The organism is Curtobacterium sp. 1310 (genome assembly GCF_017834105.1).
In the GTDB taxonomy this organism is placed as follows: Bacteria; Actinomycetota; Actinomycetes; order Actinomycetales; family Microbacteriaceae; genus Curtobacterium.
The window spans coordinates 1-57,671 of the sequence record NZ_JAFICY010000002.1 but is presented as its reverse complement, the minus strand read 5'-3'; the positions used below and the strand labels follow the sequence as shown (position 1 = coordinate 57,671).

The 57,671-nt window shown below is 72.6% G+C and carries 46 protein-coding genes and 1 tRNA gene (1 of these 47 running past the window's edge); 31 read left to right on the top strand and 16 right to left on the bottom strand.

All coding sequences use genetic code 11. The features are described 5' to 3' along the window. The 3 genes from tig to JOD95_RS04430 form a co-directional block, all read left to right on the top strand. Window positions 1–194, top strand: partial view of a trigger factor gene (tig, locus tag JOD95_RS04440; RefSeq protein WP_209683449.1) — the final stretch only. The gene continues 1,150 nt to the left of window position 1, outside the view; 194 of the gene's 1,344 nt are visible here — the last part of the coding sequence; its start codon lies beyond the left edge, outside the window; its stop codon occupies window positions 192–194. A gap of 158 nt (window positions 195–352) precedes the next feature. Next, window positions 353–979: an ATP-dependent Clp protease proteolytic subunit gene (locus tag JOD95_RS04435; protein ID WP_066653123.1), complete on the top strand. Its 627-nt coding sequence runs from the start codon at window positions 353–355 to the stop codon at window positions 977–979. Window positions 980–1,005: 26 nt separating this feature from the next. Next, complete coding sequence (locus tag JOD95_RS04430) at window positions 1,006–1,665, top strand: ATP-dependent Clp protease proteolytic subunit (RefSeq protein WP_066653125.1); 660 nt, start codon at window positions 1,006–1,008, stop codon at window positions 1,663–1,665. 114 nt (window positions 1,666–1,779) lie between these two features. Here the strand turns inward: JOD95_RS04430 and JOD95_RS04425 are convergent, their stop codons facing one another. Together JOD95_RS04425 and JOD95_RS04420 are read right to left on the bottom strand one after the other, a co-directional pair. Then, window positions 1,780–2,403, bottom strand: a complete 624-nt coding sequence (locus JOD95_RS04425) for a copper resistance CopC family protein (protein WP_066653127.1) — start codon at window positions 2,401–2,403, stop codon at window positions 1,780–1,782. 65 nt (window positions 2,404–2,468) lie between these two features. Beyond that, complete coding sequence (locus tag JOD95_RS04420) at window positions 2,469–3,191, bottom strand: YcnI family protein (protein ID WP_066653129.1); 723 nt, start codon at window positions 3,189–3,191, stop codon at window positions 2,469–2,471. A gap of 196 nt (window positions 3,192–3,387) precedes the next feature. On the opposite strand from JOD95_RS04420, the gene clpX reads away from it, so the two are divergent. Continuing rightward, window positions 3,388–4,668 carry an ATP-dependent Clp protease ATP-binding subunit ClpX gene (gene clpX / locus JOD95_RS04415; protein ID WP_066653131.1) on the top strand — a complete coding sequence of 427 codons (1,281 nt, stop codon included), beginning with the start codon at window positions 3,388–3,390 and terminating at the stop codon, window positions 4,666–4,668. Window positions 4,669–4,930: 262 nt separating this feature from the next. On the opposite strand, the gene JOD95_RS04410 is transcribed toward clpX, so the two are convergent. The 4 genes from JOD95_RS04410 to valS form a co-directional block, all read right to left on the bottom strand. Beyond that, the gene (locus tag JOD95_RS04410) at window positions 4,931–6,958 is read right to left on the bottom strand and encodes a M3 family metallopeptidase (protein WP_066653134.1); all 2,028 of its coding nucleotides are present in this window, start codon (window positions 6,956–6,958) and stop codon (window positions 4,931–4,933) included. Between the two features lie 139 nt (window positions 6,959–7,097). Then, window positions 7,098–7,706, bottom strand: a complete 609-nt coding sequence (locus JOD95_RS04405; RefSeq protein ID WP_271827119.1) for a TetR/AcrR family transcriptional regulator — start codon at window positions 7,704–7,706, stop codon at window positions 7,098–7,100. A gap of 115 nt (window positions 7,707–7,821) precedes the next feature. After that, a complete protein-coding gene (locus JOD95_RS04400) occupies window positions 7,822–8,073 on the bottom strand; it encodes a hypothetical protein (protein ID WP_066653141.1) in 252 nt (83 codons plus the stop codon). A 93-nt stretch (window positions 8,074–8,166) separates the two neighbouring features. Further along, window positions 8,167–10,758, bottom strand: a complete 2,592-nt coding sequence (gene valS, locus JOD95_RS04395; RefSeq protein ID WP_245171563.1) for a valine--tRNA ligase — start codon at window positions 10,756–10,758, stop codon at window positions 8,167–8,169. A 225-nt stretch (window positions 10,759–10,983) separates the two neighbouring features. Here valS and proP point away from each other — a divergent pair, with 225 nt between their 5' ends. After that, the gene (proP, locus tag JOD95_RS04390; RefSeq protein ID WP_235426521.1) at window positions 10,984–12,558 is read left to right on the top strand and encodes a glycine betaine/L-proline transporter ProP; all 1,575 of its coding nucleotides are present in this window, start codon (window positions 10,984–10,986) and stop codon (window positions 12,556–12,558) included. Between the two features lie 223 nt (window positions 12,559–12,781). Here the strand turns inward: proP and JOD95_RS04385 are convergent, their stop codons facing one another. From JOD95_RS04385 to JOD95_RS04370, 4 genes are all read right to left on the bottom strand, one after another. Further along, window positions 12,782–14,350, bottom strand: a complete 1,569-nt coding sequence (locus JOD95_RS04385; protein ID WP_209683442.1) for an ABC transporter ATP-binding protein — start codon at window positions 14,348–14,350, stop codon at window positions 12,782–12,784. A 68-nt stretch (window positions 14,351–14,418) separates the two neighbouring features. Next, window positions 14,419–15,297, bottom strand: coding sequence for an ABC transporter permease (locus tag JOD95_RS16850; protein ID WP_209683439.1), 879 nt, complete (start codon window positions 15,295–15,297; stop codon window positions 14,419–14,421). Next, the gene (locus tag JOD95_RS04375) at window positions 15,294–16,364 is read right to left on the bottom strand and encodes an ABC transporter permease (protein ID WP_307810369.1); all 1,071 of its coding nucleotides are present in this window, start codon (window positions 16,362–16,364) and stop codon (window positions 15,294–15,296) included. Before JOD95_RS04375 ends, JOD95_RS16850 begins: the two co-directional genes overlap by 4 nt. Next, window positions 16,349–17,992 carry an ABC transporter substrate-binding protein gene (locus tag JOD95_RS04370; protein ID WP_209683436.1) on the bottom strand — a complete coding sequence of 548 codons (1,644 nt, stop codon included), beginning with the start codon at window positions 17,990–17,992 and terminating at the stop codon, window positions 16,349–16,351. The genes JOD95_RS04375 and JOD95_RS04370 overlap by 16 nt, the downstream gene beginning before the upstream one ends. A 31-nt stretch (window positions 17,993–18,023) precedes the next feature. Here JOD95_RS04370 and JOD95_RS04365 point away from each other — a divergent pair, with 31 nt between their 5' ends. Further along, window positions 18,024–18,623, top strand: a complete 600-nt coding sequence (locus tag JOD95_RS04365) for a TetR/AcrR family transcriptional regulator (protein ID WP_066653145.1) — start codon at window positions 18,024–18,026, stop codon at window positions 18,621–18,623. Between the two features lie 11 nt (window positions 18,624–18,634). Here JOD95_RS04365 and JOD95_RS04360 read toward each other — a convergent pair whose 3' ends face one another. Continuing rightward, complete coding sequence (locus JOD95_RS04360; protein ID WP_066653147.1) at window positions 18,635–19,669, bottom strand: cation diffusion facilitator family transporter; 1,035 nt, start codon at window positions 19,667–19,669, stop codon at window positions 18,635–18,637. A 241-nt stretch (window positions 19,670–19,910) separates the two neighbouring features. Between JOD95_RS04360 and ileS the strand changes: the two genes are divergently transcribed. The 5 genes from ileS to JOD95_RS04335 are packed head-to-tail and all read left to right on the top strand — an operon-like array spanning window position 19,911 to window position 26,379. Next, the gene (ileS, locus tag JOD95_RS04355; protein ID WP_209683434.1) at window positions 19,911–23,165 is read left to right on the top strand and encodes an isoleucine--tRNA ligase; all 3,255 of its coding nucleotides are present in this window, start codon (window positions 19,911–19,913) and stop codon (window positions 23,163–23,165) included. Then, the gene (locus JOD95_RS04350) at window positions 23,162–24,646 is read left to right on the top strand and encodes a folylpolyglutamate synthase/dihydrofolate synthase family protein (protein ID WP_081984736.1); all 1,485 of its coding nucleotides are present in this window, start codon (window positions 23,162–23,164) and stop codon (window positions 24,644–24,646) included. The genes ileS and JOD95_RS04350 overlap by 4 nt, the downstream gene beginning before the upstream one ends. Before the next feature lie 41 nt (window positions 24,647–24,687). Then, window positions 24,688–25,059: a DUF4233 domain-containing protein gene (locus JOD95_RS04345; RefSeq protein WP_066653151.1), complete on the top strand. Its 372-nt coding sequence runs from the start codon at window positions 24,688–24,690 to the stop codon at window positions 25,057–25,059. 26 nt (window positions 25,060–25,085) lie between these two features. Beyond that, complete coding sequence (gene ndk, locus JOD95_RS04340; RefSeq protein ID WP_058728426.1) at window positions 25,086–25,505, top strand: nucleoside-diphosphate kinase; 420 nt, start codon at window positions 25,086–25,088, stop codon at window positions 25,503–25,505. A 25-nt stretch (window positions 25,506–25,530) separates the two neighbouring features. Then, complete coding sequence (locus JOD95_RS04335; RefSeq protein WP_209683433.1) at window positions 25,531–26,379, top strand: thioredoxin domain-containing protein; 849 nt, start codon at window positions 25,531–25,533, stop codon at window positions 26,377–26,379. 624 nt (window positions 26,380–27,003) lie between these two features. Here the strand turns inward: JOD95_RS04335 and JOD95_RS04330 are convergent. Next, window positions 27,004–27,612, bottom strand: coding sequence for a vitamin K epoxide reductase family protein (locus JOD95_RS04330; protein ID WP_307810368.1), 609 nt, complete (start codon window positions 27,610–27,612; stop codon window positions 27,004–27,006). Window positions 27,613–27,945: 333 nt separating this feature from the next. Here JOD95_RS04330 and JOD95_RS04325 point away from each other — a divergent pair, with 333 nt between their 5' ends. Next, window positions 27,946–31,083: an Rne/Rng family ribonuclease gene (locus tag JOD95_RS04325; protein WP_209683429.1), complete on the top strand. Its 3,138-nt coding sequence runs from the start codon at window positions 27,946–27,948 to the stop codon at window positions 31,081–31,083. Window position 31,084: 1 nt separating this feature from the next. Continuing rightward, entirely contained in the window at window positions 31,085–32,083 is a 999-nt protein-coding gene (locus JOD95_RS04320; protein WP_209683427.1) for a hypothetical protein, read from the top strand. Between the two features lie 583 nt (window positions 32,084–32,666). On the opposite strand, the gene JOD95_RS04315 is transcribed toward JOD95_RS04320, so the two are convergent. Further along, window positions 32,667–32,954 carry a DUF4031 domain-containing protein gene (locus JOD95_RS04315; protein WP_209683424.1) on the bottom strand — a complete coding sequence of 96 codons (288 nt, stop codon included), beginning with the start codon at window positions 32,952–32,954 and terminating at the stop codon, window positions 32,667–32,669. A gap of 178 nt (window positions 32,955–33,132) precedes the next feature. Here JOD95_RS04315 and rplU point away from each other — a divergent pair, with 178 nt between their 5' ends. The 15 genes from rplU to JOD95_RS04240 all read left to right on the top strand — a co-directional run bounded on the left by rplU (window position 33,133) and on the right by JOD95_RS04240 (window position 49,557). Next, window positions 33,133–33,441, top strand: a complete 309-nt coding sequence (rplU, locus tag JOD95_RS04310) for a 50S ribosomal protein L21 (protein WP_066653169.1) — start codon at window positions 33,133–33,135, stop codon at window positions 33,439–33,441. Between the two features lie 14 nt (window positions 33,442–33,455). Then, entirely contained in the window at window positions 33,456–33,707 is a 252-nt protein-coding gene (rpmA, locus tag JOD95_RS04305; protein WP_022905368.1) for a 50S ribosomal protein L27, read from the top strand. A 123-nt stretch (window positions 33,708–33,830) separates the two neighbouring features. Then, window positions 33,831–35,348, top strand: coding sequence for a GTPase ObgE (gene obgE, locus JOD95_RS04300; protein ID WP_066653172.1), 1,518 nt, complete (start codon window positions 33,831–33,833; stop codon window positions 35,346–35,348). 7 nt (window positions 35,349–35,355) lie between these two features. Further along, a complete protein-coding gene (proB, locus tag JOD95_RS04295; protein WP_066653176.1) occupies window positions 35,356–36,174 on the top strand; it encodes a glutamate 5-kinase in 819 nt (272 codons plus the stop codon). 315 nt (window positions 36,175–36,489) lie between these two features. Then, complete coding sequence (locus tag JOD95_RS04290) at window positions 36,490–37,755, top strand: glutamate-5-semialdehyde dehydrogenase (RefSeq protein WP_066653179.1); 1,266 nt, start codon at window positions 36,490–36,492, stop codon at window positions 37,753–37,755. Window positions 37,756–37,799: 44 nt separating this feature from the next. After that, window positions 37,800–38,000: a hypothetical protein gene (locus JOD95_RS04285; RefSeq protein ID WP_058728434.1), complete on the top strand. Its 201-nt coding sequence runs from the start codon at window positions 37,800–37,802 to the stop codon at window positions 37,998–38,000. Between the two features lie 11 nt (window positions 38,001–38,011). Beyond that, entirely contained in the window at window positions 38,012–38,611 is a 600-nt protein-coding gene (gene nadD / locus JOD95_RS04280) for a nicotinate-nucleotide adenylyltransferase (RefSeq protein WP_081984738.1), read from the top strand. After that, the gene (locus tag JOD95_RS04275) at window positions 38,608–40,206 is read left to right on the top strand and encodes a hypothetical protein (RefSeq protein ID WP_209683423.1); all 1,599 of its coding nucleotides are present in this window, start codon (window positions 38,608–38,610) and stop codon (window positions 40,204–40,206) included. The genes nadD and JOD95_RS04275 overlap by 4 nt, the downstream gene beginning before the upstream one ends. Window positions 40,207–40,345: 139 nt before the next feature. After that, window positions 40,346–40,720 carry a ribosome silencing factor gene (gene rsfS, locus JOD95_RS04270; protein ID WP_066653181.1) on the top strand — a complete coding sequence of 125 codons (375 nt, stop codon included), beginning with the start codon at window positions 40,346–40,348 and terminating at the stop codon, window positions 40,718–40,720. A gap of 103 nt (window positions 40,721–40,823) precedes the next feature. Then, window positions 40,824–40,896: transfer RNA gene (locus JOD95_RS04265), tRNA-Ala, on the top strand. An 82-nt stretch (window positions 40,897–40,978) separates the two neighbouring features. Then, complete coding sequence (locus JOD95_RS04260; protein WP_209683421.1) at window positions 40,979–41,947, top strand: aldose 1-epimerase family protein; 969 nt, start codon at window positions 40,979–40,981, stop codon at window positions 41,945–41,947. Further along, window positions 41,926–43,428, top strand: coding sequence for an anthranilate synthase component I family protein (locus JOD95_RS04255; protein ID WP_066653186.1), 1,503 nt, complete (start codon window positions 41,926–41,928; stop codon window positions 43,426–43,428). Before JOD95_RS04260 ends, JOD95_RS04255 begins: the two co-directional genes overlap by 22 nt. Window positions 43,429–43,542: 114 nt before the next feature. Further along, window positions 43,543–44,439 (top strand): hypothetical protein, encoded by an 897-nt coding sequence (locus JOD95_RS04250; RefSeq protein ID WP_144411256.1) that lies wholly within the window; start codon window positions 43,543–43,545, stop codon window positions 44,437–44,439. Window positions 44,440–44,522: 83 nt separating this feature from the next. Beyond that, the gene (locus tag JOD95_RS04245) at window positions 44,523–46,133 is read left to right on the top strand and encodes a DNA polymerase Y family protein (RefSeq protein ID WP_235426605.1); all 1,611 of its coding nucleotides are present in this window, start codon (window positions 44,523–44,525) and stop codon (window positions 46,131–46,133) included. 10 nt (window positions 46,134–46,143) lie between these two features. Beyond that, window positions 46,144–49,557 carry an error-prone DNA polymerase gene (locus JOD95_RS04240; protein ID WP_066653192.1) on the top strand — a complete coding sequence of 1,138 codons (3,414 nt, stop codon included), beginning with the start codon at window positions 46,144–46,146 and terminating at the stop codon, window positions 49,555–49,557. Between the two features lie 3 nt (window positions 49,558–49,560). Here the strand turns inward: JOD95_RS04240 and JOD95_RS04235 are convergent, their stop codons facing one another. After that, a complete protein-coding gene (locus tag JOD95_RS04235; RefSeq protein WP_066653193.1) occupies window positions 49,561–51,060 on the bottom strand; it encodes a cell wall metabolism sensor histidine kinase WalK in 1,500 nt (499 codons plus the stop codon). Beyond that, the gene (locus tag JOD95_RS04230) at window positions 51,057–51,734 is read right to left on the bottom strand and encodes a response regulator transcription factor (RefSeq protein ID WP_066653196.1); all 678 of its coding nucleotides are present in this window, start codon (window positions 51,732–51,734) and stop codon (window positions 51,057–51,059) included. The genes JOD95_RS04235 and JOD95_RS04230 overlap by 4 nt, the downstream gene beginning before the upstream one ends. Window positions 51,735–51,951: 217 nt before the next feature. On the opposite strand from JOD95_RS04230, the gene JOD95_RS04225 reads away from it, so the two are divergent. Beyond that, entirely contained in the window at window positions 51,952–52,437 is a 486-nt protein-coding gene (locus tag JOD95_RS04225) for a hypothetical protein (protein WP_066653198.1), read from the top strand. A 20-nt stretch (window positions 52,438–52,457) separates the two neighbouring features. On the opposite strand, the gene JOD95_RS04220 is transcribed toward JOD95_RS04225, so the two are convergent. Next, window positions 52,458–53,534 (bottom strand): aromatic acid exporter family protein, encoded by a 1,077-nt coding sequence (locus JOD95_RS04220; protein ID WP_081985243.1) that lies wholly within the window; start codon window positions 53,532–53,534, stop codon window positions 52,458–52,460. 80 nt (window positions 53,535–53,614) lie between these two features. Between JOD95_RS04220 and JOD95_RS04215 the strand changes: the two genes are divergently transcribed. Both JOD95_RS04215 and JOD95_RS04210 read left to right on the top strand, forming a co-directional pair. Then, complete coding sequence (locus JOD95_RS04215) at window positions 53,615–54,859, top strand: phosphotransferase enzyme family protein (RefSeq protein ID WP_209683419.1); 1,245 nt, start codon at window positions 53,615–53,617, stop codon at window positions 54,857–54,859. A 476-nt stretch (window positions 54,860–55,335) separates the two neighbouring features. Then, complete coding sequence (locus tag JOD95_RS04210) at window positions 55,336–57,462, top strand: DEAD/DEAH box helicase (RefSeq protein ID WP_066653205.1); 2,127 nt, start codon at window positions 55,336–55,338, stop codon at window positions 57,460–57,462. Window positions 57,463–57,671 lie beyond the last annotated feature (209 nt).

Here is a 57,671-nt window from a genome sequence, read left to right as displayed (position 1 = left end):
ACGGGCAGATCCCCGGCATGGTCGGCGAGGTCGCCCGCTCGAAGGCGGTCGCGACCGTCCTGTCGAAGGTCACCGTCAAGGACACGAACGGCGACGCCGTCGACCTGTCCGCCTTCACCGCCGGTGTGGCGCAGGAGTCGGCTGACGACGAGTCGGCCGACCCCGACGAGGTCACCGAGGCCGACGCGAAGTAACGCGACGCGCTGACGGACGGGAGGCACGGTGCCAGCTGGCACCGTGCCTCCCGTCCGTCGTGCCGGCACCATCCGACCGCCCAGAGCGAACAGACGCGAAGTGGTGCGTTGCACCCGATAAGTTCGACATCAAGCGACAACTGAACGGGAGCTTTTCCATGGCCGAAGCGACACTGAACCCCAGTGTTTTTGACCGCCTTCTGAGAGACCGGATCGTGTGGCTCGGCTCTGAGGTCCGCGACGACAACTCGAACGAGATCGCAGCGAAGCTGCTGATGCTCGCCGCCGAGGACCCCGAGAAGGACATCTACCTCTACATCAACTCGCCCGGTGGCTCGATCACCGCGGGCATGGCGATCTACGACACGATGCAGTTCGTGCCGAACGACATCGTCACCGTGGGCATCGGCCTCGCCGCCTCGATGGGGCAGTTCCTGCTCTCGTCGGGCACCCCGGGCAAGCGCTACATCACCCCGAACGCCCGCGTGCTCCTGCACCAGCCGTCCGGTGGCTTCGGCGGCACCGCTGCCGACATCCAGACGCAGGCGAAGGTCATCCTCGACATGAAGCAGCGGATGGCGGAGCTCACGGCGGAGCAGACCGGCAAGACGATCGAGCAGGTCCTCAAGGACAACGACCGTGACAACTGGTTCACGGCGCAGGAGGCCCTGGAGTACGGCTTCGTCGACCACCTCCGCGCCTCGTCGGTCGAGGTCGTCGGCGGCGGCGGCACCGTGAGCGACGGCGAGACGCCGACCGCGGCAGCCGAGCCCGAGTCCAACTGACCACCACCGAAGAGAAGGAAACGAGAATGCACCTCCCCATGCTCGGTGGCGCGCAGAACGTCCCGGCTCCGTCCGATCGCTACATCCTCCCCAGCTTCGAGGAGCGCACGGCCTACGGCTTCAAGCGGCAGGACCCGTACGCGAAGCTCTTCGAGGACCGCATCGTGTTCCTCGGCGTCCAGGTGGACGACGCGTCCGCCGACGACGTCATGGCCCAGCTGCTCGTGCTCGAGTCGATGGACCCGGACCGCGACATCGTGATGTACATCAACTCGCCCGGTGGCTCGTTCACCGCGATGACGGCGATCTACGACACGATGCAGTACATCCGTCCGCAGATCCAGACGGTCTGCCTCGGCCAGGCCGCTTCGGCCGCGTCGGTGCTCCTCGCCGCGGGGACCCCCGGCAAGCGTCTCGCCCTGCCGAACGCCCGCGTGCTCATCCACCAGCCCGCCGTCCAGCAGGGTGGCGGTCAGGCGTCCGACATCGAGATCCAGGCGGCGGAGATCCTCCGCATGCGCACCTGGCTCGAGGAGACGCTGTCGAAGCACTCGAACCGGACCCCGGAGCAGGTCAACAACGACATCGAGCGCGACAAGATCATGTCCGCGGAAGAGGCACTCGAGTACGGCCTGATCGACCAGGTCCTCACGAGCCGCAAGAACCTGCCGGCGCTCGTCAAGTAGCGCTGCACGCACGGAGGCCCCGCACCGATCGGTGCGGGGCCTTCGTCGTGTCCGGTGCGGCGTCGAGGGTGCGGATCCGGCCTGGAGGCGCGGTGCCGGTCCGGTGGGAGGGTGTCAGTCCTCGTCGTGGTCGTCGGCCGCCGGGGCGGCGGGACGGCGACGGAGCAGCAGCAGGACCGCGACGACGACGCCGGCGAGGACGATGCCACCGGCGCCGATGAACAGGGCGTCGGTCGCGCTCGAGTCGCCGGTGTCACCGGATGCGGCGTCGGGTGCGCTGGACGCTGCGGCCCCCGAGCCGCCCCCGCTGCCGTCGGCGCAGGTCGCCGGCGTCGCGGTGCCGCGGTCGGGGGAGAAGCCGGCCGGGGCCTTCCAGGTGAAGTCGTACCGGTCGGAGACCGTGTGGCCGTCGGCCGAGACGATCTGCCACTCGACCTCGTACTTCCCGGAGTCGCCGAGGGCGGCCTTCGTCGTCATCGAGGGGCCGTCCACGGAGACGCAGCCGTCCTCGTGGTACCGACCGTCCGGGCCGATGACCCGGAAGGCGAAGCCCGAGTCCGACCCGCCGATCGCCAGGAGCCGGTCGTTCGTCGTGATGTCGAAGCGGTCGGGGAGCTCGGTGAGCGTCCCGCCCACCTTCGGCGTCGACGACACCAGGTAGTTGTGCGCGCTGGCGGGGGCGGCGAGCCCGAGGACCGCACCGCCCGCGACGGCGAGGGTCGCGGCGGTCGCGGCCACGGGCCTCCAGACCGGACGCCGGTCACCCGGGGACCGACGGGCGCGCGCCGACCGTGCGGTCCGCGTCACTTCGAGGCGTCCCGGCGGCGCGTGGCGGCGACGGCGACGACCAGGCCGACGGCCCCGACCACCAGGCCGCCGAGGCCGAGGAAGCGACCGACCAGGTCGGGCTGCGCCGCGGTGGTCGTGGTGTCGCTCGCGGTGGCCGTCGTCGCGTCGTCGTCGTCACCGCTCGCCGCGCTGGCGGCGGTCAGGACGATCGACGGCGCGGGGTGCTCCGGCTCGGACTCGCCGCTCTTCTGCACCTGGTCCCAGTCGGTCGACCCCTGCTCGCAGGTCTGCACGACCGGGAAGGCCACGCGGTCGCCCGGCTTGCCGTCGGGCAGCGCGAAGGACAGTGAGAAGGTGTCGCGCTCGTCAGCGGGCAGCGGGGTCTTCGCGGTGTAGGTGACGCTCGTGACGCGCTCGGCGCCGGCCTCGGACTCCTCGTCGCTCGCAGCGCTGCTCGACGGGGCGGTGTAGGGCTCGGTCGCCTTCGTGATCGTCCAGTTCGGGTTGACGGTCGGCGTGACCTCGATGACGGACTCGGGCACCTGGAAGACGAGCTTCGTGGTGGGGGAGCCGTCGCAGCCGTGCGGCACCGAGAACGTCGCGGTCGTGTACGAGTTCGCCGCCGTCGAGGTCGCATCCGCCTCGACGTGTGCGCTCGCGGCGGCCGCGGTGCCGAGGACGATCGCGGCGGAGACGCCGAGGGTTCCGGTGCCGAGGAGAGCGAGGCGCTTCGTCATGGGGTCCTTCCGGTTTTCTACAACTTGTAGAGGAACGTGCCAACGGTACCAGGTGTGCACGCCCTGGGCGAACGCGTGGGGACAGGCCGGACGGCGTCGCCGTGGGTGTCACCGGATGCGGTTAGAGTCGATCACATCGGGCGGGTCACCAGCCTGCATCGCTGAACTGCACCGGTCATCCAAGGAGGGCACCGACATGGCACGCATCGGGGAGAGCGCTGACCTGCTCAAGTGCTCCTTCTGCGGCAAGAGCCAGAAGCAGGTCCAGCAGCTCATCGCCGGGCCGGGGGTGTACATCTGCGACGAGTGCGTCGAGCTGTGCAACGAGATCATCGAGGAGCGCCTCGCCGAAGCGGGTGAGGACACCACGAGCGGCGACTTCGAGCTGCCGAAGCCCCGCGAGATCTTCGACTTCCTGCAGGAGTACGTGATCGGCCAGGACCCGGCGAAGCGTGCGCTGGCCGTGGCCGTCTACAACCACTACAAGCGCATCCGTGCACAGGGGCAGATCACCGCTGCCGAGGACCGCGACGACGTCGAGATCGCGAAGTCGAACATCCTGCTCATCGGGCCGACCGGCTGCGGCAAGACCTACCTCGCGCAGACCCTGGCGAAGCGGCTCAACGTGCCGTTCGCCGTCGCCGACGCCACAGCCCTGACCGAGGCCGGCTACGTGGGCGAGGACGTCGAGAACATCCTGCTCAAGCTCATCCAGGCCGCGGACTACGACGTCAAGCGTGCCGAGACGGGCATCATCTACATCGACGAGGTCGACAAGATCGCGCGCAAGGCGGAGAACCCGTCGATCACGCGCGACGTCTCCGGCGAGGGCGTGCAGCAGGCGCTGCTCAAGATCCTCGAGGGCACGACCGCGTCGGTCCCGCCGCAGGGCGGTCGGAAGCACCCGCACCAGGAGTTCATCCAGATCGACACGACGAACGTGCTGTTCATCGTGGCGGGGGCGTTCGCGGGACTCGAGGACATCGTGTCGTCGCGCGTCGGCAAGCGCGGGATCGGGTTCGGCGCTCCGCTGCACAGCCCGCTCGACCAGCAGGACCTGTTCGCCGACGTCCTGCCCGAGGACCTGCACAAGTTCGGGCTCATCCCCGAGTTCATCGGTCGTCTGCCCGTCGTCACGACGGTGTCGCAGCTCGACCAGGCGGCGCTCATGCAGATCCTGACCGAGCCGAAGAACGCGCTGGTGAAGCAGTACCAGCGGATGTTCGCGATCGACGGTGTCGAGCTCGACTTCGACCGCGGGGCGCTCGAGGCCATCGCGGACCTCGCGGTGCTGCGCCAGACCGGTGCCCGCGGCCTCCGGGCCATCCTCGAAGAGGTCCTCGGTCCGGTCATGTTCGACGTGCCGTCGGACGACGACGTCGCGCGCGTCGTCATCACCCGCGAGTCCGTGCTCGAGAACGCCGCGCCGACGATCGTGCCGCGTCCCCGGGCGAAGCGCGTGGAGAAGTCCGCGTAGCGTCCGACGCCCGCAGGCCGACGGCCCGGTCCCCGCGTGGGGCCGGGCCGTCGCCGTGTGCGGGAGGGGGCGCGGGTGCGGGTGCGTTCGTGGGAGCGGTCGTGGGAGCGGTGCGCAGGCGGACCGGGGTGATCCGCGGTGTGACGTGCCGCTGCACAACGGGAAGCACGTCGCGCCGCGGACTTCCGCGGCGCGACGTGCTTCCGGTTGTGCCGACGCACTGGCCCGGCGCCGCGGCGGCGCGCCGCGGCGCGGCGCCGCGCTACTCGAGCCCGCGACGGCGCAGCAGCGGCCCGACCTCGGCGTCGCGGCCGCGGAACGCACGGTAGGCCTCGAGGGGGTCCTGCGCGCCGCCGACCCCGAGCACGAGCGACGCGAACCGCCGCCCGGCCTCGCGCGAGAGTCCGCCGTGCTCGCGGAACCACTCGACGGTGTCCGCGTCGAGCACCTCGGACCAGATGTACCCGTAGTACCCGGCGTCGTACCCGCCCGAGAACGTGTGCGCGAAGTACGTCGACGAGTACCGCGGCGGCACCGCGGTCACGTCGATGCCCGCGGAAGCGAGGGCCTGGCGCTCGAACGCCTCGACGTCGGTCACCTCGGCGGCCTCGGCGGCCGACAGGCGGTGCCACGCCTGGTCGAGCAGCGCCGCGGCGAGGTACTCGGTGGTCGAGAAGCCCTCGTTGAAGCCGGCGGAGTCGCTCAGTCCGAGCACGAGCTCGGGCGGCAGCGGCTCGCCGGTCTCGTGGTGCTTCGCGTAGTTCGCGAGGACCGAGGGCCAGGTCACCCACATCTCGTTGACCTGCGAGGGGAACTCCACGAAGTCCCGTTCGACGTTCGTGCCCGAGAACCGTGGGTAGGTCGTCCTGGCGATGAGCCCGTGCAGCGCGTGCCCGAACTCGTGGAAGAGCGTCTCGACCTCGTCCTGGATCAGCAGCGTGGGGGAGCCGGCGGCGGGCTTCGCCACGTTGAGGTTGTTCACGACGACGGGCAGCGTGCCGAGCAGGTGTGACTGCTCGACGACGGGGTTCATCCAGGCACCGCCACGCTTGCCGTCCCGTGTGTAGAGGTCGAGCAGGTAGAGCCCGACCTCCTCCCCGGAGTCGCCGTGCACCTCGAAGACCCGGACCTCGTCGTTGTAGCCGTGCAGGTCCGAGCGTTCGGTGAACGTCAGTCCGTACAGGGCGCCGGCGGCGTGGAACACCCCGTCGTGCAGGACGCGGTCGGCCTCGAAGTAGGGCCGCAGCGCCGAACTGTCCGCGGCGAACTGCTCGCCGCGCAGGACCTCCGTCGCGTGTGCCCAGTCCCAGGCCTCGACGTCGAAGCCGACCGTGCGGGAGCGGACGGCGCGCTCGTCCTCGGCGTTCGCGGCCGCGGCCGGGACGAGCGAGGAGAGCAGGCCGTCGACCGCCTCGGGCGTCCCCGCGGTCTCGTCGGCCGTCACCACGGCAGCGTGGTTCGGGAAGCCGAGGAGTTCGGCCCGCTCGGCCCGGAGCCGGACGATGCGCAGCAGGACCTCGCGGTTGTCGTGCGCGTTCCCACGACGCCCCCGCGACAGCGAGGCGCGCATGATCCGTTCGCGCAGGCCGCGGTCGGTCAGCGAGGCGAGCCACGGGTGACCCGTGTACAGCGGCAGCGTCACGAGCCAGCCGTCGAGGCCGCGGTCCGCCGCGGCTGCGGCGGCGGCCGACTTCGCGCCGTCGTCGAGTCCGGCGAGCTCCTGTTCGTCGGTGACGTGCAAGGCGAGGTCGTTCGTGTCCTCGAGCAGGTTGCGCTCGAAGGTCGTGGTGAGCGTCGAGAGTTCCTGGTTGATCGCGGTGAGACGCTCCTTCCCACCGTCGTCGAGGCCGGCTCCCGCGAGCGTCATCTCGGTGTGCACCCGCTCGACGAGTCGACGGTCCTCGTCGGACAGGTCCGCACGCTCGTCGAGCGAGGACCGCACCGCATCGACCCGTGCGTACAGGCGCGCGTCGAGGGTGATCGCGTCGCGGTGGGCGGCGAGGAGCGGCGACACCTCGGCCTCGAGGTCGTGCAGCTCGGGCGTCGAGTCGGCGGAGGACAGCGTGAAGAAGACGTGCGAGACCCGGGTCAGCAGCTGCCCGGAGCGTTCGAGCGCCACCAGCGTGTTCTCGAACGTCGCTGCACCGGGATCGGCGGCGATGGCCTCGACCTCGGCACGCTGCTCGGCGATGCCGGCGTCGAACGCGGGACGGAAGTGCTCGAGCCGGACGTCGTCGAACGGCGGCAGGGCGTAGGGGAGGGTGCTCGGCTGGTCGAACGGGGTGTCCATGGCCCCACCCTACGGACCGGACCGGACGCCGGTCTGGAGGCACGTGGCGGGCCCGCCCCGCGCCTCCCGGCCGACGTCGGGTCGTGTCGGGCGTCGTGTCGTCGAGCGTCCGGTCGGAGCGTCAGGTCAGCGCGTCGGGTCAGCGCGTCCGGTCGGTCCCCGCACGCATGGCCACGTCGATCAGCGTGGCTGCCGCGCGCCGCGCGTGCCGTGCCGGCGTCGTGTCGCCCGCGATCGCGGCCGTCGTCTGCGCACCCTCGGCGAGGAGTGCGAGCTGGGCGGCGAGCTCCTCGGCCGCGTCGAGGTCCGGCACGGCGGCCGCGGCGAGCCCGGCGACGTACCGCTGGAACGAGTCCTTGTGCTCGCGGGCGATCTCGGCGACCGCGGGGGAGGTCGCACCCAGTTCACCGAAGGCGTTGATGAAGCCGCAGCCGCGGAAGGTGTCGTCGCCGAACCACTGCTCCAGGAAGTCGTACATCGCGAGCAGCCGGTCCCGCGGGGTCCCCGCTGCGGCCACCGCCTGCTCGATGCCCTGCTCCCAGAGGTCGTGCCGCCCGCCGAGCACCGCGGCGACGAGCTGCTCCTTGCCGGGGAACACCGAGTAGAGCTTCTTCAACGAGACGCCGGCGGTCGTCCGGATCTCGTCCATGCCGACCGACTGGAACCCGCGGGCGTAGAAGAGCGCGTCCGCGGCGTCGACGATGCGCTCGCGCACCTGCGGGTCGGTCGTGCTGGCGGTGCCGGACACGGGCATCCCCTTCCTCCGCTGCGGTCCCACTCGTCCCCGTCGCCTCGGGAACGGACGTTCTCCAGTGTAGGCCGCGTCCCCCGGTCCCGGTCGAGCCCGGGATCGGGGGGACGGCCTAGTCCTCCTCCGGCGCGTCGTCCGGGTTCGTCACCTGCGCACGCCCGGCGGGGTCGAGGTGGATCGACGTGCCGTCGTCGAGCTCGACGATCGGCTTGCCCTCGAGGTACGTCAGCGTCCAGCGCCAGGTCGATGCGTCGACCGACGCCGCCGCCAGCTCCTCCTCGACACCGCGCGCGGCGACGACCATCGCCTCGGGGAGTCGCTCGGGTGGCTGCCCACCCACGTTCCAGCGTGTACCCAACTGCATCCGTGCCTCCAGTGCCGACTCGTGCTCGTGCTCGTGCTCGTGCTCGTGACGACGGGCCGGGCCGCACGCGACCCGGCCCGTCGACGGACGACGCTACGCCTGCTGCTCCGCGAGCTCGATCTCGGTCACCGCGAGCTCCTCGCCGTCCGTGAACGACAGGTTCTCGATGCGGCCCACGGCGGCCAGGTCGACCGCCGCGCGCTCGATGAGCGCGCGCTGGTCGGCCGGAGCCGCCACGACGGCACGGGTGACCGGCGTCTTCTGGGACGCCTTGGCGGCGGTCTTCGCACCGCGGATCCCGATCAGCGCCTGGCCGACGGCGGCCAGCAGCCCGGACGGCTCCGCCTGCGTCGGGAGCTCCGTGACCGTGGGCCACGCGGCCGTGTGCACGCTGGTGTCGTGGGTCCAGGCCCACACCTCCTCCGTCGCGAACGGGAGGAACGGTGCCAGCAGACGGAGCAGCGCGTCGATCGCGGCGCGCAGCGCCAGGACCGCACTCGCCTGGGTCTCGTGCGTCGCGTCGGGCGCGGTGCCGTAGGCACGCTCCTTGACCAGCTCGAGGTAGTCGTCGCAGAAGGTCCAGAAGAACCGCTCGGTGACCTCCAGCGCACGGGCGTGGTCGAAGCCGTCGAACGCGGCGGTGGCCTGCTCGATCACGGAGCCGAGCTCCGCCAGCACGTCGACGTCGAGGGGCTCGGTGACGGTCGTCGCACCGCTCGGCAGTTCGAAGCCGTACACGAACTTCGCCGCGTTGAGCACCTTGATCGCCAGGCGACGACCGACCTTGATCTGCTTCGGGTTCTGCGGGTCGAAGGCCGCGTCGGTGCCGAGCTTCGACGAGGCTGCCCAGTAGCGGACCGCGTCGGCACCGTGCTGCTCGAGGATCGAGAGCGGCGTGACGACGTTGCCCTTCGACTTCGACATCTTCTTGCGGTCGGGGTCCACGATGAAGCCGGAGATGCTCGCGTGCTTCCACGGCGCGACGTCGGCCTCGAGCTGGCTGCGGAGTGCCGTCGTGAAGAGCCACGTGCGGATGATGTCCTGCGCCTGCGGGCGGACGTCGTACGGGAACACGAGGTCGTAGAGCGCCGGGTCCGTCTCCCACTTGCCCGCGAGCTGCGGGGTGAGGGACGAGGTCGCCCAGGTGTCCATCACGTCGAGCTCCCCCTGGAAGCCGCCGGCGACGCCGCGCTGGTGCTCGGCGTACCCGGGGGCCGGCTCGGACGCCGGGTCGACGGGCAGCTGTGCCTCGGTCGGGACGATCGGCTGGTCGAAGACCGGGTTGCCGTCGGCGTCGAGCGGGTACCAGACCGGGATCGGCACGCCGAAGAAGCGCTGGCGCGAGATGAGCCAGTCGCCGGAGAGGCCACCGACCCAGTTGTCGTAGCGGACGCGCATGAAGTCCGGGTGGAAGGCGATCTCCTCGCCGCGCTTCCGCAGGGTCTCCTTGAGCTGCTCGTCGCGCGCGCCGTTGACGATGTACCACTGGCGGGTCGAGACGATCTCGAGCGGCTTGTCGCCCTTCTCGAAGAACTTCACCGGGTGGTTGATCGTCTTCACGTCGCCGACGAGCTCGCCCGACTCGGTGAGCGCGTCCACGAGGACCTTCTTCGCCGAGAAGACGGTCTTGCCGGCCATCTCGGCGTAGAGCTCCCTGCCGCGGGTCGACTCGATCCACGCGGGCTCGTCCGAGCGGACGCGGCCGTCGAAGCCGATGATCGCGCGGTTCGGCAGCTGCAGTTCGCGCCACCACACCACGTCGGTGGTGTCACCGAAGGTGCAGACCATCGCGATGCCCGCGCCCTTGTCCTGCTGCGCCAGGTGGTGCGCGAGGACCGGGACCTCGACGTCGAACAGGGGGGAGCGGACGGTCGTGCCGAACAGGTCCTGGAAGCGCTCGTCGTCCGGGTGCGCGACGAGGGCGACGCAGGCGGGGAGCAGCTCCGGACGGGTGGTCTGGATGACGACGTCCTCGCCGCCGTCGGTGCGGTGGAACGCCAGGCCGTGGTACGCGCCGGGCATCTCCTTGTCCTCGAGCTCGGCCTGCGCGACGGCGGTGCGGAAGGTGACGTCCCAGAGCGTCGGGGCGTCGGCCTGGTAGGCCTCGCCGCGCTCGAGGTTGCGGAGGAACGCACGCTGCGCGCTCGCCCGCGAGGTGTCGTCGATCGTGCGGTACGACTGCGTCCAGTCCACCGACAGGCCGAGCGTGCGGAAGAGGTGCTCGAACTGCTGCTCGTCCTGCACGGTCAGGCGCTCGCACAGCTCGATGAAGTTGCGGCGCGAGATCGGCAGCTGGTCGCCCGCCTTGCTCGACTTGCCGTCGCCGCCCTCGAACGGCGGCACGAAGGCGGGGTCGTAGGGGAGCTGCGGGTCGCACCGGACGCCGTAGTAGTTCTGCACGCGGCGCTCGGTCGGCAGGCCGTTGTCGTCCCAGCCCATCGGGTAGAAGACGTGCTTCCCGCGCATGCGCTCGTACCGGGCCTTGAGGTCGGTGTGCGTGTAGGAGAACACGTGCCCGATGTGCAGCGAACCCGACGCGGTCGGCGGCGGGGTGTCGATCGAGTACACCGCGTCCTTCGTCGCGCTGTCGCGGTCGAAGCGGTAGGTGCCGTCCTGCTCCCAGACCGGACCCCAGACGTCCTCGAGGCCGTCCACCGTGGGCTTGTCGGGCATGGGCTTCGTCATGGCAGGGCCTTTCGATCGATGTGTGCGGCACCGAGTCCGTGGTGAGGTGCCTGAGTGTCGCGCGTACAGTACGCGGTGGCCTCATCGTAGCGGTCCGCCGCGTCGGAGCGCTCCATCTGGTAGGCTGTCGGAGTTTGTCCGGCGAGCGCGGTGTTCGCGAGGACTGCACAGTCGCTCTCCGCCGGATGCCCGAAGGCAAGACACAGCACTACCGGAGGAACGAACTTGGCACCGAACGACGCACACCAGCACGGCGACCGGCCGTTGCGCACGAAGGGCGCAGCGAAGCGTGCACGCCGCAAGCTGACCGAGGACGACGTCACCGTCGTCGAGGAGTCGCTGCTCAAGCGTGCCGTCGCCGCTGCGGCCCTCGGCAACGCGATGGAGTGGTTCGACTTCGGCATCTTCGCGTACCTGACGGTCACGATCTCGAAGGTGTTCCTGCCGGCGGGCGACCCGACGTCGAACCTCGTCGCGACCTTCGGGTTCTTCGCGGCCGCCTTCATCGTCCGCCCGATCGGCGGCGCCGTCTTCGGCCCCATCGGCGACAAGATCGGCCGGCAGAAGGTCCTCGCGCTGACGATGATCCTGATGGCCGCCGGCACGCTCATGATCGGCCTCATCCCGTCGTACGCGACGATCGGCTTCTGGGCCCCCGTGCTGCTCCTCGTCGCCCGCTTCGTGCAGGGCTTCTCGACCGGTGGTGAGTACGGCGGTGCCGCGACGTTCATCGCTGAGTACTCGCCCGACAAGCGCCGCGGGTTCATGGGCTCGTGGCTCGAGTTCGGCACGCTGGCCGGCTACGTGCTCGGCGCGTCGATCGTCACGGTCCTGCAGTACGCGATGCCCGAGGACACCCTGCTCAGCTGGGGCTGGCGCATCCCGTTCATGATCGCCGGTCCGCTCGGCCTCATCGGGCTCTACCTCCGCCTGAAGCTCGAGGAGACCCCGGCCTTCCAGAAGCAGCAGGAGCAGGCCGCCGAGCGCGAATCGCAGAAGACGCCGTTCCTCAAGCTGTTCGCCGAGAACTGGCGCTCGCTCATCATCTGCATCGGCCTGGTCCTCGTGTTCAACGTGACCGACTACATGCTGCTGTCGTACATGCCGACCTACCTCGAGACGAACCTCGGGCAGAACGCCACGTTCGGCCTGATCCTCATCGTCATCGTGATGATCCTGATGATGGTCGTCATCACCTTCGGTGGTCGCCTGTCCGACAAGTTCGGCCGCCGGCCGGTCCTCGCCGCCGGCTGCATCGGCTTCATCGTGCTGTCGTGGCCGGCGCTCAAGCTCGTCCAGACCGGGACCGGTGCCGGGGTCTTCTTCGGCCTGCTGATCCTCGGTCTCGTGCTCGTCACGTTCACGTCGACCATGCCGTCGACGCTCCCCGCGCTGTTCCCGACGATCATCCGCTACGGCGCGCTGGCGATCGCGTTCAACGTGTCCGTCTCGCTCTTCGGTGGCACGACGCCGCTCGCGACGCAGGCGCTCATCGCCGGGGCGAAGGACGCCGGGCTCTCGTGGGCCGAGGACATCCCGGCCTTCTACCTCATGCTCGCGGCCGTGATCGGCCTCGTCGCGGTGTTCTTCACCAAGGAGACGGCTGCGACGCCGCTCATGGGCTCGGGCCCCACGGTCGCCCACGAGGACGAGGTCGCCGACGTCATCAAGGACTACAACGACCCGACCTCGGAGCTCGCGCAGTCCGACTGGGCGAAGGACTTCTCGACGAGCGAGATCCCGATCATCTCGGGGGACACCCCGAAGCCGGGGTCCGACAAGGAGCCCGCGGGCTCGTAGCCGCCGCTGTCGGCCGGGAGGCACGGTGCACGTCCGCCACGGACGCGCACCGTGCCTCCCGGCATGTCCGCTCCGTGGGCGCTCCCCGAGTCTCGGCCCGGCGGACACGTTCGCGGCTTCGGTGCCGCGAACGTGTCCGCCTGAGCGAGACTCGCCCGCTGGCGCGGCGCCGGCGCGCCGCGGCGCCGCTGCGCCGCTGCGCCGCGGCGCCGGCGCGCAGCGCTCAGGCGCCGCGGGCGAGCCGGGCGGCAGCGTCGACCAGGCGCGCGGTCGCCGGGTGCTCCGGCGCGCCGAGCACGCGTTCCGCGGGGCCCTGCTCGACGACGCGGCCGTCGTGCACCACGAGCACCTCGTCCGCCATCCGCCGGACGGCGCGCAGGTCGTGCGACACGAACACCATCGCCACGCCGGTCTCGTCGCGCAGTCGTTCGAGCAGCGTGAGCACCGCGTCCTGCACGGTCGCGTCGAGTGCCGTCACCGGTTCGTCGAGGACGACCACCTCGGGCGACGTCGCCAGCGCCCGGGCGATCGCCAGTCGTTGCCGCTGTCCGCCGGAGAGCGTGCGCGGGGCGCGTGACCGCAGGTCTGGGTCGAGTCCCACCTGACGGAGTGCGGCGTCGACCGGGTCGGCCAGACCACCCCGCGCCCGCCGCTCCTGCCCGCGGGACAGGGCGTCCGCGAGCACCCGTCCGACGCTCCACCGCTCGTCGAAGGTCGCCCCGGGGTCCTGCACGACGGCCGCCACCCGGTGCCGACGAGCCCGGCGCTCGCGCTCGGGCAGGGGCACCCACGGGTCGCCGTCGAGCGTGACGGTGCCGGCGTCCGGCGTCTCGAGTCCGAGCAGCATCCGCGCCACCGTCGTCTTGCCCGAGCCGGAGGCACCGATCACACCCGTCACGCGGCCCGGTCGCACGGTGATCGACACGTCCTGCACGGCGGGCACCCCGTCGAAGGAACGGGACAGCCCGGAGCCCTCGAGGAGCGGGGCCGACGGCGCACCGGTCCGGGGCACCCGTCCCACGGCCCGGCGCGTGTCCGCCCGTGCCGCCCGCACCAGGGCTGCGGTCGCCGGGTGCTGCGGTGCTGCGAAGACCTCGGCGACCGGTCCGTGCTCGACCACCGTCCCCTCGTCGACGACGAGCACCCGGTCCGCCCACCCGGCGACGAGCCCGAGGTCGTGCGTGATGACCAGCAGCCCGGCGCCGCGGTCCTGCACGGCCCGGAGCTGCTCCATCACGGTGACGGCCACGGCGGCGTCGAGGGCGGTCGTCGGTTCGTCCGCCACCACGAGCGCGGGGGAGGCCACGGTCGCCGCCGCGATCAGCGCGCGCTGTCGCATGCCGCCGGAGAGCGTGCCGGAGCGCCGGCCGTCGGTCGCCATCGCGGGGTCGAGCCCCACGCCCGCCAGTGCGGCGCGCACGGCATCGACCCGTTCTGCTGCGCGCAGGTCGGTGTGCAGGCGCAGGGCGTCGGCGACCTCGCGGCCGACGGGGCGGAGGGGGTCGAGTGCGCCGAGGGCCTCCTGGCCGACGTAGCCGACGGTGCTCCCGCGGAGCCGACGCCAGCGCCGCTCGGCGAGCCCGCGCACGTCGGAGCCGACGAGGTCGAGGCGGTCGGCGGTGACCGCGGCACCCGCTGCGGAGAGCCCGAGCACCGCCCGGGCGGTCGCGGTCTTGCCGGAGCCGGACGCCCCGACCAGGGCGACGCACTCACCGGCGTCGACGTGCAGGTCGACGCCGTGCACCACCGTCGCGCCGTCGATCGACACAGCGAGCCCGCGGACGTCGAGCACGCGACTCCCCACCGGCCGTGCTGCACCGGTCCGTCCCACGACGTCGTCGGGCCCCCGCTCGGAGCCCCTCACCGCACGGCCCCCGTCCGCCGCACCGCACGGCCGAGCACCGTCACCGCGGTCGCCAGCACCACGATGGCGAGGCCCGGGAAGGTGCTCATCCACGGCGCGGTCAGCAGGTAGGTGCGGCCGTCCGCGAGCATCGCACCCCACTCCGGCGCGGGCGGCGGGGTTCCGACCCCGAGGTAGCTGAGCGCCGACGCCCACACGACCGCCTGGCCGACCCCGAGCGTGGCGACGGCGACGACGGGCCAGAGTGCCGCGGGCAGGACGTGCCGGAACACGATCCGGCCGGGGGAGCGGCCCTGCAGCACGGCGGTCTCGACCACCTGCGACGACCGCGCACTCCGGACCAGGCCGCGGACGATCCGGGCGTACCCGGGCGCCGTGGCGAACCCCACCGCCAGGGTCGCGGGCACCGGTCCGGGGCCGGTGACCGCGATGACGACGAGCGCGACGAGCAGCAGCGGCAGCGCGAACGCCACCTCGGTGACCCGGCCGACGACCGCGTCCACGATCCGACCACCGAGTCCGGCGAGCGTGCCGAGCAGGATCCCGGTGAGACCGCCGACGAGCGTCGCGGCGACCCCGACCACGAGTGACGCCCGTGTCCCCGCGACCACGCGCGCGAGCACGTCGCGTCCGGACTCGTCGGTGCCGAAGGGGTGCGCCGGTCCGGGTGGCGTCAGGGCGTCGGCGGGGTGCACCGCGAGCGGGTCGCCGCCGCCGAGCAGCGCCGGCCAGACCGCCGCCAGCACCGCGACCGCGACGACGACCGCCGCGACCGAGCCCGCCGGGCCGAGCGTCCCCCCACGGAACCGCTCGGACCGTCGGGCCCGCCCCTCGGACGCACCGGCCGGGAGGCCCGGGTCGAGCACCCCGCTCACCGTGCGTCCACCCTGCTCTGCGTGCGCACGCGCACTCGCTCCACGCGACCGGCCGGGCGTCGGTCGCGGGTCCGCGGGTCCACCGCCCGCTCGACCAGGTCCGCGACCGCCAGCACGACGACGTACGCCGCGGCGGACACGAGGGCGATCCCGGCCACCAGGGGCATGTCCCGCTGGGTGACCGCGGTGACCAGGGCACGACCGATGCCGGGCAGCGCGAAGACCGACTCGACGACCACGGCACCGGAGACCAGCGAGCCGAAGGCCCACGCGGACAGGGCGATCCCGGGGAGCGCCGCGTGCCGGAGCAGGTGACGACCGAACAGTCCGACGCGGGTCTCCCCGCGGCCGCGGGCTGCGAGGGCGAACGCGGAGCGCTGGGCGTCGACCACGCCGTCGCGGACCGTCTCGGCGAGGTACCCCGCGACCGGCACGGCGACGGTGAGCACGGGCAGGACCCAACCGCGCAGGCTGCCGTCCGACACCGCCGGCACCCACCCGAGTGCGCTCGCGAAGACCACGATGAGCACGCTGCCGAGCCAGAAGTGCGGCACGACGCTCGCCGTCACGGTGATCGCGCCGGTCAGGGCCGCGGCGATCCGTCCGCGCTGCGTCGACCACCACGCGGCGCCGATCGCCAGGACCCAGGCGACGACGAGCCCGGCGACCGCGAGCGTCAGCGTCACGGGGACCTGCTGCGCGAGGAGCTCGGACACGGGCGTGCGGAACGCGTACGAGTCGCCGAGGTGCCCGGTCGCCAGACGCCCGAGGAACACCGCGTACTGCACGAGCACCGGCCGGTCGAGGCCGTACTCGCGGCGGACCGCCTCGACCGCCTCCGCCGAGGCCTGGGACCCGGGGCCGCCGAGGATCGCCAGCGCCGGGTCACCCGGGATCAACCGGATCGCGACGAAGACGATCGTGGCGACCGCCCAGAGCACCCCGATGCCGCCGGCCGCACGGCGGAGACCCCACAGGACCCACGCCGACCACCCGCGACGGGTGCCGGTGCGTGGCGGACGCGGGGCGGGCCTCCCGGCCGGCTCGCCCGTCAGCGGGCGATCCACGCGGTGCCGAACCACGGGGTGGAGACCGACGTGGTCTCGATGCCGTGGACGGCGGAGCGGTACAGGAAGTGGTTCTGCTGGTCGTAGAGCGGCAGGACGGTGCCGCTCGCCAGGATCCGCTGCTGCGCCTGGCGGTACAGGTCGCCGCGCTCGTCGGCGTCCGACGTGCGTGCCGCACGCTCCAGCAGGTCGTCGACCGTCGGGTCGTCGAGCTGCGCGAGGTTCGCGAAGTAGCCCGACGGTGCGGGCTCGATGCTCGCGCTGTCGTACAGGATGCGGAGGACGTCCGGGCCGACCTTGGTGTACGGAGCGCTGACGACGTCGTACTCGTTCGCGGCGAGGGCGGCGTACCAGCTGGAGAGGTCGAGCTCCTCGAGCCGCACGTCGAACCCGACCGCCTTCTCCGAGGCCTGGACCTGCTGGAACAGGCTGCGCTCCGCGGGCACCGACTGGTTCGTCGACACCGGGAAGGTGACGATGAGCCGCTGCCCGTCCTTCTCGCGGACGCCGTCGCTGCCGACCTTCCAACCGGCCTCGTCGAGCAGGCGTCCGGCCGTCTTCGGGGAGTACTCGAACAGCGCCGGGTCGGAGTACCCGTCGGGCTCGACGCTCGACAGCACCGAGTACGAGCGCTTCGCGGTGCCGAGGAACAGGCTCTGCAGGCCCGGGTCGATCTCGGCGCCGGCGATGAAGGCCTTCCGGACCGCCTCGTCGCGGAACACCCCGTGCCCGGAGTTCAGTTCGAGGCGGTTCGAGGCGCCGGGGCGCGGGGCGTCGAGGTCGCGGATCGCGCCCTTCGTCGAGGCGCTCTTGAGCTGGTCGGGCTGGGCGTTGTCGATGACGTCGACCTGACCGGCCTGCAGTGCGGCGTAGCGCGAGGTCGAGTCGGGCAGGAAGCGCCACGTGATGCCGTCGAGGCGGGGCGCCGTCGAGCCGGTGAGCGGCGTGTACCCGTCGTTCTTCGTCAGCGTGATGCGATCGCCCCGCTGCCACTCCGTGACGGTGAACGGGCCGGTGCCGACGGGGGATGCACAGTTCGTCGCCTGCGGCCGCTGCAGGGCCTTCGGCGACTCCATGCCGACCCAGGGCTGCGAGAACGACTCGAGCAGCGCGCTGTCCGGGCGGCTCAGGGTCAGCGTGACGGTGTGGTCGTCGGTCGCCGTGGCCTTCGTGATCGACTGCAGGGCGAGGTAGCCCGTGCTCGACGCCGTCGTCGGGTCCTGCACGTGCTCGATGTTCGCGACGACGGCGGCCGCGTCGAACGGGGTGCCGTCGGAGAACGACACGTCCGTGCGCAGGTCGAGCGTCAGGGTCTTCCCGTCGTCGCTCGTCGTCCACCCGGTCGCGAGGGCCGGGGTCGGCTTCCCCGCCCGGTCGAGCCCGGTGAGCATCTCGATGTACTGCGTCGACAGCAGGGCCTGCGGGTAGTTGCCGCCGACGTGCGGGTCGAGGCAGGTCGGCTCGGCGTCGCCGGAGGCGTACGTGAGCGTCCCGCCGCTGACCGGCGTGCCGGCGTCGGTGGCGGTGCCGCCGCCGGTGCAGGCGGTCAGGGCCAGCAGGACCGCGGTGGCTCCCGCGGCGGTGAGGAGCGTGCGGGCGCGTGTTTTCTGTACTCGGTCCAAGATCATGGCTGCACGAGTCTAGCGGTTTACTGGCGGCATGGACGAGACGATGCGCCGCGGTGGCCGCCCCCGACGCTCGAGTGCCGAGGTCCTCGCCGACGCGGCTGCCGAGCTGTTCCTCGAGCAGGGGTACGCGCGGACGACCGTCGACCAGATCGCGGCCCGGGCCGGGGTGAGCCGAGCGACGTTCTTCAACTACTTCGGGGCGAAGTCGGACGTGCTCTGGCTGGAGCTCGACGCCGCGGTGGCCGACCTGCCCGCGTTCCTCACCGCCTCGACGGAGTCCTCGCCCGTGCGCGCCGTGGAGCAGGCCGTGCTCGCCGCGGCGCGGGCGCACGACCCGGACCGGGTGCCGTGGGCGATCGCCCAGGCCGAGGTGATGGACATCGGCACCGAGCTCGTCGCCAGTGTGGCGGCGCGGGTGATGGCACAGCACGGGGCGGTCTCGGCGTTCGTCGGCTCGCGGACGGGGGAGCACCCGACGTCCCTGTGGCCCCAGACCGTGTCCGGGGCGATGCTCGGGGCCGCGGCGGCGGCGTTCGGGGTGTGGGTCGCCGACGGTGTCGCCCGCAGGTCCCTCGTCGAGTACGTCGGCGCGGCGCTGACCCCGGTCGCGGCAGGCCTCGACGCGCGCTGAGGCGACGGGCGCTACTCGGTGCGGAGCGTCCCGGCACCGCCGGCCGCGACGTCCTCCACCGTGCCGTCGCGCACGATCCCCGGGACGTCGCCGTCCCCTCGGGCTGCGAGCGACGCGTCGCCCGGGATGCTCAGGGTGAGGACGGCCTCCTCGATGTACTGGCTCTCCTCGAGCGACGCCTCGACCCGACGGAGCCGGACCGCGACGTGGTCCTCGAGCTCGTTGCCGGTCAGGTCGACCGCCGCCACCAGGAACACCCGGGACGGTCCGACGAACTCCAGGTGCAGGTAGGTGACGCGCTCCACCTCGTCGCGACGGAGCAGCTCGGTGAGCACGGCGTCCTCGAGCTCGGGGGACGTCGCCTCGCCGACCAGGAACCGGCGGTTGCGCTCGATGAGGACGATCGCGACGACCCCGAGCAGGAGTCCGACCGCGATGGAGCCGATCGCGTCGAACACCGCGAGGCCGGTGAGCTGGTGCAGCAGCACGCCGAGGAACGCGATCACGAGGCCGACCAGCGCCGCGGCGTCCTCGGCGAAGACCGCCCGGAGCGTGGGGTTCGACGACTGCAGCACGTGGCGGAGCACCGGGACGCGGCGCTTCGTGGCGGCTCCGTGTGCCTGGCGGTAGGCCTGCAGGAAGCTCGTGCCCTCGAGGACGAACGCGATGCCGAGCACGACGTAGTTGAGCACGACGTCCTCGGCCGGACCGGTCTCGCCGAGCTCGGTGATGCCGTGCCAGATCGACACGACGGCACCCGCGGTGAAGAGGCCGAACGCGGCGAACATCGACCAGATGTAGGTCTCGCGACCGTACCCCAGCGGGTGCTTCCGGTCCCGCTTCTTCGCGCCGCGTCGTTCGGCGACGAGCAGGAAGATCTCGTTGCCCGTGTCGGCCCACGAGTGCGCGGCCTCCGCGGTCATCGACGCCGAGCCCGAGATCAGGGAGGCGACGGTCTTGGCGATGGCGACGAGCAGGTTGGCGGCGAAGGCGATGACGACGGTGAGCAGGGACTCCGGACGGTCCTGCTTCTCGGACGAGGGCATCGCTCCAGCATGCTCCGACTCTTGTAGACTCGTCCCACCAGGCGTCGAACCGGCCATCACCGGTGAGCCTCCGGAAGAACGCGGCAGCACCACCGCCGTCAGTAGACCCGGGCGGACCGGACCGCACCCCATCCGGCGAACGAGCGGTCGGTCGCAGCGCGAGCAGCGTCCGGCAAGCGAGGTGGTACCGCGGAGCACGCTCCGTCCTCGTGGAGACGAACCGAACCCACAGGAGCAGCTCGTGGCCTACCCCCTCAACGTCCCCACCGACGGTGTCGTCCCGTCCCCGTCCTTCCCCGCCGTCGAGCAGGGCATCCTCGCCTTCTGGAAGGGCGACGACACGTTCCGGGCGTCGATCGACCAGCGCGAGGGCTGCACCGAGTGGACGTTCTACGACGGCCCGCCGTTCGCCAACGGCCTGCCGCACTACGGTCACCTGCTGACCGGCTACGCGAAGGACGTCTTCCCGCGCTACCAGACCATGCGCGGCAAGCAGGTGCACCGCCGCTTCGGGTGGGACACCCACGGGCTGCCCGCCGAGCTCGAGGCCATGCGGCAGCTCGGGATCACCGAGAAGCACGAGATCGACGACATGGGCGTCGACGTCTTCAACGCCGCGGCCAAGCAGTCCGTGCTGCAGTACACCGACGAGTGGCAGGCGTACGTCACCCGTCAGGCGCGCTGGGTCGACTTCGAGGACGACTACAAGACCCTCGACGTCACCTTCATGGAGAGCGTCCTGTGGGCGTGGAAGCAGCTCTGGGACAAGGGCCTGGCGTACGAGGGCTTCCGCGTCCTGCCGTACTGCTGGAACGACCAGACGCCGCTCTCGAACCACGAGCTGCGCATGGACGACGACGTCTACAAGATGCGCCAGGACCAGTCGGTCACGGTGTCGTTCCCGCTGCATGGCGCCCGCGCCGCTGCACTCGACCTGACCGGGGTCCGCGCACTCGCCTGGACGACGACCCCCTGGACCCTGCCGACGAACGCGGCGCTCGCGGTCGGTCCGGACATCGCCTACGCGGTCGTGCCGGCCGGGCCGGGAGGCGCGGCTGACGGTGGCGACGCCGGCTCGGCTCGGTACCTCCTGGCTTCGGACACCGTGGCCGCCCACGCGAAGGAGCTCGGCTACGAGAGCGCGGACGACGCGCTCGCCGCCGTGCTCCGCACGGTCGTCGGCGCCGAGCTCGACGGCGTCGAGTACGAGCGCCTGTTCGACTTCCTCGCGGAGGCCGAGGGCTACGAGCACGCGTGGCGCATCCTCGTCGCCGAGTACGTCGAGACGGGTGAAGGCACCGGCATCGTGCACCAGGCCCCGGCGTACGGCGCCGACGACCAGGAGGTCTGCGCGGCCGCCGGCATCCCCGTGGTGCTGTCCCTCGACGAGGGCGGACTCTTCACGGCGCAGTTCGGCGACGTCGCCGGCATGCTCTGGTCGGACGCCAACAAGCCGCTGACGAAGGCCGTGCGCGAGGCGGGCCGACTGCTCCGCCAGGCCTCGTACGAGCACAGCTACCCGCACTGCTGGCGCTGCCGCAAGCCGCTCATCTACAAGGCGGTCTCGTCGTGGTTCGTCCGCGTCACCGAGTTCCGCGACCGCATGGGCGAGCTCAACCAGGACATCAACTGGGTGCCGGACAACGTCAAGGACGGTCAGTTCGGCAAGTGGGTCGGCAACGCGATCGACTGGTCGGTGTCCCGCAACCGGTACTTCGGCACGCCGATCCCGGTCTGGGTGTCGGACGACCCGGCGTACCCGCGCCAGGACGTCTACGGCTCGCTCGAGGAGCTCGAGCGCGACTTCGGTCGCCTGCCGCTGAACGCCGACGGCGAGGTCGACCTGCACCGTCCGTTCATCGACGAGCTGACCCGGCCGAACCCCGACGACCCGACGGGGCGGTCGACCATGCGCCGCATCTCGGACGTGTTCGACGTCTGGTTCGACTCCGGCTCGATGCCGTACGCGCAGGTGCACTACCCGTTCGAGAACCGCGAGTGGTTCGAGGAGCACAGCCCCGCGGACTTCATCGTCGAGTACATCGGGCAGACCCGCGGCTGGTTCTACGTCATGCACGCGCTGTCGACCGCGCTGTTCGACCGCCCGGCCTTCCGGAACGTGATCAGCCACGGCATCGTGCTCGGCTCGGACGGCCAGAAGATGTCGAAGTCGCTCCGCAACTACCCGGACGTCTCCGAGGTGTTCGACCGCGACGGCGCCGACGCGATGCGCTGGTTCCTCATGTCGTCGTCGGTCATCCGCGGCGGCAACCTCGTCGTGACCGAGGAGGGCATCCGCCAGGGTGTCCGCGAGTTCCTGCTGCCGCTCTGGTCGACGTACTACTTCTTCACCCTCTACGCGAACGCCTCCGGCGACACCGGCTACCAGGCCTCGCGCAGCACGGCGAGCACCGACGTGCTCGACCGGTACCTGCTCGCGAAGACCCGGGTGCTCGTCGCGGACGTGACCACGCACCTCGACGCGCTCGACACCCCGCTCGCGGCCCAGGCCGTCCGGGACTTCGCCGACGTGCTGACCAACTGGTACGTCCGTCGGTCGCGCGACAAGTTCTGGCTCGGTGCGGAGTCCTCACCCGAGGCCCGCGCGGCGTTCGACACGCTGTACACCGTGCTCGAGACGCTCACCCGCGTCGCCGCCCCGCTCGCGCCGCTCGTCACGGAGGAGGTCTGGAAGGGCCTGACCGGCGGGCGCAGCGTGCACCTCGAGGACTTCCCGTCCGCCGACGAGTTCCCGGCCGACGACGCCCTGGTCGCCGCGATGGACCGCGTGCGCGACGTCGCGTCGAAGGGGCTCGCGCTCCGCAAGGCGACCGGCCGCCGTGTCCGTCTGCCCCTCGCGACCCTGACGCTGGTCGTGCCGGACCCGGCAGCGATCGAACCGTTCGCGGACATCCTGCGTGACGAGCTCAACGTGAAGCGCGTCGTGCTCGAGCAGCAGGAGGAGTCCTCGCTCGGCCGCTACGGCATCGAGCGGAAGCTCACCGTCAACGCCCGCGCCGCTGGCCCCCGGATCGGCAAGCAGGTGCAGCAGGTGATCCCGGCCGCCAAGAAGGGTGACTGGGTCGCGACCGAGTCCGGCGTGACGGTCGGCGGCGTCGACCTCGTCGAGGGCGAGTACACGCTCGACCTCACCGTCGCGGACGACTCCGTCGCGGTGGCGTTCCTCGACGGCGGCGGCTTCGCGGTGCTCGACACCGTGACGACCCCCGAGCTCGAGGCCGAGGGGCTCGCCCGTGACGTCGTCCGCGCCGTGCAGCAGGCCCGCCGCGACGCCGACCTCGACGTCAGCGACCGCATCGTCCTGACGCTCCGGGTCTCCGAGGACGCCGAGGACGCGATCCGCACGCACGAGCAGCTCATCGCGGGGGAGACCCTCGCGACGAGCGTCGAGGTGACCACGACGACGTTCGCTCCCGGCGAGGGCTCGGACGTCGGCGACGGTGCGAAGGTGTCCGTGGAGGTGGCACGCGCATGAGCGACAGCGAGCAGTACGACGACGACCACGACGGCATCGAGGACCTCGGTCCGCTCGACGACACGGCCGGGGTCCGCATCCCGGTCGGACCGTCCGGCGAGCAGGCCCCGACGGACGCGCTGCCGTACGGCGGCGACGACGACGAGGTGCAGCGCGTCGAAGCCGCCCTGTACGCCCGGATCGGCGAGCAGGCACCCGAACGTCGGTTGACCGCCACCCGACGGGCCGTCGAGCTCCTCGGCGACCCGCACCTGGCGTACCCGGTCATCCACGTCACCGGCACGAACGGCAAGACGTCGACCGCGCGCATGGCGGAGAGCATCGTCCGCGCCCACGGGCTGCGCACCGGCCTCATGACGAGTCCGCACCTCGTGTCGATCCGGGAGCGCATCGTCATCGACGGCGAGCCGATCGCGGCCGACCGGTTCGTGGAGAACTGGGACGACATCACCCCGATCCTGGCGATGACGGACCAGGAGCTCACCGACAAGGGCGAGCAGCCGCTGACCTTCTTCGAGGCGTTGACCGTCCTGGCCCTGGCGTGCTTCGCCGAGGCACCGGTCGACGTCGCCGTCATCGAGGTCGGCATGGGCGGCGAGTGGGACTCCACCAACGTGGTGCAGAGCCAGGTGCAGGTGATCACCCCGGTGGCGATCGACCACGCCAAGCAGCTCGGGTCGACCGTCGCCGAGATCGCGCGCACCAAGTCCGGCATCATCAAGCCGTCGTCGTCGGTCGTGTCGAGCGCGCAGACGCCGGAGGCACTCGCCGAACTGCAGCGCGCGGCCGAGCTCACCGAGTCGACGCTCGCCGTCGAGGGCACCGGGTTCTCCGTCGTGTCCGACACCCCGGCCGTCGGCGGGCAGCTCGTCACCGTGCAGGGCATCGCCGGGCGCTACGACGACCTGTTCGTCCCGCTCTTCGGCCAGCACCAGGCGCACAACGCCGCCGTCGCCATCGCCGCGGTCGAGTCGTTCCTCGGGCGGGGCTCGCAGGCCCTCGACGAGGACGTCCTGTCCGAGGGCCTCGCGAACGCGACCAGCCCCGGCCGGCTGCAGCCGATCGCGCAGGAGCCCACCGTCGTGGTCGACGCCGCGCACAACCCGCACGGGGCGCGCGCCCTGGCCGAGGCGCTGCCGGTCGCGTTCCCGTCCGAGCACGTCGTCGGCGTCGTCGGGATCCTCGGCGACAAGGACGCCCGCGGCTTCGTCCGGGCGCTCAAGGACACGGTCCAGACCTTCGTCGTCACGCAGCCGCCGGGGGACCGTGCACTCGACGCGGACGCGTTCGCCCGCATCGTCGTGGCCGAGGTGGGCGAGGACCGCGTGGTCGTCGAACCCGCGCTCGAGCAGGCACTGCAGGAAGCGCGCGACCTGGCGGAGGAGGCGGACGCCGAGGACGCCCTCGTGCTCGTCGCCGGCTCCATCGTCATGGTGGGGAAGGTCATGGACCTGGTCCACGCGGAGAGCGGGACGAAGTGACGGACGCACCACGGGCCTCCCGGCCGGGTCGACAGCCGCGCGTGCGGAAGCCGCGCCCGCAGCGCGGTGCCCGCGAGAGCCTCCTCGCGATCACCCTCGGACTCGAGGCCGTGATGTTCTTCTTCCCGATGCTCGTCGTCTACGGGAAGGGCACGCTGCCGCCGCTCGCGGCGTTCGGTGGCGGCATCCTGGCGATCATCGTCCTCGCAGCTGCCTCACGCCTGACGGGCAAGCGCGCCGGTGTATGGTTCGGGTGGCTGCTGCAGGCGGCCATCCTCGCCACCGGCTTCATCGAGCCGTTCATGTTCGCGGTCGGCGCGGTGTTCCTGGCGCTGTGGGTGTTCTGCTTCGTCAAGGGCGGTCAGCTCGACCGGCAGAACGCCGCGTTCCGGGCCGCTCAGGCCGAGGACTGACCACCACCGAACCACAGGAGAACTGCGTGTCCGATCTCGAAGAGACCCTCGTCCTCGTCAAGCCCGACGGCGTCGCCCGCCAGCTCACCGGAGAGGTCCTCCGTCGCATCGAGACCAAGGGCTACGAGATCGTCGACCTCAAGATGGTCACGGCGTCGCGTGAGCTCCTCGACCAGCACTACGAGGAGCACCAGGGCAAGCCGTTCTTCGAGCCGCTCGTCGAGTTCATGCAGTCCGGCCCGGTCGTCGCCGTGCGCGTCGCCGGCAACGGTGTGATCGCGGGCTTCCGCTCGCTCGCCGGCACCACGGACCCGACCTCGGCCGCCCCGGGGACCATCCGTGGCGACCTCGGTCGCGACTGGGGCCTCAAGGTGCAGCAGAACCTCGTGCACGGCTCGGACTCCCCGGAGTCGGCCGCCCGCGAGCTCGCCCTCTGGTTCGCCTGATCGACCGAAGCGGAGCACAGACGCGATGACGAACAACGACCGTCCCACGAAGAACGAGCGTCGCCAGCACGCCCGTGAGGTCGCCCGCCAGCGGGCCGACGCCGAGAAGCGCCGCAAGCGCCGCAACAAGTGGTTCCTGCAGGGCGGCATCGGCCTGGGCATCGTGGCCGTCGCGGCGATCATCGCGATCGTCGTGGTGAACGTGAACAGCGGGGGCACCACCTCCGCCGCCGGCCCGAAGAACATGGTCACCGGTGGCATCCAGTTCACCGGCGGCGACGGCAAGATCACCCCCGTCACGACCGGAGCGGTCTCGGCGGACGGCACCCCGTCCCCGGTCGCCACGGCCGACAGCGACGGCAAGGTCAAGGTCGTCGAGTACGTCGACTGGGCCTGCCCGGTCTGCAAGCAGTTCGAGGGTGCCTACGCCGACCAGATCACCGACTTCGTGAAGAACGGTCAGGCGACGCTCGAGATCCACCCGGTGTCGATCCTCGACCGCAGCTACCTCGGCTCGCGCTACGCCAGCCGTGCCGCGAACGCCGCGATGTGCGTCGCGAACTACGCGCCGGACAAGTTCCTCGACGTGCAGACGCAGTTCTTCGAGAAGCAGCCGGAGGAGGGCACGAAGGGCCTGACCAACGCCGAGATCGCCGACCTGGTGAAGGCCGGCGGGGCCACCGGCTCCGACGTGTCCGAGTGCCTGTCGAACGAGACGTACAAGGGCTGGGTCACGAAGATCACGAACCAGGTCACCTCGGACCCGGCGGTCGCCGGTCCCCAGGGCTTCGGCACGCCGACGATCCTGGTGAACGGGCAGCGTGTGAGCACCCTCACCGACGTCGTCCCGACCATCGAGGCCGCCGCGGAGTAGTCGGCCCCGCCGCACTCGGCCCCGCGCTCCCGATCCGGGAGCGCGGGGCCGATCGCTGTCCCCGGACTGCCTGGGGCGCGGGCGCGCGACGCAGAGCCTGGGGCGCGGGGAGGCGCCTGGGGTGCGGGGAGGTGCGGTGCGGCGCGGGGGCGCGCGGCGGCGTGCGCACCTGGTCGATCCGGGCGTACCGAGCGAAACCGGGCGTACCTGGCGCTTCGGTTGCACCAGGGATGCCCGAAAGCGCCTTGCATCGCAGGTGTCATGGGAAGGATCGGGCGTCCGGGCCTGGCCGGGTCGGCGGATCACGGGCCGAGGCAGCACGCTCGCCGGTGCGGGACGATCCGCTCGCACACCGTAGGAGCGAGGAGCACGTGTCGTCCGGACGCTGCGCGAGCGATCAGGACCGATCCGACGGCCCTCCCGAGTGGGCAGGACACGCCGCTGGCGATCCGGGCGAGGGCACGATCCGTCGCCGGAGAACGTCGAGCGTGACGGATCTGGCCCGCTCGAGGGACCGGGACGGGGGGCATCGCAACGGTCCGGTGGCGTCAGGACGACCGGGACGTGCACCGAGCAGCGGCCCGGCAGCGTCAGGCGGACCGGGACGCCGTCACGAGCGCGGCGTCAGAACGGGAGCGTCGTGAGCACGCGGGGGAACACGATGAGGATGCTGACCACGATCACGGCGTAGTTCGCCAGCACGAACGCCCACGAGTAGGGCAGCAGCGAGCGCCCGACCCGCTGGAGCCCGGCGCCGAAGCGTCCCTGCGCCGCGTTCCAGGTCGTGAAGATCCAGAACATCGGGATCGTCACGGTCCACACGAGCAGGCACCAGGGGCACAGGTAGCCGATGACCCAGACGGTCTGCGTGAAGAGCCAGGTGACGAACACCCACGCCAGGAACACCCCGGCGTTGAACAGCACCCAGAACCAGCGGTGACCGTTCCGCATGCCGGCGAGCAGCATCACCCCGACGGCGATCGGGGCGACGAAGCCCATCACGCCGAGGAGCGGGTTCGGGAACCCGAACAGGGAGCCCTGCCAGCTCGTCATCACCTGCGAGCAGTTCACGAACGGGCTGACGTCGCAGCTGAGTGCCTTCGACGGGTTCTCGTACTTCGCGAACTCGTCCAGCACCAGGTTGAACGCGGCGAAGAGGCCGACTGCTCCGGTGACGATGAGGAAGACCGCCATCGCGACCGGGCGGCGGGGCGTGGTTGCGCTCGTGCTCACGGCGTCATCATCGCATGTCCGTTCCGGACCTTTCCTGGCACCTCGTGCGACAATGACAGCAGTCGCGCGGCCGATCCGTGCGGCGAGAGAGCTTTCCGGGCGCAGCCCGGACGATCAGGCGCGGTGAGAGCGCGCCGTGACCGGGACTCGCGTCACATCCGATGCCGAGCCGGTCGGGCCGGGTGTCCGACACGGAACGACACCGGACCGCACGCCGGGACGACGAACACCGGTCACGAGAACGAACACGGGGGCGTGGACGCCACCCGTGACAACCACAGAATTCCCGCCGTCCGTCAGGACGCGAGTGGGGCCGAGGAGTGCACCAGATCCATGGTGGAGCAGAACACCGACAACCCGAACAACGAAGAAGTCGCACCGAAGCGCCGTGGCCGCCTGTTCGGCAGCCGTCGCGCCCGGTCCACCGGCCAGGAGGCCCGTGGTGACGTCGACACCGACACCAGCGACATCGAGACGGTCGCCGTGACCGACGACGCGCCGACCGACGAGACCGCTGCGGTCGACGGACCGGTCGCCCCGGACAGCGCGTCGACGGATGCCGAAGCGACGGACACCGAAGCGACGGACACCGAAGCGACGGGCAGCGCGCCGACGACCCCCGAGCCGACGACCCCTGCGTCGACGGACACGGCGACGGCGGACGACGCCGTCGAGGTCGCGGTCGAGCACGTCACGGCCGCCGCCGCGGAGCCCCAGGACGTCTCGACGGTCACGGGCAGCCAGCCCGTCGTCGACGCGTCGTCGGACGGCGGTGCAGCCGGCACCGAGCGCAGCACGGTCGCGGACGCACCCGCTGCGACCACAGCGGCCGACCCGGACGGGGCGACCACGGCGGACGACGCGTCCACCGCGGTGGCGACCGACGCGGTCGAGGTGGGCGGTGCCTCCCGGCCGGAGCCGGCATCTGCCCCCGAGGCGGACGAGCCCTTCGTGCCGAAGGCGACCAGCACCCTCAGCCTGATCTTCCACGCGCCGGTCCTGCCGGACCTGCCGGCCCTGCCGGCGCGCGCTGCGCGTGACGAGGACGACGACGAGGACGACGAGCAGGGCGGCAGCCGCCGTCGCTCGCGTCGTCGGGGGAGCAGTGCCGACCGCCAGGAGCGCGGTGTCCGTGAGCCGCGCGACCACCAGGAGCCGCGCCGCCGCGAGCCGGAGCTCATCACCGAGCCGCAGCGCATCAAGGGATCCACCCGCCTCGAGGCGAAGAAGCAGCGTCGCCGCGACGGCCGTGACGCCGGTCGTCGTCGCACGGTCATCACCGAGGACGAGTTCCTCGCGCGCCGCGAGAGCGTCGACCGCCAGATGATCGTCCGGTCGAGCTCGTCGAAGATCGAGATCGGCGTGCTCGAGGACAACGTCCTCGCGGAGCACTACGTCACCAAGTCGCACAACGTCTCGCTCATCGGGAACGTCTACCTCGGCAAGGTGCAGAACGTGCTGCCCTCGATGGAGGCGGCCTTCGTCGACATCGGCCGCGGTCGGAACGCCGTGCTCTACGCGGGCGAGGTCGACTGGAACTCGGTCGACACCGGTAACCACGGCCGACGCATCGAGGCCGCGCTCAAGCCCGGGGACAAGGTCCTCGTGCAGGTCACGAAGGACCCGGTCGGGCACAAGGGTGCCCGTCTGACCTCGCAGGTCTCGCTGCCGGGTCGCTACCTGGTCTACGTGCCGAACGGCTCCATGAACGGCATCTCGCGCAAGCTGCCGGACACCGAGCGCGCGCGCCTGAAGAAGATCCTCAAGGAGGTCCTGCCGGAGCACGCGGGCGTCATCGTCCGCACCGCTGCCGAGGGCGCGACCGAGGAACAGCTCACGCGCGACGTGCAGCGTCTGACCAGCCAGTGGGACGCGATCCAGAAGAAGGTGCAGAACGGGCACGCCCCGGTCATGCTGCACTCGGAGCCGGACCTGCTCGTCAAGATCGTGCGTGACGTCTTCAACGAGGACTTCACGAAGCTGATCATCGACGGCGAGGCCGCGCGCGGCACCATCGAGGAGTACCTCGACGCCGTGGCGCCCGACCTCAAGGACCGCGTCGAGATCTACGACGGCCCGGACTCGTTCGAGGAGTACCGCCTCAACGAGCAGATCGAGAAGGCCCTGGACCGCAAGGTGTGGCTGCCCTCGGGTGGCTCGCTCGTGATCGACCGCACCGAGGCCATGACGGTCGTCGACGTCAACACCGGCAAGTTCGTCGGCTCGGGCGGCAACCTCGAGGAGACCGTCACCAAGAACAACCTCGAGGCGGCCGAGGAGATCGTCCGACAGCTCCGCCTGCGCGACATCGGCGGCATCATCGTCATCGACTTCATCGACATGGTGCTCGAGTCGAACCGCGACCTGGTGCTGCGTCGCCTCGTCGAGTGCCTGAGCCGCGACCGCACGAAGCACCAGGTGGCCGAGGTCACCTCGCTCGGCCTCGTGCAGATGACCCGCAAGAAGATCGGTGTCGGGCTGCGTGAGTCGCTCGACGAGGTCAACGCCAAGGTCAACGACAACAACGCGGACCCCGGGCCCTCGAAGGGGCGCCGCAAGGGCCGCGGCAACGGCGGCTCGACCGGTGGCAACGGCAACGGCAACGGCCAGGGAGGCAACGGGCACGCTGGCAACGGCGGCTCGGGCAACGGAGGCTCCGGCAACGGGTCGACCGGCCAGTCGTCGCAGGCGCACCAGATCACCGAGGACGTCAAGAACGCGCTGTCCCGCATCGCGGCCTCGACCCTGCCCCACGACGAGGCGTCGTCCGGCGAACCGGTGACCGGCGTGGCTTCGCCGCGCGGCGGTGCGGCGACCCCGGACCCCGAGGTCGCGGTCTCCGCCTCGGCCGATGCACCAGCGTCCGGTCCGTCGCCGGTGTCCGCGCCGGAGCGTGGCGCGGAGGACGCCGGGGGTGCGGGCAACCGTGACGGCGAGCAGTCGTCCGGGTCGAAGCGCCGCCGCCGTCGTGGCGGTCGTGGTGCCGGCAGTGCTGCACCCGAGCAGCGCGGTACCGACGAGCAGGATGCCGAACAGCACGGCGGCGAGCAGCGCGGGTCCGCCGTGCGCGACACCGACGAGGCCGTCCAGCACCGTTCCGGCCGCGCGGGCTCCGCTGGCGCACAGGAGACCCCTTCGCAGGGGTCCGCTCCCGAGCCGTCCGCGCAGGAGGCTGCTCCGGCGAAGACCGCGCCGACACGTCGCCGCGTGAGCTCGAGCGCTCCCGTCACCCCGACCGAGAACACCGTCGCGATCCTCGACATCCCGGTGGCCGTGACCAAGCGTGAGCCGCGTCCGGTCCGGGACGACGCGGAGTCGCTCCTCGACTCCGTGCTGCAGGCCCTCCCGGAGCCGAAGCAGCCGGGGCAGGGCCGATCGCGGTCGCGCCGTGTGTCGTCGCCGAGCATCAGCGCACCGGCGTCCTCGGACGACGACGGGCAGGACGACGGCGCCGTGATCGTGGGGAACTGACGTGACCCACGCGGGCGACCCGAACGGTCGGCAGCAGGACCGCGGGTACTACGGTGCGGGCTGGTCGCAGCCCGCACCGCCCGCGGGCGGCCAGCCCGGTGGCCCGGCGTGGCCCGGCCAGCAGCACGTCGGCCAGCAACCCGGCGGCCAGCAGCAGCCGCCGTACGGCCGCCCGCAGGACGGTCAGCAGCCGTACGGTCAGCAGCCGTACGGCCAGCCGCAGGACGGCCAACAGCCGTACGGCCAGCAGGGCCGGGTGCGGTCACGGCCGCCCCGGACCGCGGATCCGCGCCGGGCGTTCGCACCCGGAGCGTCGGTCGCCAACGTCACGGGGGCCCTCATCGCCGTCGTGTCCGTCGTGCTCGTCGAGGTGGTGTCCGGCGTCCTCGGGCTGCTCGGGGCGTCCCTCGTCGTGCACCCCTTCTCGACGTACGGCACCGGGGCGAGCCTGCTCGGCAGCTTCGTGTCGGGCGTGTTCGCCTCGCCGTTCCCGTTCTACGTGGGAGCGTTCACGGCCCTCGCGTTCCTCACGCCGATCGCGCGGCGGAGTCCGCTGCCGACGGTGCTCCTCCGTGCCGTGCTCGCCGGCGCCGCGGGGACGGTCGCCCTGGCGCTCGTCGGGGTCTTCACCGGGTCCTACGCCGCGGTCCGGACGGGGTCGGGTGCCCGGCTCGTCATCGACGTCCTCACCGGGCCCCTGCAGAACGGCATCCCCTTCACCCTCATGCTCCTCGCGACGTCGACCGTGGCGTGGCTCTGGCTGGGACGTCCACGGGGAGGACGCCCGGGGCAGGGGCCGACGGGCGGACGACCGGGGACGGTCCGTCCTGCGGACGCCGTGCCCGCGCCGACCGTGCAGCCCGCCGTGCAGCCCTACGGTGCGCAGCAGCAGCAGCAGCAGCAGCAGCAGCAGTACGGTCAGCCGTCCGGGTCCCAGCAGGCCGCCGGCCAGCCGCCCGTGCAGCGGCCCGACGACCGGTGGACGCCGCCGACGCGCTGACACCGACACGCTCGGTCGCCGGGCACCGCCGGTGCGCTGACACAGCCACCGGCGGGAGCCCGGCTCCGGGCGTCCGTCGTCGGCTCGCTCGACCCCGCCGGGCCACCCCGTGCACCGCCGGACCGCCGGACGCCGAACCGTGCCGACCGCACGGCGCGAGCTGCTGCTGACCACCGGGAAGCACCTCGCGCCACGCCGTCACGTGGTTCGACGTGCTCGACGTCGTGCGGACGACGACAGCGCCGCCACACTGCCGCTCGCCGGCCGGCGGCCGGCGGCCGGCGGCCGGCACCGTGCCGCTCGCCGGCCGGCGGCTGCCGGCGTCCGGCGTCCGGCGCCCGGCCTCCCGCTGCTGCCGTCCGCTGTGGCGGCCGGCCGCCGACCGCACGCTACGGCGGGTCGCATCGATCGTCGTGCCATGGCCGACGGGACCGCGGCGCCCCCGCGTGCTCCCGGGTGGTCCACCGGGCGCGACGCTGCGTCGCGGCGGCGGGGCGCGCCTCCCGGCCGTCGCGCCGCGGACCCGTGCGACGCGCCACGGAGGGAGCGCGTCGCCGTCCGTCCGCGCAGCCCGCGCAGACGGTCAGTGCGCGTGCCGGTCCCGACCGCGCTTGTCGCGCTGCGCGACCCGCAGGCCGCTCGCGATGAGCCGGAGCACCAGCTCGCGCCCGGTCACCGCCGTCGCGCCCGCAGCCACCAGTTCCTCGTAGCGGGAACGCGGTACGTCGTAGTGGTCGTGGTCGAACGCGCGGCGGGGGATCCCGGCCCGTTCGGCGAAGGCGTGGAGTTCGTCGTAGGATGCATCACTGACGAGGTGCGACCAGACGGTGTCGTGGGCGGGCCACGTCGGCGGGTCGATCAGCACGGTCACGCGAGTCATCGTACGTGTGTCGCCGTTTGACCGGACCCGGGGGGATCGAGTATTCTCGATCCCTGGTGTCAGCGGGCCGTTCTGCCTGCGTCGCCGATCGGGCCCGGCCTCCGGGAGCCGCTCGTGCAGAAGTGGGCACCCGAGACTTCCCTCAAGCAGAGTACGTAAGGAATTCCACGTGGTTTACGCAGTAGTGCGCGCCGGCGGCCGTCAGGAGAAGGTCGAGGTCGGCACGATCCTCACGATCGACCGTGCCAAGGCCGACGACAAGGGCAACATCGACCTCGCCCCGGTGCTCCTCGTGGACGGTGACAAGATCACGTCGGCGGCTTCCGAGCTCGCGAACGTGACCGTCACCGCCCAGGTGCTCGAGGACCTCCGCGGCCCGAAGGTCGTCATCCAGAAGTTCAAGAACAAGACCGGGTACAAGAAGCGCCAGGGCTTCCGCGCTGAGCTCACCCGTGTCAAGATCACCTCGATCGCGTAAGGCGGGAGTAGAAGATGGCACACAAGAAGGGTGCGAGCTCCACTCGCAACGGTCGTGACTCGAACGCACAGCGCCTCGGCGTGAAGCGCTTCGGTGGCGAGGTCGTCAACGCCGGCGAGATCATCCTCCGCCAGCGTGGCACCCACTTCCACCCGGGCGCCAACGTCGGCCGCGGTGGCGACGACACGCTGTTCGCCCTCTCGGCCGGTTCGGTCGAGTTCGGCACCAAGGGCGGCCGCAAGGTCGTCAACATCGTCAACGCGTAACACCAGCGACGACAGACTCTGCGGGAGGGGCGGGCCACGTGCCCGCCCCTCCCGTTCTTTCGTGCACGACCTCGAGCGCCGCGGTACCGTCCGCGCGCTCGAGCCAGAACCAGGAGTGGACCCATGGCGACCTTCGTCGACCGCGTGACCCTGCACCTCACCGCGGGGAACGGCGGCAACGGCTGCGTGTCGGTCCGCCGTGAGAAGTTCAAGCCCCTCGCCGGCCCGGACGGCGGCAACGGCGGTGACGGCGGGGACATCGTCCTCGTCGCCGACCCGCAGGTGACGACCCTGCTCGGCTACCACCGCTCGCCGCACCGCTCGTCGAAGAACGGCCAGCCGGGCATGGGCGACATGCGCAGCGGTGTCAGCGGCGAGACCCTCGAGCTCCCCGTCCCGATCGGCACCGTGGTGCACGACGAGGACGGCGAGGTCCTCGCCGACATGACCGAGCCGGGCATGCGCGTCGTCGTGGCCCCCGGCGGTCAGGGCGGTCTCGGCAACGCCGCGCTCGCGACCACGAAGCGCAAGGCCCCCGGCTTCGCGCTCCTCGGCACCCCGGGGTGGACCGGCGACGTCAGCCTCGAGCTGAAGACGATCGCCGACGTCGCCCTGGTCGGGTTCCCGAGCGCCGGAAAGTCCTCGCTCATCGCCGCGATCTCAGCAGCGAAGCCGAAGATCGCCGACTACCCGTTCACGACCCTGACGCCGAACCTCGGCGTCGTCGAGTCGGGCGAGGTCCGCTTCACCGTCGCCGACGTCCCGGGCCTGATCGAGGGCGCGTCGGAGGGCAAGGGCCTCGGCCTCGAGTTCCTCCGGCACGTCGAGCGCTGCGAGGCGCTCCTGCACGTCATCGACTGCGCCACGCTCGACCCGGGCCGCGACCCGCTCTCCGACCTCGACGTCATCCTCGGCGAGCTGGAGCGCTACCCGGTGCCGGAGGGCCAGACCCCGCTCCTCGAGCGTCCGCAGCTCGTCGCGCTCAACAAGGTCGACGTGCCCGAGGCAGCCGAGCTCGCCGACTTCGTCACCGCCGAGCTCGAGGAGCGCGGCTACCGCGTGTTCCCGATCTCGACCGCGTCCCGCAAGGGTCTGCGCGAGCTGACGTTCGCCCTGGCCGAGGTCGTCGAGCAGGCGCGTGCCGATCGTCCCGCCGCGCCCGAGCAGGAGCGCATCGTCCTCCGCCCGAAGGCCGTCAACGAGAAGCCCTTCACCGTGCGCGCCGAGGGCGGCGAGGAGCACCGCTTCTACCGCGTCCGGGGCGACAAGCCGGAGCGCTGGGTCACCCAGACCGACTTCACGAACGAGGAGGCGATCGGCTACCTGGCCGACCGGCTCGCGAAGCTCGGCGTCGAGGACGGCCTGTTCAAGGCCGGAGCGGTCGCCGGGTCCACCGTCGTCATCGGCGGGGACGGCGGCATGGTGTTCGACTGGGAGCCCACGCTGACGTCGACCGCCGAGCTCATCACGAGCGCCCGCGGCACGGACGCCCGCGTCGGCGGATCGTCGCGCCCGACGCGCAACGAGCGCCGCGAGGAGTACTTCGAGCGCATGGACGCCAAGGCGGCTGCGCGCGCCGAGCTCGAGCAGGAGCGCGTGTCCGGCCTGTGGGCCGACGACGACCGGGACGACCAGGACTGACCGACGCATGACCGACGCGCGCGCACGCACCGACCTCGGGCCCGTCAGCCGGCGGCAGGACGTGCCGCGTGCGCGTCGGCTCGTCGTCAAGGTGGGGTCGTCGTCGGTCAGCGGTGACAACACCGGGCAGATCGCCGCGCTCGTGGACGCCCTGGCCGCGGCACATGCGCGTGGCACCGAGGTCGTGCTCGTGTCCTCCGGTGCCATCGCCACCGGGTTCCCGTTCCTCGGGCTCGAGGGACGCCCCGAGGACCTGGCGACCCAGCAGGCAGCGGCCGCGACCGGGCAGAACGTGCTCATGTTCCGGTACCAGAAGGAGCTCGACCGGCACGGCATCGTCGCGGCACAGGTGCTCCTCACCGCGGGGGACATGCAGAACCCGACGCACCGGGTGAACGCGCAGCGGGCGGTCGACCGGTTGCTCGCGCTGCGGGTGCTCCCCATCGTCAACGAGAACGACACGGTCGCCACCCACGAGATCCGCTTCGGGGACAACGACCGGCTCGCGGCCCTCGTCGCGCGGCTCCTCGGGGCCGACGCGCTCGTGCTGCTGTCCGACGTCGCGTCGCTCTACACCCGTCCGCCGGAGCACCCGGGGGCCGAGCCCATCGACGAGGTCCCGTTCGGCGACGAGCTCGCCGGCGTGACCTTCGGGTCGGTCGGGGCGGCCGGCGTCGGGACCGGCGGAGCGGGCACGAAGGTCGCCGCGGCCCGGCTCGCGGCCGAGGCGGGGACGTCGGTGCTCGTCACCGGGACCGCGCTCGTCGACCGGGCACTGGCCGGGGAGCACGTCGGCACCTGGTTCCACGCGGCGCCGCGGCGCTGACGGGACTCGGTCGGCCTGGAGGCACGGTGCCGGCCCGCGACGTCGGCCTGCGGTCGAGACGTCGGCGTTCGGTCGAGACGCCGCGGAGCGGGTGAGACGCCGCCGGAAGCGGGTCCGTCTCGGCGGCACCGGACCGTCCCGCGCCGACGGCGGCGTCCCACCGCGGCACGCTCCGCCCCGGCGGCAGGATCGCGAGCGGTGCCGGACACTCGCGGACGTGAGCCGAGTCCTGCACCGGAGTCGCGCCTCCCGGCCGTCTCCACAGGCATGACCCCACCAGCGTCACGAGCCCGGCGGCCGACCTAGTATCGGACCATGTCGCCGACCGTCACCGCCCCCACCCTCACCGACAAGCTGGTCGCGGCGCGTGCCGCCTCGACGGCGCTCGCGACGGCGACCACGGCGGTCAAGGACCAGGCACTGCGCGCCGTCGCGGTCGCCCTGCGTGCCGGGACGGACGCCATCGTCGCGGCGAACCACGGAGACCTCGTCGCGGGCGAGGACGGCGGGCTCTCCTCCGGTCTGCTCGACCGCCTGCGCCTCGACACCGCACGGATCGACGCCCTCGCCGGGGCGGTCGAGCACGTTGTGGGACTGCCGGACCCGGTCGGCGACCTCGTCCGCGGGTCCCGGTTGCCGAACGGACTCCAGCTCACCCAGGTCCGCGTGCCGTTCGGGGTCGTCGGGGCCATCTACGAGGCGCGCCCGAACGTGACCGTCGACATCGCCGCGCTCGCGCTGAAGAGCGGCAACGCCGTCGTCCTCCGTGGCGGATCCGCAGCGCAGCGCACCAACGCCGAGCTGGTCGAGCGCATCCGCGGGGCGGTGGCCTCGGTGGGGCTGCCGGCGGACCTCGTGCAGACGATCGACGAGTTCGGGCGCCAGGGGGCGACCGACCTGATGCGTGCTCGCGGGCTCGTGGACGTCCTGGTGCCGCGGGGGAGTGCCTCGCTCATCCAGACCGTCGTGACCGAGTCGCAGGTGCCCGTGATCGAGACCGGTGCGGGCGTGGTGCACGTCTACCTCGATGCGTCGGCACCGCTGGAGCGCTCGGTCGACATCGTGCTGAACAGCAAGGTCCAGCGGCCGAGTGTCTGCAACGCCCTCGAGACGCTGCTCGTGCACGAGGCGGCTGCCGAGCGGTTGCTGCCGGTGCTGGCCGACCGCCTCCGAGCCGCCGGCGTGACCCTGCGCGGCGACGATGCCACCCGGACCATCGTCCCCGGCGTGCTCCGCGCGACCGATGCGGACTGGGCGACGGAGTCGATGGACCTGGACCTGTCGATCCGGGTCGTACCCGACGTCGACGCGGCGATGGCGCACATCGCGCGGTGGTCGACGCACCACACGGAGTCGATCGTGACCGACGACGTCGACACGGCCGAGCGCTTCCTGGCCGAGGTCGACTCCGCGGTGGTGATGGCGAACGCGTCGACGCGCTTCACCGACGGCGGCGAGTTCGGTTTCGGCGCCGAGGTGGGCATCTCGACGCAGAAGCTGCACGCGCGCGGCCCGATGGGACTGCCCGAGCTCACCAGCACCAAGTGGATCGTGCGCGGGCACGGACAGATCCGCGGCTAGACTGGGCCGCGACTTCCCACCCGATCGAACGGAGCACCGGACCGATGACCTTCCTCGCAGAAGCTGCTGAGCACGCCTCCGGGGTGCCCGCGTTCGTCTTCCCGATGTGCGGCGCGCTGTTCTTCACGTTCCTCGGGTTCGTCACCTGGAGCTTCCGCGACGTCGCGTACCGTCACTCGCACAAGTTCGAGGCCACCCGCCACCACGAGACGGGTGTCGACGAGTTCGGTCACACCAAGCTCTGACACGCCGCTCGATGCTCGAGAGCACGGGGCGCCCACGCATCGGCGTGATGGGCGGCACGTTCGACCCGATCCACCACGGGCACCTCGTGGCGGCGTCCGAGGTCGCGCGCGCCTTCGACCTGGACGAGGTCGTCTTCGTCCCCACCGGTCAGCCGTACATGAAGTCGGACGTCACCGACGCCGAACACCGGTACCTGATGACGGTCATCGCGACGGCGTCGAACCCGATGTTCACGGTCAGCCGGGTCGACATCGACCGTCCGGGGCCCACCTACACGATCGACACGCTCCGCGACCTGCGTGACCAGCGACCGGATGCGCAGCTCGTCTTCATCTCGGGCGCGGACGCCGTTCAGCAGATCCTCGACTGGAAGGATCATGATGGTCTCTGGGACCTCGCGCACTTCGTCGCGGTCACCCGTCCGGGCCACGATCTGAGCATCACCGGACTCCCCGAACGAGACGTGAGCTTGCTCGAAGTCCCTGCACTGGCGATATCCTCGACGGATTGCCGCGACCGGGTCAGGCGCGGCCACCCCGTGTGGTACTTGGTCCCCGACGGGGTCGTCCAGTACATCTCCAAGCACCACCTGTATCGGAGCGTTGCATGAGTTCGTCCGACGCGCAGCCGCCTCTCTCGCGGCGTGAGGCGCGCGAGCGGGAGCGTGCCGCCGCAGCCGGCGGGCAGCCGGTCACCCCGCCGCCGACCGTCGCAGCACCATCCGACCAGCCCGAGGCCCGTCGTCGACCGGGCTCGCACGTCGCGCCGTCGCCGAGCGGCCCCGCGCAGTCGGCAGCCCGTCCCACCTCCGGCGACTCTGCTCCTGCCCCGCAGCCCGCCAGCGCGGTGTTCCCGCTCACCCCGGCTCCGGCCTCGGCGACGGAGATCGTGCCGGGGACCGGCGGCCTCACCCGTCGTCAGCTCCGCCTGATGCGCGAGGCCGAGGGGCAGGCGGTGCAGCCCGTGCCGCTGCGCGCGCCGACCCCGCAGTCCTCCGACCGCACCGTCCAGGACGTCATCGGGTCGGTCGGTCACCTCGACCAGGACACCGAGCGTCCGCGCCCGGCCTCGGCAGACCGCGGGTCGTCGACCCCGCCGCGTCCGGTCCCGGCGTCCGCGGATCGTCCGACCTCGGCGCAGGACCCGGTCCGGTCCGCCCAGGTCCCGCTCGCCCCGACCCCGGTCGTCGACGCCTCCGAGGCGACGGACGGGACCGGCGACGCCACGGACGCACCCGGTCAGGAGCCTGCCGCCGAGACCGAGATGCTCGACGCCGCTGCGGTGGCCCAGGCGACCGAGGCCGACGGCTCCCCGGACGCGATCGAGCCCCTGAGCGAGGCCGCGGCGCACGCCGAGGAACCCCGACGCCACCGCACGACCTGGGCGCCGCCGGAGACCGACGACGCCCCGACCACCGACGACGCCCGGGCCACCGACGACGGCCAGGCCACCGACGACCGTCAGACCGACGACGACGCACGGCGCTCGGACGGTGCCGCGGACGACGATGCTCCCCGAGTGTCGCCGTCGTCGGCGCCGATGGCCTCGTCCTCGACGCCCGTCGTCTTCCCGCTGTCGCTCGACGACGACACGAACGAGGTCCCGATCCAGCGCCCGACGCCGGCGACGGACTCCCGTCCCGACGACGGTGCCGACGCCGTCGGTGACGCCCCCCGCGTCCCCGCCGCGTTCCGTCGGAGCCCCGAGCCGAAGCCGGTCACGACGGCCTTCGAACCGCCGGCCGGTCACTGGACCCAGCAGGCGCGGGACGCCGGTGACGCCGAGGTGCACGACGTGACGGGCACGCGCCGCGTCGCGGTGCAGGACACCAACTCGATCGTGCTGCCGAACTCGGCGCTGGCCGACCCGACCGGGGCCCTGAACGCCACGGGTGAGGTCATCCTGACCGGTTCGATCGACCTGCCCGCATCGCTGTCCTCCACCGGGTCACACCGACCGATCGACGGGTCCGAGGTCGACCGTCTGCTCGAGCAGCACGACGAGCAGCCGGAGACGGACGCGAGCCCCGTCCGGGCGAGCCGTGCGGTGTCGAGCCACACGTCCACCCGTCAGGTCGTGCTCGCCGCCGCGAAGCCGAAGGAGTCCCGGACCCCGGTCATCCTCGGCGTCACCGTCGGCGCCGTCGGTCTGGCGGCCGCCGGGGTCATCATCGTCGCCCTGCTCACCACCCACCTCGGCGGCTGACCGCCCGCCGACCCCTCGTCGAACGTCGCCCCGTCGCCCGACCCGGCCCACCTGCCTGGCCGCTGTCGGCGGGGTGGCCTATGATCAGGACCCACCACACGGACCCGCAGAGCGCGGTGCCGACGACCGGAAGGACTCCGTGACCGCCTCCTCACGCGCACTGGAACTCGTGCAGATCGCCGCCCAGGCGGCCGACGCGAAGCAGGCCGAAGACCTCGTCGCCCTCGACGTGACCGGGCCGCTGCAGCTCACCGACGTGTTCCTGCTCGCGACCGGCCGGAACGAGCGCAACGTGCTCGCCATCGCGGACGAGGTCGAGGACCGTCTGATCGCTGCCGGCGCCAAGCCGCTCCGACGCGAGGGCCGGACCGAGGGCCGCTGGGTCCTCATCGACTTCGGCGACATCGTCGTGCACGTCTTCCACGAGGAAGACCGTCAGTACTACTCGCTCGAGCGCCTCTGGTCGGACTGCCCGACGATCCCGCTCGAACTGCCCGTCGACCACACGGCGTAGTCGCGACGCGCCCGGGTGGCGGAGACGATTTCGTCACCCGGCGTTCGCGTGGTGTACGCTTTCATGGTGCCGCCGGGAACGGGGGCACGGAGCAACACGATCTGGGTCTGTGGCGCAGCTGGTAGCGCACCTGCATGGCATGCAGGGGGTCAGGGGTTCGAGTCCCCTCAGATCCACCGAAGAACACGACGAAGCCCCGCCGGACCCCCGGCGGGGCTTCGTCGTTCCGGGCCGCCGCACCCCAGTACGCTGTTGCGCATGAGCAACGTCGCCCCCGTGGCCGGTTCCCAGCCGACCGGTCCTCACCTGGCCGGATCCCCGCTGTCCGGGTCCGCCCTGACGATCACCGCCGGCGGGTACACCGCCGAGATCGCCTCGGTCGGGGCGTCGCTCCGGACACTCCGCGCCGACGGACGCGACCTGGTCGTCCCGTTCGCCGCCGACGAGGTCCGTCCGGCCTTCCGCGGCGCCGTCCTGGCTCCGTGGCCGAACCGGGTCGTCGACGGCCGGTACACCTTCGGCGGACAGGACCACGAGCTCGCCCTGACCGAACCGAAGCGGCACCACGCGCTGCACGGCCTCGTCGCCTGGACCGACTTCCGCATCGTGGCCCACGAGCCCGACCGTGCCGTGCTCGCCACGACCGTCCCCGCGCAGGAGGGGTACCCGTACCGCGTCGAGGTGCTCGTCGAGTACCGCGTCGACGCCGACGGGCTGCACACGACCGTCACCGGGACGAACACCGGTGGGGACGCGGCACCGTGGGGGACCGGGCCGCACCCGTACCTCGTCGCCGGCGCCGGTCGCGTCGACGACTGGACCCTCACCCTGCCCGCCGCCGAGGTGCTCGAGGTCACCGAGGACCGTCTCGTGCCGACCGGCACCGCCCCCGTGCACGACGAGTTCGACCTGCGCACCGCGACCGCGATCGGCGACCGTTTCATCGACCACGCGTTCACCGGGTTCGACCGGAACGGCGACGGGCTGGCGACGATCGTGCTCACCGCGGCGGACGGCCACGGGGTCCGGGTGTCCTTCGGGCCGGAGTGCGGCTGGGCGCAGGTGCACACCGCTGACCACGTCGTGCCGGAGTACCACCGCGTCGGCCTCGCGGTCGAACCGATGACCTGCGCGCCGGACGCCTTCAACGCTGGCGAGGAGTCCGGGCTCGTCGTGCTCGCACCCGGTGCCGCGCACGCCGCCTCGTGGACGATCGCCGCGGTCTGACCCGAGCGCGGGTCCTCGCGCGTCGCCTCGACGTCGCCCCGGACCTCGGTGCGCTGGCGGCTGCCACCGGCTCCGACGTCGTCTGGCTCGACTCCGGGCTGCCCGAGGGTGCGCCGGAGGCCGCTCGTGGACGCGCCCGGTGGTCGGTCCTCGCCCACACGGACGGGCCGTTCGCGACGCGGTTCCGGCACGAGGACCGACACGCGGTGCTCGAGGTCCCGTCCGCTGCGCAGCGGTGGTTCGGGCCGTCCCGCACCGAGGCGCGTGCCGCCTTCACCGTGCTCGACGACCTGCTGACCCGGACCCCGGCGCTCGAGGCCCCCGTGCCGGGCTGCGGGTTCGCGCTCGGCTGGGTCGGGTTCCTCGGGTACGAGCTCGGTCGCGAGTCCGGCGGCCCCGACCGCGCCGCGGCACACGCGGACGCCGACCTGCGCTTCGTGGACCGCGCGCTCGTCGTGCACGCCGACGGTCGTGCCTGGGCGCTCGCCCTGGTGACCGACGACGAACCGACGGCCAGTGCGGCGAACCGGGCGTGGCTCGCGGGGCCGCACACGGGGCGGCCGTCCGTCGACGCGACGGACGGCACCACGGGCCTCCAGGCCGGTGCGGACGGGCGCGTGTCCCGCGACGCGTACGAGGCAGCGGTCGAGGCGTGCCGCGCCGAGATCCGTGAGGGGAACGCGTTCCAGGTGTGCCTCACGACCGCCTTCGCGGTCGGTGCATCCGGACGGGAGGCCCTGCCCGCGCCCGCCACGGACCCGCACCTGGTCGAGTACCTGCGACTGCGGCGGGCGGACCCCGTCCCGTTCGGTGCCTACCTGCGACTCGGCACGCTGCGGGTCGCGAGCCGCTCGCCGGAGCGGTTCCTGCGGGTCGGTGCCGACGGCACGGTCGTCGCCGAGCCGATCAAGGGCACGCGGCCGCGTGACCCGGACCCGCGACGTGACGCCACGGCGCGCGCGGCGCTCGCGGCGAGCCCGAAGGACCGCGCCGAGAACGTCATGATCGTCGACCTGCTGCGGAACGACCTGCTCCGCTCGGCGGTGCCCGGGTCGGTGCACGTCGAGCGGCTCTGCGACGTCGAGACCTACGCGACCGTGCACCAGCTCGTGTCGACGGTGTCCGCCGTGCTGCCGGCCGGGGCGTCCCGTGCAGCGCTCGTGCGCGCTGCGTTCCCGCCGGGATCGATGACCGGGGCGCCGAAGATCAGCGCGATGGCGATCGCGGACCGGCTCGAGGGGGCACCGCGGGGCGTGTACTCGGGGGTCGTTGGCTACTTCTCCGCGGACGGTGCGGTCGACCTGTCGGTGGCCATCCGCACACTGGTGACGGTGCTGGACGACCGGGGAGCGGAACGCGTCCGGACGTTCGGGGCCGGAGGCGCGGTGACGTGGTCGTCGGTTGCGTCGGACGAGGCGGACGAGGTCGAGACGAAGACCCGGTCGGTGTTCGGAGCACTGGGGGTCTCGGCCCGCTGGTGAGCAGGGTGCCCGGGCGCGGGTCGGGACCGCGTCCCGGCACCGGTCGGGCATGTCGAACGGGTGTTCGAAGTCGTTGTCCACCGGATGTCGGAACCGGTTGACATCATCGAACACATGTTCGAATATGAGGGCATGCAGACGGCGGCGGCACTCCTGTCGCCCGGGCCCGAGGGGGCGACCGGGCCCGACGGTCCCGCTCGCCCCGGGGGCCGCTCCGGGGCGTCCCGACCGACCCGGCGCGTCGACCACCTGGGGGACGCCCGGGCGGCGCTCGAACGCATCACGTCGCTGCGCTCCCGAGTGTCCGAGATGGAAGCACCCCGCGTCGACGTCCAGGGGCTCCCCACCGCCGACGCCCTGCGGTCGCTGCTGCCCGGTGGCGCGATCCGGGTCGGTGGCTCCTACGCCGTGCAGGAGTCCGTGCTGCTCGCGATGACCATGCTGCAGGCGGCCTCGGCCGAGGGAGCATGGTGCGCCGTGGTCGGTGTGCCGTCCTTCGGGGTCGAGGCGGCGGCGGCGATGGGCATCGACCTCGAACGACTCGTGCTCGTGCCCGATCCGGGCGACCAGTGGCTCACGGTGACCGCAGCCCTCGCCGACGTGGCGCAGATCGTCCTGACGCGACCGCTCGGCCGGGTCGTGCCCGGCGACGTCTCGCGGCTGTCCGCGCGGCTGCGGCAGCGCGGTGGAGCGCTCGTCGCCCTCGGCACCTGGCCGGGCGCCGACGTCACGCTGCGGGTGAGCGGCTCGGTGTGGACCGGCATCGGCGACGGCCACGGGTACCTGGCGGAGCGGCGTGCCACGGTGACGGCGTCCGGCCGCGCGGGAGCAGGTCGACCCGTCAGCGCCGACCTGCTGCTCCCGGCGGCGGACGGTGCGGTGCGACCCGCCGCGCCCCTGGTCGCCCGGGCCGGTGGGACGGACACGGGCGCTCCGGGCGGCGTCGGCATCGCGGCCGCCGACGGTGCCGGGGACTCCCGGGTGCTCCGCCCGGTCGCGGTGGCGTCGTGAGCTCGCGAGGACGGGCCCGTGCCGCCTCGCCGCGCGGCACGACCAGGGGGACCGCCGGCGCCGGGGTGCCGGGGCCGGGGGCCGTGCGTGCCGATGCCCTGGCCCGTGGCGGCGCCCTGCCGGAACCACCGCCTGCGCGCACGATCGTGCTCTGGTGCCCGGACTGGCCGGTGATCGCCGCCGCCCGGGCCGCGGGGTCGCCGCCCGAGCACCCGTTCGCCCTGGTGGCGAAGGGGGTGGTGTTCGCCAGCTCGGCCAGTGCCCGGCAGCAGGGGGTGGTGCGGGGCCTCCGCGTGCGCGAGGCCCAGGCGCGCTGCCCGGAACTCGTGGTCGAGCCCTACGACGACGCACTCGACCACCGCGCGTTCGAACCCGTCATCCGTGCGATCGAGGAAGCGGTCCCCGGGGTCGAGGTCCTGCGACCGGGGACGATCGCCCTGCGCTCCCGGGGGCCTGCGCGCTACTACGGCGGCGAGCGGGCGGCCGCGGCGACGCTGGCCGGGATCGCCGCCGACCACGGTGCGCCCGGTGTGCGTGCCGGGGTGGCGGACACCCCGTTCGCGGCGGAACAGGCAGCGCGGTCGCGTCCCGTGCGCCCGGGGGAGCGGGTGCGCATCGTGCCGGTCGGCGGTTCGGCCCTGTTCCTGGCGGACCTGCCGCTCGGCGTGCTCGGCGACCCGGACCTGGCGATGGTGCTCGGGAGGCTCGGCATCGCCACGCTCGGTGACTTCGCCGCGCTCGGCGACGAGCAGGTGCGCGACCGGTTCGGTGTCGCCGGGGCGTTCCTGCACCGGCTGGCGGGCGGTCGCGACCCGCGCGAGGTCGCAGCGCGGGCGGTCCCGCCGGAGCTCCGGGTCGAGGCGTCCTTCGAACCACCGCTCGACCGCGCCGACCAGGTGGCGTTCGCCTTCCGCCGTTCGGCCGACGACTTCGCCGCACGGCTGCGCGCGGCCGGACTCGTCGCGACCACGATCCGGGTGGGCATCGTCGACGAGCGCGACCTCCTGCTCGAACGGACCTGGGTGCACCCGCGCTGGTTCGACGCCGCCGACGTCGTCGACCGCGTGCGCTGGCAGCTCGCCGGCGGCGTGGACCCCTCCGGGCTCGAGGCGCCCGTGGTCCAGGTGGTGCTCGAGCCGGTCGCGGTCGACGACGCGTCGAACCACGAGCGTGGGCTCTGGGGGACCGGACCCGACGAACGGGTGCACCACGCCCTCGCCCGGGTGCAGGGGCTCGTCGGGCACGAGGGCGTGGTCACCCCGCGGATCGGCGGGGGCCGCACGCTGGCCGAGCGCGTCGTGCTCGTGCCGTGGGGCGACGCCCCGGTCGGCGGCGAGCGGGCGTTGGCGACCGTCCGCGACCGGCCGTGGCCCGGCAGGCTCCCGGGGCCGCCACCCGCGACCGTGCTCGAGCGACCCCGTCCGGTGGACGTCGTCGCTGCGGGGGGTGACACCGTCGACGTCGACGGCCGCGGCGCACTGACCGCGGTGCCGGAGCGGTTCCGGGCCGAGGGCGAGCGGGGCGGCCGGTTCGCGTCCGTGACCGCGTGGGCGGGGCCGTGGCCGCTCGTCGTGCGCTGGTGGGAGGCCGGCGGGCGGCGACTGCACCGGCTGCAGGTCGTCGACGACGACGGCCGGGCCTGGTACCTGGTGCTCGCCGACCACCGGTGGTGGGCCGAGGCGGTCGCGACGTGAAGGAGACCTGATGGGCTACAGCAACCCACCGATCCCGTGGTCGCAGTTCGAACGCGCCCTGTCGGACAAGCGGCCGGACAGTGCGCACGCCGGCGACGGCGGGGACAGCCCGGCCTGGTCGCGGAAGCGGTCCCGGTACGTCCCGCCGACCCCCGCCGCCGACGACGACGCCCCGGTCGTGCCGTACGCCGAGCTGCACGCGCACTCGACCTTCAGCTTCCTCGACGGCGCCAGCGGTCCGGAGCACCTGGTCGAGGAAGCTGCACGCCTGCACCTGCACGGCCTGGCGCTGACGGACCACGACGGGTTCTACGGGGCTGCCCGGATGGCGGAGGTGGCCGAGGCGTACCCGACCGTGACGACCGTGTACGGCACCGAGCTGTCCCTCGGGCTGACCGAACCGCAGAACGGCGTCCCCGACCCGGAGGGCACACACCTGCTGCTGCTCGCCGACGGGCAGGACGGCTACCACCGGCTCGCCGCGGCCGTCACGCGGGCGAACCTGGCAGCCGGGGCCGAGAAGGGGCGGCCGCAGTACGACCTCGACGAGCTCGCGGCGCAGGCCGACGGGCACTGGCGGGTCCTCACGGGCTGCCGGAAGGGCACCGTCCGCCAGGCCCTCGAGCGCGGGGGCGAGTCGGCGGCGGACGAGGCCCTGCGTGCGCTGCTCGACCGGTTCGGCACGGCCGGGGTGGTCGTCGAGCTGACCGACCACGGGGAACCGCTCGACACCGCCAGGAACGACGTCCTCGCGACGCTCGCGGCACGGCACGGACTCCCCGTCGTGGCGACCGGGAACGTGCACTACGCGACCCCCGACCGCTTCCCCGTGGCGACCGCGCTGGCGGCCGTGCGGGCACGGCGGAGCCTCGACGAGATCGACGGCTGGTTGCCGGCGGCCCCGACCGCCCACCTGCGGTCCGGTGCCGAGATGGCCGCGCGCTTCGCGCGCTGGCCGGGCGCCGTCGAGACGAGCGTCGACCTGGCCGACGAGCTCGGGTTCCGGCTCCGGACCGCCAAGCCCGGGCTGCCCGACGTCGAGGTCCCCGAGGGGCACACGACGATGTCGTGGCTGCGCGAGCTCACCTGGCAGGGCGCCCGTCGGTTCTACCCGGGCAGCGCCGACGGTGTCGACCCGCAGAAGCGCGAGCGCATCGAGCGGGAGCTGTCCGTCATCGCGGACAAGGACTTCCCGGGGTACTTCCTGATCGTGCGGGACATGGTGCAGTACGCCCGGCAGCGGGGCATCCTGTGCCAGGGGCGCGGCTCGGCGGCGAACTCGGCCGTCTGCTACCTGCTCGAGATCACCGCGGTCGACTCCATCCGGTACGGACTGCCGTTCGAGCGGTTCCTGTCGGCGATGCGCGACGAGGAGCCCGACATCGACGTCGACTTCGACTCGGACCGGCGCGAGGAGGTGATCCAGTACGTCTACGAGAAGTACGGACGGTTCAACGCGGCGCAGGTCGCGAACGTCATCACCTACCGGCCGAAGGGCGCCGTGCGGGACATGGCGAAGGCGCTCGGGCACAGCCCCGGGCAGCAGGACGCCTGGTCGAAGCAGGTCGAGCGGTGGGGGTCGGTCACCGAGAGCCAGGACCACGACATCCCGGACACCGTGGTCGACATGGCCCAGCAGGTGCTCGGGTTCCCACGGCACCTCGGCATCCACTCCGGGGGCATGGTGCTCACCGACCGGCCCGTCGGTGAGGTCGTGCCCATCGAGCACGCCCGCATGGACGGCCGGACCGTGCTGCAGTGGGACAAGGACGACTGCGCCTTCATGGGGCTCGTGAAGTTCGACATGCTCGGGCTCGGGATGCTCGCGGCGCTGCAGTACTCGTTCGACCTGGCCGACGAACACTGCGGGGAGCGCTGGGACATGCACTCGATCCCGAAGGAGGAGCAGGGCGTCTACGACCAGCTCTGCCGCGCGGACACGATCGGGGTGTTCCAGGTGGAGTCCCGCGCACAGATGGGCACCCTCCCGCGGCTGCTGCCCCGGCGGTTCTACGACCTGGTGATCGAGGTCGCGCTCGTGCGTCCCGGTCCGATCCAGGGCGGTGCCGTGCACCCGTACATCCGTCGTCGGACGGGCGAGGAACCGATCACGTACATCCACCCGTCGCTCGAACCCGTGCTCGAGCGGACGCTCGGGGTCCCGCTCTTCCAGGAGCAGCTCATGCAGATGGCCATCGCCGTCGGCGGGTGCTCCGGGGACGACGCCGACCTGCTCCGCCGGGCGATGGGCTCGAAGCGTGGCCTCGAGAAGATCGAGCGGCTGCGCGAGAAGCTCTACGCGGGGATGGCGGCGAACGACATCCACGGCGAGGACGCCGACACGATCTACGCCAAGATCCAGGCGTTCGCGAACTTCGGGTTCGCGGAGAGCCACTCGATCAGCTTCGCGCTCATCGTCTACGCCAGCGCCTGGATGCGGCTGCACTACCCGGGGGCGTTCCTGGCGGCGTTGCTCCGGGCACAGCCGATGGGGTTCTACTCACCGCAGACCCTGGTCGCCGACGCCCGGCGGCACGGGGTGCGGGTGCTGCGGCCGGACATCCTGCGCTCGGCGGTCGACGCGACGCTGGAGCCCCTGCCCGACGCCGAGAGCGGTGCGACCGGGGCCGACGCCTGCCTGGCCGGGGAGCAGCCGCCCGTGCTGCCGTTCGACGGCTCGCTGCCCGACGACACCGCGGAGCACCGACGCGACGGGGCCTTCGCCGTCCGCCTGGGCCTGGCCGAGGTCGCCTCGCTCGGCCGGCGGAGCGCCGAGGCGATCGTCGCGGAGCGGGCGGCGCACGGGCCCTTCACGGACATGTCCGACCTGGCCCGTCGTGTCCGGCTGACGACCGCGCAGCTCGAGGCCCTGGCCGCAGCGGACGCCTTCGCCGGGCTCGGGATCGACCGGCGCAGCGGCATGTGGTCGGCGGCGCAGGCGGCTGCGGAACGACCCGACCAGCTGCCCGACACCCAGGTCACCGTGCAGCCGCCGCTGTTCGGGCAGATGACGAGCGGGGACGTCCTGATCGCGGACATGTGGTCGACGGGCATGTCGACCGACGACCACCCGGTCCACCACGTCCGCCCGCGACTGCGCGCCCGCGGGGTGCTCAGCGTGCAGGACACCGCGACGGCGGAGACCGGACGACGGGTCGAGGTGGGCGGCATCGTGACGCACCGGCAACGCCCGGCGACGGCGTCGGGCATCACGTTCCTGAACGTCGAGGACGAGACCGGGCTGGTGAACGTCATCTGCAGCGTCGGCGTGTGGGGACGGTACCGGCGGGTGGCACGGGAGTCGCCGGCCGTGGTGGTGCGGGGGATCCTCGAGCGGTCGCCGGACGGCGTGGTGAACCTGGTGGCGGACCGGATCGAGCACCTGCCGCTGGCGGTGCGGACCCGGTCGCGGGACTTCCAATGACCGTCAGGACGCGGTCTGCTCGCGCACCACGGGGATGCGCACGGTGACCTCGAGGCCACCGGACCGGACGTTGCGGAGGGCAGCCGTTCCTCCCGACCGTTCCGCGATCGCGCGCACGATCGCGAGCCCGAGGCCCGAGCCGCCCGGCACCGGCACCCCGCCCGTCGCCGGGTCCGGGTCGCGGCGCGACGTCCGGGCCTCGTCCGGCCGGGTGAATCGGTCGAACGCGACGGGGATGAACGACTCCGGGACACCGGGTCCGTCGTCGGTCACCTGCAGGACACCCTCGTCGCCCTCGACCCGCCACGACACGAAGACGCCACCACCACGGGGGAGTGCGGCGACCGCGTTGCTCGCCGTGTTGGTGACGAGCTGCGCCATGCCACCGGTGTCGAGGCGGAAGCGTGGTTCCGCCGCTCCGACCGGGTCCGGGGTCCGTTCGAGGTCGAAGTCCACCGTGATGTCCTTCGCCGAGGCGATGAGGCGCACCCGGTCGACGGCGGCCATGACCTCGTCGCCCAGGTCGCTCCAGGCGGTGGTCGGCTGCGCGCCGTCCTGCTCGCGTTCCTCCGCGTCCTCGATGCGCGACAGCGTGAGCAGGTCGTTCGCGAGCCGCGAGAGCCGGGCGACGCTCCGCTTGGCGCGGTCGATGTGCGCCGCGAGCGCCGCAGCGTCGTCGCCGTCGAGCGACGCCAGGTCGAGCTGGGTGGTGAGGATCGCGAGGGGCGTGCGCAGCTCGTGGCTGGCGTCGGAGACCATCTGACGCTCGCGTTCGGTCACCTGGCGGGTGCGTGCGAGGAAGGCGTTCAGCGTGGTGGCGAGCGAGGCCAGTTCGTCCTGCGCCGGACCGACCGGCAGCTCGGCGCGCTCGGGGGCGACGGAGAGCCGTTCGGCCTCGCGGCGCATCCGGTTCACCGGGCGGAGCGCCGCGGTGGCGAGCGCCCACGACGCGATGCCGAAGGCGATGAGGATCGCGAGGCCGGTGAGCGACAGCGTGGTGGTGAGGTCGTCGACCACGATCGCCTCGGCCTGCGAGTTGCGTGCGGCGACGACGGTCCAGCGTCCGGCGGCGTTGACCGGGTGCTCGATGACGACGCGGTACTCGGACCCGGAGACGGTGATGAGCGACGTGCCCGACTCGGTCGACGTCAGGCTGCCGAGCGCCCGCTCGACCCGGGGCGGCATGGTCGACAGCCGGATCTGGCCCGACGGGGCCACGACGGCGACGAGCTGGGCGTTGCCCGGTGCGGACAGGTCCGGGTCGCTGTCGACCTCCAGCGTCGCCACGTACGGGTCGACGTCGGCGTCGAGCAGGGTGCGGGTGGCGCTCGCGACGACGCTGACGACCTGGAAGCGCATGACGAGCACGAGCAGCAGGATCACGACCGCCGCGATCGCCGTCGAGCCGATCGTGATGCGGGCGCGGAGCGAGAGCACCCGGAGCGGCCGGGGCAGGCCGCGTCCGCCGCGGACCGTCCCGGTCGTGGGTGCCGACCCGGTCACGCCCCGAGCAGGTCGAGCCGGTAGCCGCGGCCCCGGACCGTCGCGATGGCGACCGTCGCCTCGTGCGAGGTCAGCTTCTTGCGGAGGTACGAGATGTACTGCTCGACGACGTTCGGGTCCACGTGCTGCGAGCCGTCCCAGACCTCCTCGAGGATCTTCGGGCGGTCGACGACGGTCCCGACCGACCGGGCGAGCAGCCGGAGCAGGGCGAACTCGGTCGGGCTGACGGCGACGCGCTGCCCCTTGATCGACACCCGTCGGGCCTCGGAGTCGATGGCGACGTCGCCGACCTCGATGACCCGCTGCCCGGCAGCCGACTCGCGGCGACCGAGCGCGCGGAGGCGGGCGGTCAGCTCGGCGAACGCGAAGGGCTTCGTGAGGTAGTCGTCCGCACCCGCGTCGAGTCCGAAGACCCGGTCGTCGACGGCGTCACGTGCGGTGACGAGCAGGATGCGCACGGGGTCCTCCCGCTCGCGGATCCGGCGGGCGAGCTCGAAGCCGGACATGCCCGGCATCATGACGTCGACGACCGCGAGGTCGAAGGCCTGCTCGCCGAGGGCGATGAGCGCCTCGACACCGTTCTCGACCGCCGTGACGCGGTACCCCTCTGCCGCGAGCCCACGCTCCATGAGCGCGCGCATCTCGTCGTCGTCCTCGACCACCAACAGGCGCATGATCGACCTCCTCGGCCCCCATCGTGGCAGGGAACGGCGGTCCGTGGGCGGTTCCGGGTGGGAAGAGGCTGAATCTCGTCACAGTGACCCCGCCACGCCACCCGGACGAGGGCAGAACGGTCCGTCCCGCAGAGGGGGGTATCGGCCTCGCGAGCAGCGCGTTGCTAGGCTCCGCAGCGGACACGGCGTACCCGACGCAGTGTCCCGAGGGGGCACCATGCAGGATCAGGAGAACCGTCCGTACCGTCCGGACGACAGCGTCCACCCGGCCATCGTCCGGTTGCACGCGGAGCTCGAGGCGGCACGGCACGGCATCGACGTGCTCGGCGAGCTGGAGGACGCCCGCCGCGAGCGGGTCGTCGCGGAGCTGCTGAGCGCGGTGCCGGACGTCGCGAGCCGTGCGGCGTACGAGGCCGGCGCCGATCGCGCGGTCGCGACCATCCAGGGCTTCGAGGGGGTCCGCTCCGACGAGCACGAGTCGGGGACGGCGCTGTGGGACCGACTCGTCCTCACGGCCGTCGAGGCAGCGGCCGCGGTGGAGCCGACCGAGGTCGAACGGACTGCCGTCGAGTCGACTGCCGTCGAACCGGCCGCCGCGTCCGAGCCGGCAGCAGTGGGCGGGGGATCGCCCACGCTCGCTCCCGCCGCGGACGCCGCACACCCGGCGGCGTCCGGTCACGCCGCACACCGCGCCACGGCCTGACGCCGCGCGCCGCGCGGACCTCAGTCGTCCTCGCCGAGCAGCTCCTCCCGCACCCGTCGGATGTCCTCGAGCAGGGCGCCGATGAGCACCCAGTGCCGCGAGTTCGGCCGGACGACCTCGAGCGGCGCCGTCAGCGCGGGCTCCGCGGCCGTCGTGTCGTCGGCGGCGGTGCCCGTGAAGCCGTCGCGCTCCGCGTGGTGCAGCCGCGTCGCCTCGACCCGTGCGCTCAGTGCTCGGACGTCCGCCCCGATGCGGGCGACCTCGGTCGCGATGCTCCCCACCACCGGGTCCGACCGGAGGTCCGGCGCCGTGTTGTCGCGGATCGCCCGGGTCATCCCGGTGACCCGTGTGACCAGGACGCGCAGGTGCTCCGCGACCGTCGTGTCCCGCTGCAGGATCGTTCGGTGTCGGCCACCACGGGGGTTCATCGTCAGCGACTCGCCCGCCGCGGTGAGCGAGGCCTCGGCGCGGGCGTGCTGCTGCCGGAGGGCCCGCGCCTGGCGCAGGGCCTCGTCCCACCGCTCGGCGTCCCAGCCCTCGGTGAGGCCGATCGCGATCCGTTCGAACGCGGCGGCGGTGTCCCGGGCCAGTCGGGCGACCGCGAGGTGCGCCGGTTCGAGGAGCACGGGCGGCACGATCACGGCGTTCACCGCGAGTGCGACGACGGCGCCGACGACGGTCTCGAGGACCCGGTCGGCCGAGTAGTTCGGCGTGACGACCCCCGCGGTGAGCACGAGCATGCCGCTGATGCCCACCTGGGTTGCCGACGTCGGGGTCAGACGGAGTGCCCAGCTCAGCAGGATCGCCAGCACGATGACGACGAGCACGACCCAGACGCCGTCACCGAAGACCAGGTGGAAGGCGGTCGCCAGCACGACGCCGAGCACCACGCCGGCGCTGCGCTCGAGGCCCTTCACGAACGACTGGTTGATGCTCGGCTGCACGACGAGCAGCGCGGCGATCGCGGCGAAGGTCGGGAACGGCCCGTCGATGAGCGCACGGCAGAGCAGGACCGCCGCGACCACCGCGACCGCGGTCTTCACGACCTGCAGGAACGGTGTGCGGCTGGAACTGCGGAGGCGCGCGACCGGGTTCACGACGACCACGGTAGCCACCAGCCGCACGCCGAGCCGTGCACGATGGCGACGAAACCGCCGCGGCACGGTTGACTGGTCACGTGTGGCCCAACCACGAGCGCATCATCCCGCAGGCCTTCGCCGGCTCCGGGACCTCCGTGGTCGCCGCGCGCGCCCACTCGGTCGAGCCGTCGGGCAACGGCTACCTGTACGGCTACGAGGTCGACACCGTCGACCGGGCCGGTCAGCGCGCCACCGTCCTGACCTACGTCGACACGGGTGGCGCCCACGACCAGAACAGCGCCGTCGTCACCGACCCCGCCACGGGCGAGCCGGTCTCGGTCTGGGCCTACCCGAACGACCCGGGCCTCCCGGTGCTGCCGCAGGTGACGTACCGCGACGCCGTCGCCGAGCTCCTCGCCGGCCTCGGCCTGCCGGTCACCGACCCGACGCTGTCGGTCGCCGCCTACCGTCCGGGCAAGCGCGCGGTCGTGCGCGTGGACGCCCCGGAGCGCGTGCTGTTCCTGAAGATCGTCCGCCCGCACCGCGTCGCGCCGATCGTCGAGACCCACGAGCAGTTCGTCGCCGCCGGGCTGCCGGTCCCGCGGGTGCTGTCGAGCCGGGGCGACGGCCTGCTCGTGCTCGAGCGCATCCGCGGGGTGCCCGCGGGCAGCCGCATCACCGAGATCGCCGACGACCCGCGGTTCGTCGCCTCCCTCGCCGCCCTGACCGGCCGGATCGCGACGGTGCCGATGACGCAGCAGGCCCGCGCGGACGCGATGGACCACGCCGACTGGCACCGGCGCACGCTCGTCGCCGCCCTGCCGCAGGACGCGGCCGAGATCGACGAGCTCTACGACGGCATCGGGCGGCGGTCCATCGGTTGGGGGGCCGCCCCCAAGCAGGTGGTGCACGGCGACCTGCACCTCGAGCAGGTCTTCGTCGACGAGGACGAGCCGTGGCGCATCTCCGGCCTGCTCGACATCGACACGGCGGGCTGGGGGTTCCCGGTCCGCGACGTGGGTGCGGTCGTCGCGCACCTGGTCGTCACCGGCCTGTGGCACCGGTCCCGTGGGGACGCCGAGCGCGGGGCAGCGGCGGAGCGGCTCGCCGACGCGGTCGCCCGCGACTGGGTCGCCCGGAATCCGGCCGAGGCCGACCGCATCGGTCCGGCGATCGGCGCGCAGCTCCTCGCGCACGCCGGTGGGCAGGCGACGACCGGGTCCGAGAACGGCATCCGGACGGCGCAGCAGCTGCTGGCGGCGACGCGTGCGGCGCTCGCCGAGGCGGCGCCGGCGGTGCCGTCGGCCGGCACCCTCCGTCCGCGGTCGGCACCGCAGGTCTGACCCGGCCGTCGGACGGTCGCCGGCCGCGCGGTGGTGGTGGGCAGTGCCTCCCGGCCGTCGTGGCGTCCCGTCCACCGCGCGGTCGGACGGGAGGCGCGACGCGCGCGGGTCCCGTCGAGTCGCCTCCGTCGGGGGTGCGGGAGTAAACTGAGCCCAGCACGCACCGTGTCGTCGCGTGCCGCGTCGTTTCCGGACGTGGCAGTCGGTCACTTGACCGACGTGGGGACCGGATCCGTGGGCGTCCGACGGGCACCACGTGCGTGCGACGGCGCCGGGTCCCGGCGCGGATCGTCGTGTCGAGCACCCGAGGGGTGCCGGCCGCACGGACCGCGGGAGTCCACCGGACGTCCCACGGCGGGACCGGCGCACGAGCGGGCCAGGGTGGCCCGCGGACCGGGGTCGTGCCAGACGCCGGTCGAGGACTTCCCGCCACGACGGCGGCTCGCCCGTGGAGAACGGGCGGAACAGGAGGAGCGTTGGCTCGATCAGGCACCCGGCGAGCAGCCGGCGGGACGCGGACCGCGTCGCGCCGTACCCGCCCGCTGGACAACGACGGCGTCATCCCGGTGCTCGCCCGCGCGGTGCGCGAGGTGGAGGCGGCGGCGCAGCGCGGACCGCTGAAGGCGTCCAACCGGTCGAAGTTCCAGGCGGTCGCGCTGCTGATGCGCGAGGAGCGCGCACGGGTCAAGGCCGACCCGGAGCTCACCGACGCGCAGCGCGCCGAGCAGCTCAAGCGTCTCGACGGTGTCGCCACGATCCTGGCGAAGACCGCCGCGCGGGACACCAGCGTGATCCAGCTGCTGACCGAGGAGGCCTCGGTCAGCGAGGCGACCCGCACGGTCAAGCGCGACATGATGATCGCCGGCGGCATGGAGCTGCAGCCCGAGGACCTCGTCATCGCGGCCGAGCCGTCCCCGGTGGTCGACGCCCCGGTGCGCTCGGTCGTGCCGCAGGCGGTCGTGCAGCGCCAGCTGGCCAACCCCTTCTTGGCGCCCGACTTCGCCCTCGCCGACCAGCCCGTCGCCCACCCGCGTCGCCTGGCGAACTGGGAGCTGTTCGGTCCGCTGTTCAAGTCGTTCGAGTACGGCGCCGGCGGTGGCGCGGCGTCGATGCCGTTGCCGGAGCCGACCTCGCTGCACTCGCGGTCCGGCACCACGCTGATGAAGCACCAGGCGGAGCTCGTCGCCGCCGCGGCGCAGGGACACCGCACGTTCCTGCTCGCGGACGAGCCCGGCCTCGGCAAGACCGCGCAGTCGCTGCTCGCCGCCGACGCCGCGAACGCCTTCCCGCTGCTCGTGGTCGTGCCCAACGTCGTGAAGACCAACTGGGCACGCGAGGCCGAGCGCTGGGTGCCGAACCGCACCGCCACCGTCATCCACGGCGACGGGGACGACCTGGACGGCTTCGCCGACATCGTCATCGTGAACTACGAGATCCTCGACCGGCACGCCGGCTGGCTCGGGGCCTTCGGCTTCAAGGGCATGGTCGTCGACGAGGCCCACTTCATCAAGAACAAGGAGTCGCAGCGCTCCCGGTTCGTGCTGCAGCTCGCCGAGCAGATCCGTGCGCGGGTGTCGTCGCCGCTGTTCCTGGCGCTGACCGGTACCCCGCTGATCAACTCGGTCGAGGACTTCCGCACCATCTGGGAGTTCCTCGGCTGGATCGACGACAAGAAGCCCCGCGCGACGCTCATGAACGAGCTCGAGGACATCGGGCTCACCCCGGCCGACCCCGGCTTCTTCGTCGAGGCCCGCAAGGCCGTCATCGACCAGGGCATCGTCCGCCGCCGCAAGGTCGACGTCGCCGCCGACATCCCCGCGCGACGGATCGCCGACATCCCGGTCGAGCTCGACGGCGACGAGGGCCGCTCCATCCGCGACGCCGAGCGCGAGCTCACCGCGAAGCTGGTCCGTCGGTACCACCAGGCGCTCGACGCCCGCACGGGGCAGGACCCGGTCGTCGGCATCGACCACAAGCTCGTCCGCCAGGTCGCGCGGTGGGAGCTCGAGGACCAGGACGCCTCGTCGACCGGCGAGAACGTGTTCTCGATGGTGCGGCGGATCGGTCGTGCCAAGGCGCAGCTGGCGGCGGACTACGCGGCGCAGCTCGCCTCGAACGTCGGCAAGGTGGTCTTCTTCGCCAAGCACCTCGACGTGATGGACCAGGCCGAGGAGGTCTTCGCCCGTCGGCACCTCAAGACCGCCACCGTCCGCGGTGACCAGACGCCCGCACAGCGCACGGCCGAGATCGACGCGTTCGTGAACGACCCCGACGTCGCCGTCATCGTGTGCTCGCTCACCGCCGCCGGCGTCGGCCTGAACCTGCAGGTGTCGTCGAACGTCGTGCTCGCCGAGCTGTCGTGGACCTCGGCGGAGCAGACGCAGGCGATCGACCGCGTGCACCGCATCGGGCAGGAAGAGCCCGTCACCGCGTGGCGGATCATCGCGGCGCAGACGATCGACACCAAGATCGCCGAGCTCATCGACTCGAAGGCGTCCCTGGCCGCCCGCGCGCTCGACGGGTCGGACGAGGAGATCGCCGACTCGGGCGACATCCAGCTCGACGCCATGGTGGCGCTGCTGACGGAGGCGCTCGGGGGCTGAGCGCCGGGTGCGCTCGGTCGCTCGCGGAGTCGGCGCGGCGGCCGCCGCCCGGTGCCGGCTCCGGCGCCCGGTGCCGGCGCCGGGTCCGGTCGCGTTGCGGCACGACGTGCTCCCGCACAACGAGAAGCGGGGGGGGCGGCCCCCCCCCCCCCCGCGGGGGGGCCGGGAGGGTGGTGGGGGGGCCCCCCCCCGCGCCGCGCGGACCCCCG

Coding starts and splice junctions, on each gene's coding strand:
- JOD95_RS04435 (WP_066653123.1), top strand. CDS start 353: ATGGCCGAAGCGACACTGAACCCCAGTGTTTTTGACCGCCTTCTGAGA.
- JOD95_RS04430 (WP_066653125.1), top strand. CDS start 1,006: ATGCACCTCCCCATGCTCGGTGGCGCGCAGAACGTCCCGGCTCCGTCC.
- JOD95_RS04420 (WP_066653129.1), bottom strand. CDS start 3,191: ATGACGAAGCGCCTCGCTCTCCTCGGCACCGGAACCCTCGGCGTCTCC.
- clpX (WP_066653131.1), top strand. CDS start 3,388: ATGGCACGCATCGGGGAGAGCGCTGACCTGCTCAAGTGCTCCTTCTGC.
- JOD95_RS04410 (WP_066653134.1), bottom strand. CDS start 6,958: ATGGACACCCCGTTCGACCAGCCGAGCACCCTCCCCTACGCCCTGCCG.
- JOD95_RS04400 (WP_066653141.1), bottom strand. CDS start 8,073: ATGCAGTTGGGTACACGCTGGAACGTGGGTGGGCAGCCACCCGAGCGA.
- valS (WP_245171563.1), bottom strand. CDS start 10,758: ATGACGAAGCCCATGCCCGACAAGCCCACGGTGGACGGCCTCGAGGAC.
- JOD95_RS04370 (WP_209683436.1), bottom strand. CDS start 17,992: ATGATCTTGGACCGAGTACAGAAAACACGCGCCCGCACGCTCCTCACC.
- JOD95_RS04365 (WP_066653145.1), top strand. CDS start 18,024: ATGGACGAGACGATGCGCCGCGGTGGCCGCCCCCGACGCTCGAGTGCC.
- JOD95_RS04360 (WP_066653147.1), bottom strand. CDS start 19,669: ATGCCCTCGTCCGAGAAGCAGGACCGTCCGGAGTCCCTGCTCACCGTC.
- JOD95_RS04350 (WP_081984736.1), top strand. CDS start 23,162: ATGAGCGACAGCGAGCAGTACGACGACGACCACGACGGCATCGAGGAC.
- JOD95_RS04335 (WP_209683433.1), top strand. CDS start 25,531: ATGACGAACAACGACCGTCCCACGAAGAACGAGCGTCGCCAGCACGCC.
- JOD95_RS04325 (WP_209683429.1), top strand. CDS start 27,946: ATGGTGGAGCAGAACACCGACAACCCGAACAACGAAGAAGTCGCACCG.
- rpmA (WP_022905368.1), top strand. CDS start 33,456: ATGGCACACAAGAAGGGTGCGAGCTCCACTCGCAACGGTCGTGACTCG.
- obgE (WP_066653172.1), top strand. CDS start 33,831: ATGGCGACCTTCGTCGACCGCGTGACCCTGCACCTCACCGCGGGGAAC.
- proB (WP_066653176.1), top strand. CDS start 35,356: ATGACCGACGCGCGCGCACGCACCGACCTCGGGCCCGTCAGCCGGCGG.
- JOD95_RS04290 (WP_066653179.1), top strand. CDS start 36,490: ATGTCGCCGACCGTCACCGCCCCCACCCTCACCGACAAGCTGGTCGCG.
- JOD95_RS04285 (WP_058728434.1), top strand. CDS start 37,800: ATGACCTTCCTCGCAGAAGCTGCTGAGCACGCCTCCGGGGTGCCCGCG.
- nadD (WP_081984738.1), top strand. CDS start 38,012: ATGCTCGAGAGCACGGGGCGCCCACGCATCGGCGTGATGGGCGGCACG.
- JOD95_RS04275 (WP_209683423.1), top strand. CDS start 38,608: ATGAGTTCGTCCGACGCGCAGCCGCCTCTCTCGCGGCGTGAGGCGCGC.
- JOD95_RS04260 (WP_209683421.1), top strand. CDS start 40,979: ATGAGCAACGTCGCCCCCGTGGCCGGTTCCCAGCCGACCGGTCCTCAC.
- JOD95_RS04250 (WP_144411256.1), top strand. CDS start 43,543: ATGTTCGAATATGAGGGCATGCAGACGGCGGCGGCACTCCTGTCGCCC.
- JOD95_RS04240 (WP_066653192.1), top strand. CDS start 46,144: ATGGGCTACAGCAACCCACCGATCCCGTGGTCGCAGTTCGAACGCGCC.
- JOD95_RS04230 (WP_066653196.1), bottom strand. CDS start 51,734: ATGCGCCTGTTGGTGGTCGAGGACGACGACGAGATGCGCGCGCTCATG.
- JOD95_RS04225 (WP_066653198.1), top strand. CDS start 51,952: ATGCAGGATCAGGAGAACCGTCCGTACCGTCCGGACGACAGCGTCCAC.